59 protein-coding genes and 1 pseudogene (2 of these 60 running past the window's edge) are annotated in these 54502 nt (G+C 64.6%); 31 read left to right on the top strand and 29 right to left on the bottom strand.

The features are described from left to right. Positions 1–451, bottom strand: partial view of a transcriptional regulator GcvA gene (locus tag FOB72_RS23750; RefSeq protein WP_150375128.1) — the 5' portion only. The gene continues 488 nt to the left of window position 1, outside the view; only the first 451 of its 939 coding nucleotides appear in the window; its start codon is at positions 449–451; the stop codon falls past the left edge of the window. A 141-nt stretch (positions 452–592) separates the two neighbouring features. Then, positions 593–832 (bottom strand): hypothetical protein, encoded by a 240-nt coding sequence (locus FOB72_RS23745; RefSeq protein ID WP_150375127.1) that lies wholly within the window; start codon positions 830–832, stop codon positions 593–595. Between the two features lie 265 nt (positions 833–1097). Here FOB72_RS23745 and FOB72_RS23740 point away from each other — a divergent pair, with 265 nt between their 5' ends. Continuing rightward, positions 1098–1562, top strand: coding sequence for a RidA family protein (locus tag FOB72_RS23740; RefSeq protein ID WP_150375126.1), 465 nt, complete (start codon positions 1098–1100; stop codon positions 1560–1562). On the opposite strand, the gene FOB72_RS23735 is transcribed toward FOB72_RS23740, so the two are convergent. From FOB72_RS23735 to FOB72_RS23715, 5 genes are all read right to left on the bottom strand, one after another. Further along, the gene (locus FOB72_RS23735) at positions 1549–2535 is read right to left on the bottom strand and encodes an LLM class oxidoreductase (protein WP_150375125.1); all 987 of its coding nucleotides are present in this window, start codon (positions 2533–2535) and stop codon (positions 1549–1551) included. The genes FOB72_RS23740 and FOB72_RS23735 overlap by 14 nt on opposite strands. 109 nt (positions 2536–2644) lie before the next feature. Continuing rightward, entirely contained in the window at positions 2645–4051 is a 1407-nt protein-coding gene (locus FOB72_RS23730; protein WP_411859875.1) for an MFS transporter, read from the bottom strand. A 138-nt stretch (positions 4052–4189) separates the two neighbouring features. Then, a complete protein-coding gene (locus FOB72_RS23725; protein WP_223851772.1) occupies positions 4190–4840 on the bottom strand; it encodes a pyridoxamine 5'-phosphate oxidase family protein in 651 nt (216 codons plus the stop codon). 3 nt (positions 4841–4843) lie between these two features. After that, a complete protein-coding gene (locus FOB72_RS23720) occupies positions 4844–5308 on the bottom strand; it encodes a RidA family protein (protein ID WP_191002392.1) in 465 nt (154 codons plus the stop codon). Positions 5309–5405: 97 nt separating this feature from the next. Beyond that, entirely contained in the window at positions 5406–6221 is an 816-nt protein-coding gene (locus FOB72_RS23715; protein ID WP_150375123.1) for an AraC family transcriptional regulator, read from the bottom strand. Positions 6222–6358: 137 nt separating this feature from the next. Here FOB72_RS23715 and FOB72_RS23710 point away from each other — a divergent pair, with 137 nt between their 5' ends. Continuing rightward, a complete protein-coding gene (locus FOB72_RS23710; protein ID WP_150375122.1) occupies positions 6359–7219 on the top strand; it encodes an alpha/beta hydrolase in 861 nt (286 codons plus the stop codon). Between the two features lie 85 nt (positions 7220–7304). Here FOB72_RS23710 and FOB72_RS23705 read toward each other — a convergent pair whose 3' ends face one another. Continuing rightward, positions 7305–8564 (bottom strand): DUF2325 domain-containing protein, encoded by a 1260-nt coding sequence (locus tag FOB72_RS23705; protein WP_191002391.1) that lies wholly within the window; start codon positions 8562–8564, stop codon positions 7305–7307. A gap of 132 nt (positions 8565–8696) precedes the next feature. Between FOB72_RS23705 and FOB72_RS23700 the strand changes: the two genes are divergently transcribed. Continuing rightward, positions 8697–9290, top strand: coding sequence for a nitrogen fixation protein NifQ (locus FOB72_RS23700; protein WP_150375120.1), 594 nt, complete (start codon positions 8697–8699; stop codon positions 9288–9290). On the opposite strand, the gene FOB72_RS32285 is transcribed toward FOB72_RS23700, so the two are convergent. Together FOB72_RS32285 and FOB72_RS23695 are read right to left on the bottom strand one after the other, a co-directional pair. After that, complete coding sequence (locus tag FOB72_RS32285; RefSeq protein WP_191002390.1) at positions 9268–9432, bottom strand: hypothetical protein; 165 nt, start codon at positions 9430–9432, stop codon at positions 9268–9270. The two genes, FOB72_RS23700 and FOB72_RS32285, sit on opposite strands and share 23 nt — an antisense overlap. Beyond that, the gene (locus FOB72_RS23695) at positions 9426–10535 is read right to left on the bottom strand and encodes a substrate-binding domain-containing protein (RefSeq protein ID WP_150375119.1); all 1110 of its coding nucleotides are present in this window, start codon (positions 10533–10535) and stop codon (positions 9426–9428) included. The genes FOB72_RS32285 and FOB72_RS23695 overlap by 7 nt, the downstream gene beginning before the upstream one ends. A 116-nt stretch (positions 10536–10651) precedes the next feature. On the opposite strand from FOB72_RS23695, the gene FOB72_RS23690 reads away from it, so the two are divergent. Together FOB72_RS23690 and FOB72_RS23685 are read left to right on the top strand one after the other, a co-directional pair. Continuing rightward, positions 10652–11035: a winged helix-turn-helix domain-containing protein gene (locus tag FOB72_RS23690; RefSeq protein WP_150375118.1), complete on the top strand. Its 384-nt coding sequence runs from the start codon at positions 10652–10654 to the stop codon at positions 11033–11035. Positions 11036–11081: 46 nt separating this feature from the next. Next, positions 11082–11750, top strand: coding sequence for a dihydrofolate reductase family protein (locus FOB72_RS23685; RefSeq protein ID WP_150375117.1), 669 nt, complete (start codon positions 11082–11084; stop codon positions 11748–11750). 2 nt (positions 11751–11752) lie between these two features. On the opposite strand, the gene FOB72_RS23680 is transcribed toward FOB72_RS23685, so the two are convergent. The 3 genes from FOB72_RS23680 to FOB72_RS23670 form a co-directional block, all read right to left on the bottom strand. Further along, on the bottom strand, positions 11753–12631 hold the full coding sequence (locus FOB72_RS23680) for an alpha/beta fold hydrolase (protein WP_150375116.1): 879 nt from the start codon (positions 12629–12631) through the stop codon (positions 11753–11755). Positions 12632–12736: 105 nt separating this feature from the next. After that, entirely contained in the window at positions 12737–13363 is a 627-nt protein-coding gene (locus tag FOB72_RS23675; RefSeq protein WP_150375115.1) for a CGNR zinc finger domain-containing protein, read from the bottom strand. Positions 13364–13456: 93 nt separating this feature from the next. Then, positions 13457–13921 (bottom strand): aminoacyl-tRNA deacylase, encoded by a 465-nt coding sequence (locus tag FOB72_RS23670; protein ID WP_150375114.1) that lies wholly within the window; start codon positions 13919–13921, stop codon positions 13457–13459. Between the two features lie 240 nt (positions 13922–14161). On the opposite strand from FOB72_RS23670, the gene katG reads away from it, so the two are divergent. Next, on the top strand, positions 14162–16417 hold the full coding sequence (katG, locus tag FOB72_RS23665) for a catalase/peroxidase HPI (RefSeq protein ID WP_150375113.1): 2256 nt from the start codon (positions 14162–14164) through the stop codon (positions 16415–16417). 65 nt (positions 16418–16482) lie between these two features. Here katG and dmeF read toward each other — a convergent pair whose 3' ends face one another. From dmeF to FOB72_RS23640, 5 genes are all read right to left on the bottom strand, one after another. After that, on the bottom strand, positions 16483–17454 hold the full coding sequence (gene dmeF, locus FOB72_RS23660) for a CDF family Co(II)/Ni(II) efflux transporter DmeF (RefSeq protein WP_150375112.1): 972 nt from the start codon (positions 17452–17454) through the stop codon (positions 16483–16485). Positions 17455–17467: 13 nt separating this feature from the next. After that, a complete protein-coding gene (locus FOB72_RS23655) occupies positions 17468–17743 on the bottom strand; it encodes a metal/formaldehyde-sensitive transcriptional repressor (RefSeq protein ID WP_150375111.1) in 276 nt (91 codons plus the stop codon). A 63-nt stretch (positions 17744–17806) separates the two neighbouring features. Continuing rightward, complete coding sequence (locus FOB72_RS23650; protein ID WP_223851860.1) at positions 17807–18688, bottom strand: DoxX-like family protein; 882 nt, start codon at positions 18686–18688, stop codon at positions 17807–17809. Positions 18689–18740: 52 nt separating this feature from the next. Beyond that, the gene (locus FOB72_RS23645) at positions 18741–19268 is read right to left on the bottom strand and encodes a GbsR/MarR family transcriptional regulator (protein WP_150375110.1); all 528 of its coding nucleotides are present in this window, start codon (positions 19266–19268) and stop codon (positions 18741–18743) included. Positions 19269–19299: 31 nt separating this feature from the next. Further along, complete coding sequence (locus FOB72_RS23640; protein ID WP_223851771.1) at positions 19300–19950, bottom strand: hypothetical protein; 651 nt, start codon at positions 19948–19950, stop codon at positions 19300–19302. A gap of 220 nt (positions 19951–20170) precedes the next feature. Between FOB72_RS23640 and fumC the strand changes: the two genes are divergently transcribed. The 5 genes from fumC (at position 20171) to FOB72_RS23615 (ending at position 25304) form a co-directional block, all read left to right on the top strand. Next, on the top strand, positions 20171–21565 hold the full coding sequence (fumC, locus tag FOB72_RS23635) for a class II fumarate hydratase (RefSeq protein ID WP_223851770.1): 1395 nt from the start codon (positions 20171–20173) through the stop codon (positions 21563–21565). Then, positions 21546–22883 (top strand): threonine/serine exporter ThrE family protein, encoded by a 1338-nt coding sequence (locus FOB72_RS23630; protein ID WP_150375107.1) that lies wholly within the window; start codon positions 21546–21548, stop codon positions 22881–22883. The genes fumC and FOB72_RS23630 overlap by 20 nt, the downstream gene beginning before the upstream one ends. Further along, on the top strand, positions 22880–23284 hold the full coding sequence (locus tag FOB72_RS23625; protein ID WP_150375106.1) for a hypothetical protein: 405 nt from the start codon (positions 22880–22882) through the stop codon (positions 23282–23284). Before FOB72_RS23630 ends, FOB72_RS23625 begins: the two co-directional genes overlap by 4 nt. After that, positions 23281–24777 (top strand): malate dehydrogenase (quinone), encoded by a 1497-nt coding sequence (gene mqo / locus FOB72_RS23620; RefSeq protein ID WP_150375105.1) that lies wholly within the window; start codon positions 23281–23283, stop codon positions 24775–24777. The genes FOB72_RS23625 and mqo overlap by 4 nt, the downstream gene beginning before the upstream one ends. Positions 24778–24851: 74 nt before the next feature. Then, a complete protein-coding gene (locus tag FOB72_RS23615) occupies positions 24852–25304 on the top strand; it encodes a MarR family winged helix-turn-helix transcriptional regulator (RefSeq protein WP_150375104.1) in 453 nt (150 codons plus the stop codon). 18 nt (positions 25305–25322) lie between these two features. On the opposite strand, the gene FOB72_RS23610 is transcribed toward FOB72_RS23615, so the two are convergent. The 4 genes from FOB72_RS23610 to FOB72_RS23595 all read right to left on the bottom strand — a co-directional run bounded on the left by FOB72_RS23610 (position 25323) and on the right by FOB72_RS23595 (position 28495). Then, entirely contained in the window at positions 25323–25640 is a 318-nt protein-coding gene (locus FOB72_RS23610) for an NIPSNAP family protein (RefSeq protein WP_150375103.1), read from the bottom strand. Positions 25641–25675: 35 nt separating this feature from the next. After that, on the bottom strand, positions 25676–26650 hold the full coding sequence (locus FOB72_RS23605; RefSeq protein WP_150375102.1) for a Bug family tripartite tricarboxylate transporter substrate binding protein: 975 nt from the start codon (positions 26648–26650) through the stop codon (positions 25676–25678). A gap of 179 nt (positions 26651–26829) precedes the next feature. After that, positions 26830–27729 (bottom strand): helix-turn-helix domain-containing protein, encoded by a 900-nt coding sequence (locus FOB72_RS23600; protein WP_223851769.1) that lies wholly within the window; start codon positions 27727–27729, stop codon positions 26830–26832. 163 nt (positions 27730–27892) lie between these two features. After that, positions 27893–28495 carry a TetR/AcrR family transcriptional regulator gene (locus FOB72_RS23595; protein WP_150375101.1) on the bottom strand — a complete coding sequence of 201 codons (603 nt, stop codon included), beginning with the start codon at positions 28493–28495 and terminating at the stop codon, positions 27893–27895. A 148-nt stretch (positions 28496–28643) separates the two neighbouring features. Between FOB72_RS23595 and FOB72_RS23590 the strand changes: the two genes are divergently transcribed. The 5 genes from FOB72_RS23590 to FOB72_RS23570 all read left to right on the top strand — a co-directional run bounded on the left by FOB72_RS23590 (position 28644) and on the right by FOB72_RS23570 (position 34113). Continuing rightward, complete coding sequence (locus tag FOB72_RS23590; protein ID WP_150375100.1) at positions 28644–29402, top strand: SDR family NAD(P)-dependent oxidoreductase; 759 nt, start codon at positions 28644–28646, stop codon at positions 29400–29402. Positions 29403–29432: 30 nt separating this feature from the next. Beyond that, positions 29433–30392: an SDR family NAD(P)-dependent oxidoreductase gene (locus FOB72_RS23585; RefSeq protein ID WP_150375099.1), complete on the top strand. Its 960-nt coding sequence runs from the start codon at positions 29433–29435 to the stop codon at positions 30390–30392. Positions 30393–30476: 84 nt separating this feature from the next. Next, positions 30477–33230, top strand: coding sequence for a M16 family metallopeptidase (locus FOB72_RS23580; protein WP_150375098.1), 2754 nt, complete (start codon positions 30477–30479; stop codon positions 33228–33230). Positions 33231–33514: 284 nt separating this feature from the next. Then, positions 33515–33751: an isochorismatase gene (locus tag FOB72_RS23575; protein WP_150375097.1), complete on the top strand. Its 237-nt coding sequence runs from the start codon at positions 33515–33517 to the stop codon at positions 33749–33751. Positions 33752–33762: 11 nt separating this feature from the next. Further along, positions 33763–34113 (top strand): hypothetical protein, encoded by a 351-nt coding sequence (locus FOB72_RS23570; RefSeq protein WP_317889563.1) that lies wholly within the window; start codon positions 33763–33765, stop codon positions 34111–34113. Between the two features lie 403 nt (positions 34114–34516). Here the strand turns inward: FOB72_RS23570 and FOB72_RS23565 are convergent. Further along, positions 34517–34729, bottom strand: a pseudogene (locus FOB72_RS23565) (hypothetical protein); the annotation flags it as partial. Positions 34730–35169: 440 nt separating this feature from the next. Here FOB72_RS23565 and FOB72_RS23560 point away from each other — a divergent pair. The 9 genes from FOB72_RS23560 to FOB72_RS23520 all read left to right on the top strand — a co-directional run bounded on the left by FOB72_RS23560 (position 35170) and on the right by FOB72_RS23520 (position 43367). Next, positions 35170–36462, top strand: coding sequence for an MFS transporter (locus FOB72_RS23560; RefSeq protein WP_150375095.1), 1293 nt, complete (start codon positions 35170–35172; stop codon positions 36460–36462). Between the two features lies 1 nt (position 36463). Beyond that, complete coding sequence (locus FOB72_RS23555; protein ID WP_150375094.1) at positions 36464–37372, top strand: LysR family transcriptional regulator; 909 nt, start codon at positions 36464–36466, stop codon at positions 37370–37372. A 108-nt stretch (positions 37373–37480) separates the two neighbouring features. Then, positions 37481–38644, top strand: a complete 1164-nt coding sequence (locus FOB72_RS23550) for a porin (protein ID WP_191002389.1) — start codon at positions 37481–37483, stop codon at positions 38642–38644. A gap of 46 nt (positions 38645–38690) precedes the next feature. Further along, positions 38691–40142, top strand: a complete 1452-nt coding sequence (locus FOB72_RS23545; RefSeq protein WP_150375092.1) for a M20 family metallopeptidase — start codon at positions 38691–38693, stop codon at positions 40140–40142. Between the two features lie 163 nt (positions 40143–40305). Beyond that, complete coding sequence (locus tag FOB72_RS23540) at positions 40306–40968, top strand: DUF4397 domain-containing protein (protein ID WP_150375091.1); 663 nt, start codon at positions 40306–40308, stop codon at positions 40966–40968. Between the two features lie 189 nt (positions 40969–41157). Beyond that, positions 41158–41871 (top strand): SDR family oxidoreductase, encoded by a 714-nt coding sequence (locus FOB72_RS23535; protein WP_150375090.1) that lies wholly within the window; start codon positions 41158–41160, stop codon positions 41869–41871. 25 nt (positions 41872–41896) lie between these two features. After that, a complete protein-coding gene (locus FOB72_RS23530) occupies positions 41897–42358 on the top strand; it encodes a MarR family winged helix-turn-helix transcriptional regulator (RefSeq protein ID WP_115954695.1) in 462 nt (153 codons plus the stop codon). 87 nt (positions 42359–42445) lie between these two features. Beyond that, the gene (locus FOB72_RS23525) at positions 42446–42931 is read left to right on the top strand and encodes a RidA family protein (RefSeq protein WP_150375089.1); all 486 of its coding nucleotides are present in this window, start codon (positions 42446–42448) and stop codon (positions 42929–42931) included. Positions 42932–43070: 139 nt separating this feature from the next. Further along, positions 43071–43367, top strand: a complete 297-nt coding sequence (locus tag FOB72_RS23520; RefSeq protein WP_150375088.1) for a hypothetical protein — start codon at positions 43071–43073, stop codon at positions 43365–43367. Between the two features lie 46 nt (positions 43368–43413). Here FOB72_RS23520 and FOB72_RS23515 read toward each other — a convergent pair whose 3' ends face one another. Further along, positions 43414–44298 carry a LysR family transcriptional regulator gene (locus FOB72_RS23515; RefSeq protein ID WP_150375087.1) on the bottom strand — a complete coding sequence of 295 codons (885 nt, stop codon included), beginning with the start codon at positions 44296–44298 and terminating at the stop codon, positions 43414–43416. 100 nt (positions 44299–44398) lie between these two features. Here FOB72_RS23515 and FOB72_RS23510 point away from each other — a divergent pair, with 100 nt between their 5' ends. Beyond that, positions 44399–45436, top strand: a complete 1038-nt coding sequence (locus tag FOB72_RS23510; RefSeq protein ID WP_150375086.1) for an NAD-dependent epimerase/dehydratase family protein — start codon at positions 44399–44401, stop codon at positions 45434–45436. Positions 45437–45794: 358 nt separating this feature from the next. On the opposite strand, the gene FOB72_RS23505 is transcribed toward FOB72_RS23510, so the two are convergent. Both FOB72_RS23505 and FOB72_RS23500 read right to left on the bottom strand, forming a co-directional pair. Beyond that, positions 45795–46208 carry an SMI1/KNR4 family protein gene (locus tag FOB72_RS23505; protein ID WP_150375085.1) on the bottom strand — a complete coding sequence of 138 codons (414 nt, stop codon included), beginning with the start codon at positions 46206–46208 and terminating at the stop codon, positions 45795–45797. 94 nt (positions 46209–46302) lie between these two features. Beyond that, on the bottom strand, positions 46303–46809 hold the full coding sequence (locus tag FOB72_RS23500; RefSeq protein ID WP_150375084.1) for a hypothetical protein: 507 nt from the start codon (positions 46807–46809) through the stop codon (positions 46303–46305). A 429-nt stretch (positions 46810–47238) separates the two neighbouring features. Here FOB72_RS23500 and FOB72_RS23495 point away from each other — a divergent pair, with 429 nt between their 5' ends. Further along, complete coding sequence (locus FOB72_RS23495; RefSeq protein WP_150375083.1) at positions 47239–48543, top strand: hypothetical protein; 1305 nt, start codon at positions 47239–47241, stop codon at positions 48541–48543. 118 nt (positions 48544–48661) lie between these two features. Here the strand turns inward: FOB72_RS23495 and FOB72_RS23490 are convergent, their stop codons facing one another. Then, positions 48662–49642, bottom strand: a complete 981-nt coding sequence (locus FOB72_RS23490) for a Bug family tripartite tricarboxylate transporter substrate binding protein (RefSeq protein WP_150375082.1) — start codon at positions 49640–49642, stop codon at positions 48662–48664. 160 nt (positions 49643–49802) lie between these two features. Continuing rightward, complete coding sequence (locus FOB72_RS23485) at positions 49803–50240, bottom strand: hypothetical protein (protein WP_150375081.1); 438 nt, start codon at positions 50238–50240, stop codon at positions 49803–49805. Between the two features lie 147 nt (positions 50241–50387). Here FOB72_RS23485 and FOB72_RS23480 point away from each other — a divergent pair, with 147 nt between their 5' ends. Both FOB72_RS23480 and FOB72_RS23475 read left to right on the top strand, forming a co-directional pair. Continuing rightward, positions 50388–51569 carry an SGNH/GDSL hydrolase family protein gene (locus tag FOB72_RS23480; protein ID WP_150375080.1) on the top strand — a complete coding sequence of 394 codons (1182 nt, stop codon included), beginning with the start codon at positions 50388–50390 and terminating at the stop codon, positions 51567–51569. A gap of 105 nt (positions 51570–51674) precedes the next feature. Further along, entirely contained in the window at positions 51675–52301 is a 627-nt protein-coding gene (locus FOB72_RS23475; protein ID WP_150375079.1) for a cytochrome P460 family protein, read from the top strand. Between the two features lie 7 nt (positions 52302–52308). Here FOB72_RS23475 and FOB72_RS23470 read toward each other — a convergent pair whose 3' ends face one another. Then, positions 52309–53241 (bottom strand): LysR family transcriptional regulator, encoded by a 933-nt coding sequence (locus FOB72_RS23470; protein WP_150375078.1) that lies wholly within the window; start codon positions 53239–53241, stop codon positions 52309–52311. 94 nt (positions 53242–53335) lie between these two features. Here FOB72_RS23470 and pcp point away from each other — a divergent pair, with 94 nt between their 5' ends. Then, positions 53336–53983, top strand: coding sequence for a pyroglutamyl-peptidase I (gene pcp / locus FOB72_RS23465; protein WP_150375077.1), 648 nt, complete (start codon positions 53336–53338; stop codon positions 53981–53983). Continuing rightward, positions 53983–54502, top strand: partial view of a YbfB/YjiJ family MFS transporter gene (locus tag FOB72_RS23460; RefSeq protein ID WP_150375076.1) — the start only. The gene runs 716 nt beyond the window's last position; 520 of the gene's 1236 nt are visible here — the first part of the coding sequence; its start codon is at positions 53983–53985; the stop codon falls past the right edge of the window. The genes pcp and FOB72_RS23460 overlap by 1 nt, the downstream gene beginning before the upstream one ends.

Here is a 54502-nt window from a genome sequence, read left to right as displayed (position 1 = left end):
AGTCGCCGCGCCCATAGCGAATCGCCATGTCGAAATCGTCGCGCTCGAAATCGATGCGATGGTTCGACGTCGAGACTTTCAGATCGATGTCCGGGTGCGCGCGCATAAAGCTGTCCATGCGCGGGATCAGCCATTTGACCGCGAAGGTCGGTGGCATGTTGATCTTCAGGGAAGGCCGGTCCTTGCTCTGGAGGCGCTGGGTGGCCTCGGCCAGTTGCCTGAATGCCAGCTGGACGCTCGGCAGGTAGGCCGTGCCGGCCGGCGTGAGCACGAGCGCCTTGGCCTCGCGGATAAACAGCTGGACGCCGAGGTTTTCCTCGAGCGTCTTCACCTGATGGCTGACCGCGGACGGCGTGACGAACAGTTCTTCCGCGGCGCGCGTGAAGCTTAGATGCCGGGCGGCGACCTCGAAGGCCCGCAGGGGATTCAGGGGAGGGATCTGTCTCGACATGTTCTGTTCGTCTCGCGTGATGGAAGCGCCCTTCTGCGGCGCGCACGCAATGCGTCGCGCGGAGGCGCGGCGGGACGTTCAGAACATATCAGCAAAGCGCCGGGCGGAGAATAGGTGGGTTCCCGACCGGCCAGGCGCGGGTCAGATCGCCTTGAGCGCGCGCTGCATGACGAAGGCGGTGCGCAGCGTCAGGTCGTACGACCGATCGGACGCCAGCAGCCGGCCATCGACCCACACCGACCACGTCCCTTCCTTGCGCACGCAGGCCACGCGGTTGTCCTCCATCAGGTCCGCATACCAGCGCCAGAGCGCCGCGTCCTGGATATTGGCGGTGGCACCCGCGCGCACGCGGCGGGTTCCGATGTTTGCAAGCTCCTGCATGGTGATCCTCGACAAATATAGACGCCCGCGCCGTCACCGCGCGTTACTGCCAATGTAGGCCATTGGCGGCCGCCGCGAAATGATCTCTGCGGGGCATACCGCACACACTTTGGTATGGGTCGGCCTGCCTGCCCAACGCGACGGCGCGCCGGAGTTGTTCCGCGATGTATCAATTCCTGTGCGCGCTTTCCCATTTATCGGCACCGGGCGCTCCTTCTATAGTTCGTGACAAGGCGAAAGCCAACCATCATCGAGGAGCAACATCATGTCGGTCGAATCGAAACTCGCGGCGCGCGGACTGGCGCTGCCCGCCCCGCCGCAGCCACTTGGCAGCTATACCGCCGTCAGCCGTGCCGGCGATCTGTTGTTCATCTCCGGCCAGCTGCCGTTGCGCGATGGCAAGGTGGTCTGGCAGGGGCAGGTCGGCAGGGATCTGACCGTCGAGCAGGGAAAGCAGGCCGCGGAACTGGCGGCGCTGAATGTCCTGGCGCAGATCCACGCGCATCTCGGCGGCTTCGATCGGCTGGACCATATCGTTCGCCTCGAGGGGCACGTGACCAGCGCGCCGGGCTCGTTCGATCAGCCGGCCGTGCTCGACGGCGCATCCGACCTGTTCGCCGATGTGCTTGGCGAGAAGGCGGGGCATGCGCGCGCCGCGTACTCGCAGACGCAACAGCCCGGCAACGCCGCCGTGATCCTGGTCGTGATCGCGCAGGTCAAGGCTGACTGACATCGGCCAGCGCGGGGAATCGCGGCACCACGTGCGTCGCGATCTCCTCGAGTACCGCTTCGGCGGGACGGCTGCCGTACTTGAGGTTGAACAGCACGTGATTGGCGCCCGCGCGTTCGAGCGCTTCCAGATGGCGCATCAACCAGCTGCGCCCGAGCCGGTGTCCGCCGTGGATCGGCGTGGGCGACACGTCGGGGTCGGCGACGAGGTCGATGTGATAGGGCTGCGCAAAGGGCTTGAACGCGCCGGGGGCGACCGTTTCCACCGTATCGTGCCAGTTGCGGATGAGTTCGGTCTGCATATCGAGCCGGCGTGGATAGGTGATCCATCCATCGGCCTTGCGCGCGATCCAATCCACCGATTGCTGGCTGTTGCCGGTCACGATCAGCGGCACACGCCGTGCCACGGGCTTCGGCACGGGATCGGCGCCGTCGAGCAGACCATACGGGCTGCTGATGCGCGGAAAGTTCTGGTCCCACGCGGTCTCGAGGAACGCCACCTGTTCGCGGAACAGCGCGCCGCGGTTCGCATGATCGACCCCGAACGCCGGAAACTCGATGGCGCGGTCGCCCGAGGCGATACCGAGCACGAGGCGGCCATCGGATAGCCGGTCGATGCTCGCCGCGGACTTGGCCGTATGCAGCGGATGGCGCAGCGGCAGTACGATGGCCGCGGTGAAGAGCGCGATGGACGAGGTCTGTCCCGCCACATAGCCCATCCACGAGAACGGATCGTAGATCTGCCCAAGGTCGCCGAACGACGGATCGCGCAACGGCACGTCGCGCACGCCGAGCGATGCAAAACCCGCGGACTCGGCAAGACGCGCAAGACGAATCTGGTCCTTCATGGTGGGCGCATCGCCGGGATACGACTCGATCGCGAACAGCACGCCGAGCGTCAGTTGGCCCGGGGCGAACATGCGCGAGAACCCGGGGTTCGATTGAGGCGGTCTTTCAGAGGCGGCGGTCAGCATGACAGGCTCCTGGAGCGAGATGAGATGCCTGTCATTCTGGGCAACGGCTCGCCAATGATCATCGGGGTCCGTCGCAATTCAATTGTTCCGGGGCATTGAGAGTGCCCGACTATTCCGAGAGGGTTTCCAGTGCCTGTCCGCGCGTCTCGATGCCGTAGCGGACGACGATGGCAGCGGCGGACAGAAAGCACATCGCGCCAAGCAGAAAGACGCCAGTCTGCCCCGTGGCCGGCAGCACGAGCCCCACTAGGGACGGTCCCAGCAACGACCCCACGCGCCCGACGGTCGAGGCCATGCCGCAACCCGACGCGCGGGCACGGGTCGGATAGAGTTCGGGGGTATAGGTATAGAGCACCGCCCACATGCCGAACATGAAGAACTGCATCATGCCGCCGGACATGAACAGCAGGGCGGGCTCTGTGCCGGCACCGGCCACGCGTCCGTACAGAAACACCATGCAGGCGCCTCCGACGAGCGTGACAACGCAGGTCGGCTTGCGGCCCCAGCGCTCCACCGACCATGCCGCCCACAGGAACCCGGGAATGCCGCCGATAGAGATGTAGACCGTATATAGCACCGATTTGGTGACGTCTAGCCCTGCCTGCTGGAGCAGCGCGCCGATCCACGTGTTGAGGCCATAGAAGCCTAGCAAAGCGAAGAACCACAGGCCCCAGACAGTCAGCGTCCGGCGGCGGTACGCGGGCGACCACAGTACGCGCAATCCCGAGGATTCCGCATCGCCAGCGGCGAGCGATGGCGCGACATCAGGCAAACTGGATAGCCCGAGCCTGCGCATTACGTTCCGTTCGATACGATCGACGATGCGTGCGGCTTCGTCATGACGGCCCCGCGATTCGAGCCACCGTGGCGACTCGGGCACGTAGCGGCGCACCACGATCAGGAACACGGCCGGGATCGCGCCAAGCAGGAACATCGTGCGCCAGCTGTACGCACTGAGCACGTAGTACGACATCAGGCCGGCAGAGATAAAGGCGATGGGCCAGTTGCCGTCCATCAGGGCGAGGTACTTGCCGCGCTTCTGCGCCGGGATGAACTCCGACATGAGCGTCTGCGCGAGCGGCAGCTCCATGCCCATCCCGACGCCGAGCAGCAGCCTCCATGCGCCGAGTGTCAGCGCACTGTCCGCGGTAGAGCAAAGGTAGCTGCCAACCCCCCAGATGATCATGCTGACCTGGAACACGGGCTTGCGCCCGAAGCGGTCCGCGAGCAGGCCCGAGCTCATCGCGCCGATCGCCATGCCGACGAAGCTCGCGCTGCCGAGCATGCCAGCCTGTGCGGGTGTCAGGCCGAACTCCGTGCGAATGGACCCGAGCAGGTAGGTCATCATCGCGAGGTCGAGGTTGTCGAAGAAGAATGCCAGCGCAATGATCGCGAACAGAACGCGGTGATATCCGCATACCGGCAACCGCTCCAGCCGGTCTCCCGTACGCACGCGCATCAACTCGATGGGGGTCAGTTTCATGCTCTCTCCAGTGGTTACCGGCACAGCCGGCATCGCCTGCTAATGTCACGTGGAGACGCTGCTGACACTGATGCGCCGAGGCCAAGCTCTGTCGTGCAGATGCCAAGGAAAACCGAGTGAAAAAAAAGGTGCCGAAGCACCTTTTTTGCGCTGTTATGGCACCGTCGGCAGTCATGGCATATCGGTGTGCGTCCGGAACCGGTTAGGGTCGAACGCATCGGCACCCAGTCCCGATAGCGTCGCGCCCGTTGGGAACGGGTAGCGAAGATAAGGTGCCTTCGGCTGTCCCGGCGGCGAGTACTGGCCGTCAGCGAGTATCCGCTTCTTGGCAGTCATTTCTCGCACGATGCATCGATACGCCACGATCTGACTCGCCGCGCCATTCTCGATGGGCGTGTAGTCCTTCTCCGGCCTGAACTTGTCCAGTGCATGGTTCTGATGCGCGCGCACAGTGTCGGTGTCGTCGCGCAGCACGACATCGCATCGCGCAATCACGCTGTAGTACTCGAGGCTCGTGTTCTGACCCTTCGGTGCCTTGAGCAGGGCGACCGGACGATCAACTTCGATCGTCACGTGCGGGTTGGCGCGTATCGCTCCGGCCAGCTTGCCGAAGCGCGAGCTGTGAATGAGGAAGGCGTCGTCGCGGAACGTGAAGCTCTGGGCCGTCACGTACGGGTAGGGCGTGTCGTGTACGGCCACGCGGCAGATCAGTTCGTCCCTGAGGAACGCGTGGATGGCTTTCCAGTCTGTCCATGCCAGGTCGGTGCGGCGCATGTCGGTGCGAAAGAAGGGCGGGAGTCCGATATCCGAAGAACGCGTCATGGCTCACCTGTCCAGAGCAAAGATCGCCTCGATTTCCACGGGCGCGTTGAACGGCAGCGTGGCAACGCCGATGGCGAGCCGCGCGTGGTGGCCGCGTTCCTCGAAGATCTCGTTGATCAGGACCGACGCGGCATTGATGACCTGCGGCGCGTCATGAAAATCGGACGCGGCGGCGACATAGCCCGCCAGGCGTACCACGCCGCGCACGCGATCGAACGCGCCGTCGGTGGCAGCGCTCACCCACCCCAGCAGATTCGCGACGCACAGGCGCGCCGCTTCGCGCGCGGTGTCGAGATCGACATCCGTCGGCACCTTGCCAACGAATCGCGGCGCACCGCCCTCGATCGGCAACTGGCCCGAGACGGTCAGCAGGCCGTGATGAATGGTATAGGGAACGTACAGGGCTTTGGGGAGATCGGGGGGCGGCAATACGATACCGGCCGCCTGGATACGGGCAATCACTGACATGCGGACTCCATTGGCTGAAAGATGACGGCGGTGCGGCAAGCCTGCCGACCGACGACCTTCAGACTGTGCCGCATGCCAGCGACCCGGGATCACGCCATCACGCCACACCTTGTCGCGCAGACGCCAATACCGGCGAGCGCATGTCCCGGAAGTACTCCGTGGGCGTCATGCCGAGCGCACGCCGGAACATCGCGCTGAATGCGCTGGGGCTCTCGTAACCGAGTTGCAATGCGATGTCGGTGACGTTTCCGCCCTGGGCAAGCAGGCGGACCGCCGCCATCAGGCGTGCCTGCTGTTTCCATCGGCTGTACGTCAGGCCTGTTTCCTCGGGAAACAATCGAATGATGGTGCGCTCGCTGGCGCCGACCGAACGGCTCCACGCTTCCACCGACGTTTCGTCGGCAGGGTCCGCAAGGATGCGGGTGCAGATCTTGATCAGCCGCTGGTCTTTCGGCATGGGCAGGTGCAAGGGCACCACGGAGAGCGGACGCAGTTCCTGAAGCAGCAGCTGCACAACCAGTCCATCGCGTCCCTGTTCGTCATAGGAGACTGGCATGGCGACGACGGCGGAGACGAGTTCGCGCAGCAGCGGCGGCACGGCCACGACGCAGCACCCGGGCAGTTCCGTCGGGACGGCATCCGTCCGGATATAGACCGTTCGCATCTCCACGACGCCGCATGCCTGCATGGCGTGCTCGACCTCGCATGCCACCCAGACTGCGCGTTGCGGCGGCACGACCCACGAGCCGAAGTCCGTATTGACGAGGATCGCGCCTTCAAAGGCGTAGATCAACTGGCCTCTCGGGTGCGAATGTGGGGGAATGTAATGGCCGTCGGCGAGCCGCCTGGCCATCCCGCCGACGGGGCGATCGATGGTCTGGTAGTCCTCCCGATTTTCGCTTTTTCCGAACATGGCGTATCCGCGACAGTCGCTGGCATCTGCGGGCGCGCGTCGCCGCACCCCTGCACGTATCTTTGGCTCGACGCCTGCGTGCGTCGCAATGTTCAGGAGATCGCGGGATCGATCTCCACAGTCAGGAGCCAAATGTAATGTCAGTGTATCGAAACTTCAATCAGGAACAACTGGACACGCAGTACAACGTTCGTGGCGGCATCCCCGGGTTCGAACGCATCTTCGAGCGATGGGCAGCCGGTGGCGCGGCGTTCCGTCGGACTCATTCCGTGCGGGAGAACCTCGCCTACGGTACCGATGCCAAGCAGACGCTGGATTTCTTTCCAGCCGCAAGTCGCGGCCGACCCGTGCTCGTCTTTATTCATGGTGGCTACTGGCAGTCGCTCGACAAATCCGACTTCAGCCACGTTGCGGCGCCGTACCTGAAACACGACATCAACGTCGCGGTGGTCAACTACCGGCTAGCACCCGACGTCGGCATGGCGGATATCGTGCGCGACAATCGCGACGCCGTGGCATGGCTGCATCGCAATGCGGACGAGCTCGGCCTGGACGCGCATCGCATCTATGTGTCGGGCCACTCCGCCGGAGGTCACCTCACGGCGATCCTCGCCGGGACCGAGTGGGAACTTCACGGCTTGCCGGCCGATGTGGTCAAGGGGGCGTGCGCAATCAGCGGTTTGTATGATCTGGAACCGATTCGTCTTTGCTATCTGAACAAGGTGGTCGGGCTCAAGGAGGCCGATGTGGCGGCCTATAGTCCGATGTCACATTTGCCGAAGACCGCGATGCCGATGATCCTGACCGTCGGCGGCGACGAGTCGCACGAATATCATCGGCTGCAGGGCGAGTACAAGACGGTTCTGGAGCAGAACGGATTCGCGGTGCAGGTCGTGGTGCAGAACGGGGGCCATCACTTCGATGCCGTGGATCTCCTCGGCGAGGAAAACGGCCCACTCGCCCGAGCCGTGCTTGCGTTGATCGCGCGCGACGACTAGCTCGCGCGTGCCGCGATGCGCGTGCCGCTGGAAAGCATCGAAGTCCACGGCCAGCCGATACAGGTCGAGGTCGAGGATGATCGACTCAGGGCAATCGCGCCAGCAGTTCGACGAAGCTGGCCACGCTGGCGCTGCGCACCGGGTGGTAGTCGATGCCCTGCTTCTGGCAGATGCGCTTGAGCATGCCGACCGAATCGTGGTCGATGCAGTCCACGGGGAAGACGACGATATCCGCGGAGGCGACCATCGCGGGGAGCAGGCCCTTGCGGTCCTCGAGGCCGCCGTCGTGGTCCTGGAAGCGGCCGCCGGCGCGTTCGACCAGCGTGCGGATGGTGGTGACCGTTCCGGGGCGGCCGCCGATGTACAGCACGCTCCGGTTGTCGAGCGCTGGCAGCGTGGAGGCGCGATCGTCTTCGCGGCCTTCCTGCTGTTGCCGGGTCACCAATGCCTCGAGCGCTTGCGTCTCGGCGCGGCTCGCCGCGAGTTGCGCCCGCAGTTGCGCGACGTCATCGCGCAACGTGCGTGCGGCCTCTGCGGCCAATGCCTGCCGGGCCTCCGCGGTGGCGATGCGTTCGACCTGGGCGCTGATCAGCTGCTGACGCGCGGTCACGTCGGCCGGCACGGCCTCGCCCGGCGCCTGTTCGCGGCCCCGCAACGTGGCGATCAGCGCGCTGGCCTCCTGCATGGCCACCGCATGTTCGCTGCCGAGTTCCTGCATGCGCAGCTGTTGCCGCGCGAGGGTGTCCTTCAGCGTCTCGTTCTCCGCCTCGAGCGCGACGAGCCGGCGGATATCGGCGCGATTGGAGGCGCCGACCAGATGCGACAGCATGTGGACATCGCCGAACGCTTTCTGCCGTACCGCGACGGAACCCTCGGGATGGGTCATCGTGGCCCAGTAGGCGCCGGCGATATCGCCGGTGGCCTGTGCCGTGTCCCACATGGCCCGCACCGCGTCGGGGTCCGTCGCGGACGCGAACTGCCGGATGGCCAGCGCATGGCGCTGATCGAGCGCCTTGTGCAGGGTCTTGGCGCCCACGCCGCCACGCGTGGCCAGGCTCACCGCTTCATGATGGACCTCCATGTCGGAGGCCGTGGCATCCATCGCGATCAGGCGCCGGACCAGCTTGCGCAGCTCGCCGGTGGACAGGCACGTGCCGATGATCGAGCAGTGGAAGGTCGCGTCGAGCTCGGCCAGTGTCGTGCGATGGCGGACGTTCCTGACCGCGGATGTCGCGGGCGCGGGCGTGGGGACGGGATGAGGCGTGCAGCATCCCGGCGCATCGCCGTGGCGGATCGTCGTGCCGAGCAGGCTGGTACGGGCGAGCGCGAAAGGTGGATGTTGCATGGCGTCTGGACTCGTGAATCCGGGCCGGTGTGGCCCAGGCGGTGCCGAAGCGTTTCCGAAATATACCATTGTGCATAACGGATGCGCGTTCATGCGTTGACGACCGTTGTATATCTGCCTATATTTCGCTGCATGAATCGCTCGCTCCTCCTGCTCGATGCCTTTGCCGCTCACCCCGGTGACGCGGTGTCGCGCGCATTGTCGGGGGTGCTGGAAGCCGCGTCGGCAGGCGGCCTGCCGCGTTTCGCGCAATGGCTGGGACTGCCGCCGGACGAGTTCCTGTGCATGCTCGATACCTGCTTTCCGGGCGCGGCGCAGAGCGGCTGGGAGCCCGATGCGCCGCAGGTCGAGCCCGCGGCGTTGCCGTGCGAATTCGACGATCTCGTCCGGATGCTGTGGTTCGGCCGCTCCGCGCAGGCCGATCCGCGCCACGCCCTATGGGCCGCGCACGCGCTCGCGTGCGGGTGTTTCGGGCAGGGCCATCTCTGGCAGGACATGGGGCTGTCGGGGCGGCACGAGGTGTCCGCGCTGCTGAGCGGCACGTTCCTGCCCGTGTTCTCGGCGAACACCACCAACATGAAGTGGAAGAAGTTCTTCTACCACCGCGTGTGCGAGGAACTGGACCTTCATCCGTGCCCCGAGCCGTCGTGCAGCGGATGCGATCACTACGCCGAATGCCACGGCTCGGAAGAGACCGTGGCCATCAGGTTCCTGCCCAGCGCCTGATCAGGGCTGTGTAGCCATCCCGCGCGCGTACGGCGACGATCAGTTGCTTGCATCGGGAGCGCGGCAGCGCCGTGAGCCCGGCGGCATCGAGCAGGTCCCCGGCGCGCGTCGGCACCGAGGCCGGTGATCGACGGCTCACCATGGCAGCGCTTCATGCAGCGGCATCAGCTTCAGCGAGGTCTCCGGCTGGTAGCCGGGAATCGCCCCGATGCGGCCGACCACACGGTCCGACGAGAGCAGCTCGAGCAGGTCCGACACCCATGTCGCGTCGCGGTCGCTGTTGCGCAGCGCCAGGTAATACGCCTCGCGCGTCAGCGGCACGAAGCTCAGGCCCAGCGCGTCCGCCGTGGAACGCAGGCCGAAACCGGCATCGGCATGGCCCTGCTGGATCGCCTCGCCGACCTGGCGGTTGCTCATCGCATAGTTGTCGTAGCCGGCGATCTGCTCGGGATAGGCCCCCTCATTGGCGACCACCTGATCGAACAGCGCGCGCGTCGCGGAACTGCGTTCGCGGTTGATAAAGCGCACGCGGCGCGTAACGAGGTCCTTCACGCCGCGCACCGCCGTGCTCATGGCCGGCGCCACCATCAGCCCCTGGTCGCGCCACGCCAGCCGGATCAGCCGCACATCCGACGGCTTGAGCCATGGGCGGAACGCCGTATGCACGCGTGTGCCGGCCTGATGGATCGGCGAGACGTGGAACCCAGCAAGCTCGGCCTGCCGCTCATGCAGGCAGATTAGCCCATCGACGGCGCCGCAGAAGACGGTATCGAGCGACACCGTGGTCTCCGCATGGGTGAGCGACTGGCGCACGACGTCGATGGTCGCATCGGGCCGCCCCGAGAATCGCACCTGCGCGCGCGAGCCCAGGGCATTGCCGAGGTACTGGTGGAAGTCCGCGGTGGCGGTCTCGATCATCGGCTCCACCGTTTCCCGCATGCGGGACTCGGCGGCAATCAGATCTTCCCCGAATCGCGTCAGTTCGGCGCCCTTGCCGCGCTGCATGCTCACGATGCTGCGATCGAGCAGGGTTTCCCAATGGCGGATGGTGCCCCAGGCGTGCCGATAGGACAGGCCGACGGTAAGGGCGGCGCGCTGCAGCGAACCGGTCGCGCGAATGGCGCCGAGCAGCGCGAGCATCTGCCCGGCGGCATGCGAGCCCGCGGCAGGGTCGGCGCCGGTGTCGGCGGTACTGCTGGCGCTGCCGATCTCGACGAAGGGGGTCAGTTCGAAGCGGAATTTCATGGCAGGTCCCCAATGCAAAGAACTTGCCGAAATATACCACTGAATATAACGGATAGCAGCAACACAGATCCGGTGCGCGACGGGCAGTACAGTGAATAGATGCAGTAGACTGCGCCATGGCCAAGACGAATACCAAAACGCACGAGGGCACAGCCTCTCGGACCAGTTTCAAGTTCCGTGCGCGGATCACGGTGGCGGATGTCGTGGCGATAGGCCCCGGCAAGGTGTCCCTGCTCGAGGCGATACGCGAACACGGGTCGATTACCGCCGCCGCGCGCAGCATGGGCATGTCCTACCGGCGCGCCTGGCTGCTGGTGCAGGAACTCAACAAGGCCATGCAGTCTCCGGCCGTGGTGTCCGAGCACGGCGGCGAAGGCCGCGGGGGCACCACGCTGACGCCGGAAGGCGAAGCGGTTATTCGGCTCTATCGGCAGATCGAGGTCACGGCGGCCAGGGCGTGCAAACAGGACATCGACGGACTGCTCGCGTTGCTCCAATAGACGGCATGTAGAATGGTGCGCTCTTCGATCGAAGCGGAGTTGCACCATGAGAAGACTCATCGCATCCACTTTCGTCTCGCTGGACGGCGTCATGCAGGCGCCGGGCGGCCCGGAGGAAGATCCCACCGGCGGGTTTGCCCACGGCGGCTGGACCTTCCCGTTCTGGGACGAGGTCATGGGCCGCGACATGCGCGGCTTCGACGGCAAGGACCGCGAACTGCTCCTGGGCCGCAAGACCTACGAAATCTTCGACGGCTACTGGCCGTATCAATCGGCGGATGACCCGATCGCGCGGACGCTCAACGCCGCGCGCAAGTACGTGGCATCCCGCACGCTCTCCGAAGTCGGCTGGAATAACTCGACGCTGCTGCGCGGCGACGTCGCGACGGCCGTGGCCGCGCTCAAGGCGCAGGCGGGGCAGGACCTCCAGATCATCGGCAGCGGCAACCTGATCCAGACCCTGCAGGCGGCCAACCTCATCGACGAGTACAACGTGTGGACGTTTCCGGTCGTGCTCGGCCGAGGCAAACGGCTGTTCGAATCCACCGCGACGCCCGCCGGCCTGCGGCTCGTGCATTCGCTGGCATCCACGACCGGCGTGGTGATGAGCACCTACGAACCGTCGGGCGGCGTGAAGGTCGGAACGTTCGAGACCGTCGCGCCGAGCGAGAAGGAGCTCGCACGGCGCGCGCGGATGGCACGCGACGGCGCCTGAGCTTACTTGCCTAGCACGTCGATGATGCGCCGGCCGATGTACTCGCCGTGCGTCTCCAGCGCGAAGTGGCCTGTGTCGAGCAATTCGACCACGGCATTGGGATTGTCGCGCCGATAGGCTTCCGCGCCGGGCGGGATGAAGAACGGATCGTTCTTGCCCCAGATCACCAGCGTCGGAATTTGTGCGTCGCGGAAGAATGCCTGGAAGGCCGGGTATTGCTTGAGGTTGTTCGCGTAATCGAGGAACAGGTCGAGCTGGATATCCTTGTTGCCGGGGCGCTCCAGCAGCGCCGCGTCCAGCGCATAGGACTCGGGCGCGACGCTGTCCGGGTTTGCCACGCCGTGCACGTACTGCCACCTGGTCCCTTCGAAATGCAGCACCGCGTCGGCCACGATCTTGCGGTTGGCCGCGCTCGGGTCCGCCCAGTAGTTGCGGATCGGTGCCCATGCATCGCCCAGCCCTTCCAGATACGCATTGCCGTTCTGCGACACGAGGCCCGTCACGCGCTCCGGATGCGCCACCGCCAGCCGCAGGCCCGTCGGCGCGCCGTAGTCGAACACATACATTGCATAGCGCTGCAGGCCAACGGCGTCCACGAACGCTTCCAGCGTCTTTGCCAGATCGTCGAACGTATAGCGATAGCCGCGCGACGCCGGCACTTCGGTGAAGCCAAAGCCGGGCAGGTCTGGCGCAATCACATGGAAGCGCTGCGCAAGCTGCGGAATCAGGTGGCGGAACTGGTGCGACGAGCTCGGATAGCCGTGCAGCAGCAGCATCGTGGGCAGGCTGGCGTCGCCGGCCTCGCGATAGAACACGCGGACGCCGTCGGCGTCGGCAAATCGATACTGCACGGTCGAATCGGGTTGTACGTTCGTGCGCATGGCTTGCTCCGGAATGGGTTCGTGGGACGGCGTCGTTGCCGCTTGGGAACGAATTCTAGAGACTTTACGTAACCTGTCAAATCATTTTTAGAAGGTTACACGGGATCAGCCCTCGGCGTCGCCCGCCTCGCGGCGCCTGAAGGCGGCCACCTTGTGGCGATTGCCGCAGAGCGCCATGCTGCACCAGCGTCGGCGATGCGAGCGCGTGCGGTCATAGAACCAGAGGATGCAGTTGTCGCTTTCGCATTTTCTGACGAGGTCGAAATCGCCATGGACAAACAGGTCGGCAATGGCCTCGGCGAGCGGGACGAGATAGTGACCGGCGGTTTCCATCGGATAGACGCGCGTCATGATCACGCTGCCGTTCGCGTCGATCTGCGTGGCGAGGTGACTGCCCCCGGCGGAAAGGGCGCCGTTGAGCCAGGCAAGGTCGAGCTTCTTGCCTGCCTTGCGGCGCGCAATCGCCTGCCGCAGCGGTTCGCGCAATGCGCGCGCGGCGTCCAGCAGGCCCCGGGGCGGCGTCCTGGCGGGCGCGCCTTCCGGAAGCAGGCCCGTGCGGCCGAGCCAGTGCATGACATCGGCATCGGATTGCCAATAGTCGACGGGTGCGCCATCGACGAGTCCCACCGTGTTGATGAGGTCGAGGGCGACGTGGTCCGCGAGCACGCGCGGAAGCGTGTGCACGTCATCGGCGTGCGGCGCGGGATGGGCGTGGGGGGCGTGAGATGCCATGGTGCCTCCAGGAAGAGCGCACCATTGTATTCCCGTTCGCCGCCAACGTAACCTTCAACGTGTTTTATTGAAAGTTACGGAGTGCGGCGCGGTCTACATCGACCGATGCGAGAAATGCCCGTGCCGCGCATCGGCCAGCAGCGCGCCGAACTCCGCGGTGGTCATATGCACGACTTCTTCCCGGTCGCCGGACTCGAAGTAGACGTCGCCATGCAGCAGCAGGCTGTCGTCGACCCACGTCGGTGTGCGATGCAGCATGCCGATCGGGGGCAGCGCATTGAAAGCGCAGTCGCGGAACACCTCGCGCACGCCGTCGCCATGCACACGCCGGAGCGCGCGGCCGCTCTGCGCGCAGATTTCCGACAATCGCAATCGATGCGTGGAGGGCAGCACCGCGATGACGTAGCCGCGATCGTCCTCCAGCAGTACGGCCCGGGCCAGCCGATCGCCCGGAATATGCGTGTCTTGCACGGGATCCGGGCCGCGGGCGCGGCGCACGGTTTCAAAGCGGACCTGCTTGCGGGTAAGGCTCCGCGCCAGCGTGGTGGCCATGGTCATGACGCAACCTCCGAGCGTGATCGCTGCAGTTGTCTTGCGTAAGCCCACTATAGGTCAGGTGCCGCGCAGCATTCGGTGGGGACTAACCCCACCACGGGCACGCATTCAAACAGGCGTCATAGCAATGCGCTATCGAGGCGATTGCTATCCTCACATGTTGTTGACGCGGCATCTCACCTATATTTTGCGTTGACGCGGAATCATCAGAACTACGTGCGGTAGTCCCCCAAAGGAGAGAGCATGTCTGACGAAAAGTGTCCCTTCAACCATGCCGCCGGTGGCGGCACCACCAACAAGGACTGGTGGCCAAAACAATTGCGGCTGGACCTGCTGAGCCAGCATTCCGACAAGTCCAATCCCCTGGGCAAGGATTTCAATTACGCCGAGGCGTTCAAGAGCCTCGACCTCGCGGCGGTCAAGAAAGACCTGACCGCGCTGATGACCGATTCGCAGGACTGGTGGCCGGCGGATTTCGGCCACTACGGCGGGTTGTTTATTCGCATGGCCTGGCATAGCGCCGGTACCTATCGGATCGGTGACGGCCGGGGAGGCGGCGGACGCGGGCAGCAGCGCTTCGCGCCGCTCAACAGCTGGCCGGACAACGTCAGCCTGGACAAGGCACGGCGCCTGCTATGGCCGATCAAGCAGAAGTACGGGCAGAAGATCTCGTGGGCCGATCTGATGATCCTGACCGGCAACGTCGCGCTCGAGTCGATGGGCTTCAAGACGCTCGGGTTCGCCGGCGGCCGCGAGGATACGTGGGAACCCGATCAGGACGTCAACTGGGGCGACGAGAAGACGTGGCTCGGCGGTGACGTGCGGTATGGCAAGGGCGCGGCGGGCAAGTACGACGACGCGGCCGTGCTCGTGGCCGACAAGGACATGCACGGGCAGGAAGTCAGCCGTAACGATCCGGGACGCCATCTCGAGAATCCGCTCGCCGCGGTGCAGATGGGCCTGATCTACGTGAACCCGGAAGGACCCGACGGCAATCCGGACCCCCTGGCAGCCGCGTACGATATCCGCGAGACGTTCGGCCGCATGGCGATGGACGACGAGGAGACCGTGGCGCTGATTGCCGGCGGCCATACGTTCGGCAAGACGCACGGTGCCGGCCCGGCCAGTAACGTCGGCGCCGAACCCGCGGGCGCGCCGCTCGAGTTGCAGGGGCTTGGCTGGCAGAGTTCGTTCGGCACGGGCAAGGGCGCCGACACCATCACCAGCGGGCTCGAAGTCACGTGGACGACCACACCGACCAAGTGGGGCGGCGGCTTCTTCGAGAACCTGTTCGGCTACGAGTACGAACTCACCAAGAGCCCGGCGGGTGCCCACCAGTGGGTCGCGAAGGACGGCCCCGAAACCGTGCCGCATGCCTACGATCCGTCGAAGAAGCTCAAGCCGACGATGCTGACGACCGACCTGTCGCTGCGCTTCGATCCGGTCTACGAGCCGATCTCGCGCAAGTTCAAGGACGATCCGGCGGCCTTCGCCGATGCGTTTGCCCGGGCGTGGTTCAAACTGACGCATCGCGACATGGGGCCGCGCGCGCGGTACCTCGGTCCGGAAGTCCCCGCCGAGGAAATGCTGTGGCAGGACCCGATTCCCGCGGTCGATCATCCGCTCGTCAATGACGGCGACGTGGCGGCACTCAAGCAGAAGATCCTCGCGACGGGCCTGTCGGTCTCGCAGCTCGTGAAGACCGCGTGGGCCTCGGCGTCGACGTTCCGCGGCTCCGACAAGCGCGGCGGTGCCAATGGCGCGCGCATTCGTCTGGCACCCCAGAAGGACTGGATCGCCAACGAGCCCGACGAACTCGGCAAGGTGCTGCAGGCGCTCGAAGGTGTGCAACGCGACTTCAATGGCGCGCAGTCGGGCGGCAAGAAGGTCTCGCTGGCCGACCTCATCGTCCTCGCGGGCGCGGCGGGTATCGAGAAGGCCGCGGAAAGCGCGGGTACCAAGGTGACCGTGCCGTTCTCGCCGGGCCGCATGGATGCGTCGCAGGACAAGACCGACACGCATTCGATGGGCGCGCTGGAACCCCTGGCCGATGCGTTCCGCAACTACATCAATCCGCGGGTGCGTGTCGAGGCCGAGCACATGATGATCGACAAGGCGCAGCTGCTGACGCTCACCGCGCCGGAGATGACGGCGCTGATCGGCGGCCTGCGTGTGCTCGATGTGCATGTGGGACGCGACAAGCACGGTGTGTTCACCGATCGTCCGGGTACGCTGACCAACGACTTCTTCCGCAACCTGCTCGACATGAATGTGGAATGGAAACCCGTGTCGCGCGATGTGTACGAAGGGAAGGATCGGAAGACCGGCGCGGTCAAATGGACGGCCTCGCGCGTGGACCTCGTATTCGGTTCGCATGCGCAGTTGCGCGCGTTGAGCGAGGTCTATGCGAGCGAGGATGGGGCGGACAAGCTCGTCAAGGACTTTGTTGCCGCGTGGGCCAAGGTGATGGACCTGGACCGGTTCGATCTGAGGAAGTAACTGCGGACGTCACGCAGGGGTAGTGAAGATGGCCCGTCATCCGCGACGGGCCATTTTTTCTTGCGTCAGTCGGCGCAGCGATGGATCTCCACGGTCACGTGGACGATCTCTTCGTGGATGCGCAGGGCGTTCCGCACGTGCGCCGGCGACAGGTCGGCGTCATGGGTCACGAGGCTGATCGCGCAGGAAAACTTGTCCTTGCCCACGCGCCACACATGGAGGTCGGCGACCTGCGTGCCTTCGGGGCCGACGTTGAACGACGCCAGCACCTCGCGGATCTCGGCGACGACCGGATGATCCATTTCGCGGTCGAGCAGCACCACGCCGGTCTGCCGCAGCAGGCCGAAGGCCCACACGCCGACCAGCACGGCGCCGACGATGCCCATGACCGGATCGAGCCAGCCCCACCCGAACAGCCAGCCGCCCGCGAGGGCAAGGATGGCGAGCACCGACGTGGCCGCGTCGGCCAGCACGTGGACGTAGGCCGAGCGAAGGTTCAGGTCGTGCGCGTGGTCGTGATGGTGCCCGTGGCCATGGTTGTGGCCATGGTTGTGCCCATGAGCGTGCCCGTGATCGTGGCCATGGGCGCCGCCAAGGATCATCGCGCACGCCAGATTGACGACGAGGCCAATGGCGGTCACGGCCATCGCTTCCTGGTAGTGGATGGCCTGCGGACTGATCATGCGCTCGACGGAGCCGAACACCATGAGCGCGGCAATGCCCAGAAGGAAGATGGCGCTCGCAAAGCCGGCCAGCACTTCGATCTTCCACGTGCCGAACGTAAAGCGCGCGTCGCCGGCATAACGGCGGGCGGCCGCATACGCGAACGCGCTGAGGCCGATGGCCAGCGCATGCGAGCTCATATGCCAGCCGTCGGCGAGCAGCGCCATGGAATTGAACCACAGGCCCGCGGCGATCTCGACGAACATCGTGACCGCGGTAATGACCATGACGAGCCGTGTGCCGCGCTCGGCCGCGCGGTTGCCGGCGTCGAAAACGTGCGTGTGCGTCCAGGGGGAAAGGTCGTGCGTATGCATGGCGAAATCCTGCTTACCTGAAGTAGCTGCGAACGACTTCGATCAGTTGCTCGCGCGCGTTGGCCTCACCGTCTTCGGCGGGCTCGGCATCGGTCAGATGCGTGCGGATATGGTCCTCGAGCACCACCGTCAGCAGCCCATTCATCGCCCCGCGGCAGCTCGTGATCTGCTGCAGCACGTCCATGCAGCCCTTCTCCTCCTCGAGCGCACGCTCGATGGCATCGATCTGTCCGCGGATGCGGCGGACGCGATTGAGCAGCTTCTGCTTGTCGTGGATCGTGTGGCTCATGGGGTATCGAAAATAGGGTAGGGGGGTATACTATCAGAGCCAGTTTCTTCCCTATCAATGCCCTCACCGCGACGTGGGCTTCATCCCCGCGCGACGCGGCCAGACCAGGCACGCGATGCCGATGGCGGCATCCACGCCAATGGCACCGTAGAGGGCGACGTTGGCCGCATCGCCCTGCAACCCGACCGCCGCGAGCAGGGCGAGGCTGGCATCGCGCGGATACGCGAACAGCGTGAGCGCGGTGGCCAGCCAGACGATCGCGAGCACCGCGCGCAGCAGTGGCGTGCGCCACGTGGCCAGCGCGCGCTGGCGCAGCTTGGCGGCGTCGGCGGGCGCGATGAATCGTTCGATTGGCAACGGTGCGCGGCCGAGCAGTGCGGTCATCGCGCGGGGATCGCCGCTGCTGCCCGCACGCAGCATGCGCCAGTTGTCGGGGGTGAGCGTCGAGCCGGAAATCCGTCCCGCCACGCGGGCGGCGATGGACATCGCCGGGGACGGGATGGTGACCCAGACCCCGCGGGAGAGCCCCATGGCGCGGCGGTAGGCCGCAAGCATCGCCCGATACGATACGCGGCGCGTGCCGACGAGCTCGAACGATTGCCCGGCCGGCGTGGCGGGATCGATGGCCGCGACCACCGCATCGGCGACGTCGTCGATATGCACGGGCTGGAACTGCGCGTCGCCAAGGTCGGGGACGGGAATGACGGGCAGCGTGACCAGGCTGCGGAACATCGCGGCCGAGTCGCCATCGTCGGCATAGATGAGCGATGGATAGAGGATTTGCCACGGCACCGGCAATCCGCGCAGCACCTCATCGGCGGCATGCTTGCTGCGGAAGTACGGCGTGGTGCCGGTGGCCGCGCCGAGCGCCGAGACCTGTATCACGCGTGCGACGCCCGCCGCCGCGCACGCACGGAACAGCGCGGCGGGCGCGAGATGATGCAGCGCCTCGAAGCGGCTGGCCTGCGACTCGACGGCGGTGGCCGGGGTTACCGCATCAGCCGCGGCGCCGCACGGCCTTGCTGATCTTCGCCGTGACGCCGAGCGTCTTCATCAGTGTTTCCGGCTTCAGCCGCAGCATCTCGTCGGAAAGCGTGCTCATCGTCTCGATGAACTTCAGCGTCTCCTCGATGCGCTGCCGCGTGCCTTCGTCTTCCTTGTCGATTTCCGGATTGTCGAGGCATTCCTGCAATGCCACCGCCGTCGGATCGATCTCGCGCTGCCGGCGTCCCGCCACGATCAGCTTGAACAGTTCCCAGACATCGGTGGACGTCTCGAAGAAATCGCGCCGTTCGCCCTTGAGGTGCACCACGCGCACGAGGTGCCACGACTGGAGTTCCTTGAGGCTGTTACTGACGTTGGATCGCGCCACGCCGAGCGTCACCGTGATCTCTTCCGCGTCCATCGGGCGGCCCGCAAGGTAGAGCAGCGCGTGGACCTGGGCGACGGTGCGGTTCACGCCCCAGCGCGAGCCCATCTCTCCCCAGTGCAGCACGAAACGTTCGGCGATCGGTTTCAGTTCCATGCGACGTATTCTAGGCTTTCGGTTGTTTCTGTCAAGAGAGAAATAACTCCCCCGAGTCGGGACGTACGGCCACGCGCTGGTCCCCCCGCCGCAACTGGCCTTCCGCCAGCGTGGCCGATGTGGCCGCGTCGATATCGAAGTCGATCCGCAGCGCCCGCGCGACGCGCGGATCCTCGATCGGCAACTCCCAGGTGAGAAACGGCTGCGTGTCGTCGCGGTCCGCCGGGAAATCGGCCGGGTTGAATCCCTCGCCGCCGCGCGCGATGACCGCATGCGGCTGGCAGGTATCGAAGACGAGCATCGTGCCGCGCTGCAGCGGTATGCGCAGGCCTAGCCAGGGGAAATGCACGTCCTGCCCCTTGTCCTCGCCGACAAACAGATTGCAGAACGCCATGCCGCCGTAGTCGCCATCGTGGTGATACCGCGCCCCGCGGCAGACCATGAGCGCGATATCGCTTTCGGCGAGCAGGCCATCCAGGCCGAGCCCGGCGGTCCAGCCGGATGCCGCGCGCACGCATTGCGCAAAATCGGGCCAGCGCGTGCGGGCCCTTGCCAGCGGCAGCTGGTCGACGTCGCCGGGGTCGAGCGTCATATGCTGCGAGATCTCGCGTTCCCAGTCGGCGCGCAGACGGGCGGGTGCCTCGGGAATATCGACGACGCCCGAGAGCACGAGGTGACTCACTGAGCGGCTGCGTAACCGCTCGCCCTGCCAGTAGTGGCAGACAAGAGCGTCGGCGGGGATTTGGAGCGGATGATCGCGCATCGGGGGAGTGTAATAGGGTTTGTGATGTCCGCATCTGTACTAGACTCAAACATCGTCCGACCTTGGGAGCCCCATCATGAACTCCAGTCCTTCGACACCTGTCCTCCGCGACGTCCCAATCGGGCTCACCGCAACAGGCATGCGAAGGGAGTTCGACAGCATGGGCGAGGTCGAGGTGCCGGCGGACAGATACTGGGGCGCGCAGACACAACGCTCGTTGCAGCACTTCGCGATCGGCGACGACCGCATGCCGAAAGCCGTCTATCACGCGTACGGCTACGTCAAGAAGGCGTGCGCGCTGGTCAACCATGCCGCGGGACGCCTGCCCGAGTGGAAGAAGGCGGCGATCGTGCGCGCCGCGGACGAGACCATCGCCGGCAAGCTCGACGATCACTATCCGCTGTACGTCTGGCAGACGGGCTCCGGCACGCAGAGCAACATGAACGTCAACGAGGTGCTCTCCAACCGGGCCATCCAGCTGCTCGGCGGAACGCTCGGCACGCAGGAACCCGTTGGCCCCAACGACGACGTGAACATGGGGCAATCGTCGAACGATACGTTTCCCACCGCCATGCATATCGCATCTGTCGAGATGATCGACGCCGTGCTGTTGCCGCGGGTCAGCGAGCTGGCGGACCTGATCGAGCGCAAGGCCGAAGGGTGGAAGGACGTCGTCAAGATCGGCCGCACGCATCTGGAGGACGCGGTACCGCTGACGGTCGGGCAGGAATGGCATGGCTGGGCCGCGCAGATCCGCGATGCGATTGCCGATATCGAGGGCTGCCGTGGCGGGCTCTATCAGCTCGCGGTAGGGGGCACGGCGGTGGGCACGGGGCTCAATGCGCCAAAGGGCTTTTCCGAGGCCGTTGCCGCCCAGATCGCGCAACTGACCGGCAAGCCGTTCATCACCGCGCCGAACAAGTTCGCCGCGCAAGGCTCGCTCGACGCGATGGTCCGCGCGCACGGTACGCTGCGAAACCTGGCCGTCGTGCTGATGAAGATCGCCAACGATATGCGCTGGCTGGCGTCGGGGCCGCGTTGCGGGCTCGGCGAGCTCAAGCTGCCCGACAACGAGCCGGGGTCGTCGATCATGCCCGGCAAGGTGAATCCCACGCAGTGCGAGGCGATGGTCATGATCTGCCTGCAGGTGATGGGCAACGACTCGGCGGTGGCTTTCGCCGGTAGCCAGGGCAACTTCGAGCTCAATGCGATGCGGCCCGTGATCATCAACAACTTTCTGCACTCCGCGCGCATCCTTGCCGACGGTTGCGACAAGTTCCGCAAGTATTCGGTGGAAGGCACCGACATCAACCGCGAGAAGATCCAGCAGTACGTGGAAGGCAGCGTCATGCTGGTGACGGCGCTGTCGCCGGTCATCGGCTACCAGAACGCCGCGCATATCGCGGAAACGGCCATTGCCGAGGGCCTGACGCTCAGGCAGGCCGCGCTTGCCTCGGGCAAGGTGGACGAGGCCCTGTTCGATCGCACGATCAAGCCGCTCGACATGGTCGGCCATGGACTCGCCGGGGCTTGATCTCGATACGCACGCACTGGCCGCGACGGACCGATCCGCACCTGTAGAACACGTTGCACAGGTGGCGCATGTTGCGCTGCGGCTTGGCCGTTCGATGATGGCGAACGGTGCCGATGCCGCGCATACGAGCGCCGCGATGGCGGCGCTGGCCACGCGCATGGGCTACCGAGCGCATGTGCTCGTCTGTGTGGACGGGCTCGTGCTCACGCTCGAAAACGAAGCCGGATTCCGCACGAAGGTGGGCGCCACGTTCACGGGCGCCGCCGTCAACGTCGGCACGCTCGCCGTGCTCGCGGACATGCTGCGCCGCGGGCCTGCCGATAGCGATAGCCAGGACCCGGCGGCATTGGATACCGCGGTCTTCGATCGCCTGCCATGGGAGCGCCCGGGCTATCCGCACTGGATCGTCATCGTGGGGGTGGGCGTTGCCGCGGCATCGCTCGCGCGGCTGTTCGGCGGCGCATGGGAGGTGGTCGCGGTCTCGCTCGTCGTCGGCATGGCGACGCAGGCATTGCGCATGGCGCTCGGACGCTTACAGATGAACGCCGTGGCGGGCGCGGCGATCTGCGCGTTCGTGGGCGGTGCCGTCGGCGCCGTCGGCATGCGGCTGTTTCCGGGCACGTCGCCGACGCTTTGCCTCGTGGCCGCCGGGATGATTCTCGTGCCCGGCGTGCCGCTGCTCAACGGCATTCGGGACACGCTGTCGGGGCATGCCGGCGTGGGCATCGCGCGATTGCTGACCGGGACCGCGATCGTGCTCGCGATCGCGCTGGGCCTGCTGCTCGCCGCGGGCCTGTTCAACGACGACCTGCCGCTGAATGCGCCGTCGGTCATGCTGACCGTGGGTGAGGACTTTCTGTTTTCCGCGCTGGCCGGCGCAGGCTATGCGTTGCTCTTCAACGTACCGCCGCGCATGGCATGGGCGTGCATCGTCTGCGCGATGGTCGGGCATGGCCTGCGCACGGAACTGGAGACGCTCGGGGTGGGGCTCGCGGCGGCATCGCTGGCGGCCGCGTTCGTCGCCACGTTGCTGGCACGCGGCCTGGCGCATCGCATCGGTGTGCCCGCGGTGACCTTTGCGTTTCCGGGTGTGGTGGCAATGATTCCCGGCGCGTACGCGTTCCGCGCGGCAATCGGGGGGCTGCAGCTGATGAACGCTGGCGAACACGCGCCGCTGGCGGTGGTCGCCGGCACGCTCGGGCTGGCGGTGACCGCCATGGTCGTCACCACCGCGATTGCGGCCGGCCTTTGCCTCGCGCTGGCGTCCTTCCCCAGTTCGCCTCACCGTCTCTTCGAATCGAAAGGAGTATCGCGATGATCCGATGTGTGCGTATGTGGACCGGCGAGGACGGCAACTCGCTATTCGAGGAAGGTCACCTCGAACTCGTGGAGGGCGCTCGTGGCGATGCGGTGGGCCAGCCGGTCGCCGTGACGGCGCTGTCGTTCCAGGAAACGCGCTCGGGCGGCTCTTACGCGTGGCATCAGGATCCCGTGCCGCGTTATGTGATCACGCTGTCGGGCACGCTCGAGTTCGAGACGAAATCCGGCGCGACGTTCGTGATCCGTCCCGGCGATGTCCTGCTTGCCCAGGACAACAGTGGATCCGGCCATACGTGGCGGCTGCTGGACGATCAGCCGTGGCGCCGCGCCTACGTGGTGTATCAGGAAGGCACGCCGCTTCGGTTCGTGGCCGGCGAAGGGAAGGGGGCACCATCATGAGCGGAAGCGATACCGAAAGCACGGACGTCGTGCTGATTGGCGCGGGCATCATGAGCGCGACGTTCGGCACGCTGCTGAAGAGCCTCGAGCCGTCGCTGCAACTGGTCATGCTGGAGACGCTTGGCGATTGCGGGCAGGAGAGTTCGCAGGCATGGAACAACGCGGGTACCGGGCATGCCGCCAACTGCGAGCTCAACTACACCCCGCAGCGCGCGGATGGCAGCATCGATATCCACGAGGCGCTGGAGGTCAACACCGAGTTCGACCTCTCGCGGCAGTTGTGGGCGTATCTCGTGTCCAGCGGCGCGATCGCGGATCCGCAAGCCTTTCTGCACGCCTGCCCGCATATGAGTTTCGTATGGGGCGAGGAGAACGTGGACTTTCTGCGCGCGCGGTTCAAGGCGATGTCGGCGCACCACTGCTATCACGGCATGGCCTATAGCGAGAACCATGGGCAGATCGGCGAATGGGCGCCGCTGATCATGGAGGGCCGGGACGGGAAGCAGCCCGTCGCGGCGACGCGCATCAACTCGGGCGCGGACGTGGACTACGGCACGCTGACCCATCTGCTGGTGGCGCATCTGCAGGCGAGTGGCGGCTTTGCTGTCCATTACCGCCATCGTGTGACGGCGCTTGCCCGTGCGGACGGACAACGATGGCGTGTGACGGCCGTGGACGAAGCCAGCGGCGCGCAGCGTACGGTGACCGCGCGCTTCGTATTCATCGGTGCGGGCGGGGGCGCGCTCGATCTGCTCCAGCGCGCGAATATTCCGGAGGGACACGGATACGGCGGCTTCCCGGTCAGCGGGATCTGGCTGCGTTGCGACGCGGACGATATCGCCGCGCGTCATCATGCCAAGGTCTACGGCAAGGCCGCGCACGGCTCGCCGCCGATGTCGGTGCCGCATCTCGACACGCGCATCGTACAGGGCAAGCGGTCGCTGCTGTTCGGCCCCTATGCCGGTTTCTCGAGCAAGTTCCTCAAGCACGGGTCGTACTTCGACCTGTTCCGTTCGATCGAACCTGGCAATGTGCTGCCGATGCTGGCGGTGGCGCGCGACAACCTGCAGCTGGCCGAATACCTGATCGGACAGGTCCTGCAAACGGGCGCGCATCAGTTCGCCACGCTCAGGGATTTCTATCCGGGCGCGCGGCGCGAACAGTGGGTCGAAGCGGTGGCGGGCCAGCGGGTGCAGATCATCAAGCCGGAGCCGAACCACTCGGGCGCGCTGGAGTTCGGTACCGAACTGGTCGCGAGCGCAGACAAGTCCATCGTCGCGCTGCTCGGGGCATCCCCGGGTGCCTCGACCGCGGCAGCCATCGCGGTGAAGGTGCTGGAGGCATGCTTCGATCGGCAACTGAAGAGCGGCGGGTGGACGGACAAGCTGCGCAACATCATCCCGACCTACGGGATCGATCTGAAAACCGATGCCAATGCGTGCATGGCGATTCGGGCGTCGACGGCAAAGGTGCTGGGGCTGGAGGTCGCGTGAGCCTTCCCCGGTCCATTGATTGACAGATCAGATATATTGGGGGCTCCATGTCGTCCGAGACCGTTCAAGCCGCCGTGAAGCACTACACCCGCAAGAACTACGAGCTGACGGAAAGCATCGGCTTTCTTTTGAACAAGGCCCGCAATGGCCTGCTGATGGAGGTCGATGCGGCGCTACGCCCGCTCGAGATAACGGGCCAGCAGATGGGCATCCTGCTGGCGCTGGCGCGCGGCGAGGTGACGACGCCGCTGGAGATCAGCAAGGCGCTCGGCATCGACACCGGCCTCACCACGCGCATGCTCGACAAGCTCGAAAGCAAGGAGATGGTGCGGCGCCAGCGTAGCGAGGAGGACCGGCGCGTCGTGCATGTGCTGCTCACACGCAAGGGCACCGAGGTCGCGAAGCGCATTCCCGATGTCACGCCCGACGTGCTCAATCAACGGTTGCAGGACTTCACGACCGAGGAGTTCAACGAGTTCCTGCGGCTGCTGCGAAAGTTCTCCGGCGACGAGGATGTCGCCGGTTAAGAGGTCACCGGTTGGGACTCACGGCTGGAAGAACGATACCGGCGTCATCAGCTTGTTTTCCTGGCTGACGAGGTATGCGGCTTCCGCGCTCAGCTTCAGGTATTCGACCCAGGCCGGATCCTTCTGCAGCGACTGGCGCTTGGCTTCGCGGTCGGCTGCGCTGTCGTACACCCAGATATGCGTGTAGCTGTTGACGTTGCCGGCGTCCGTCTGCATGTAGGCCAGCGGTTTGCCCAGATGGCGGCTCTGGATCGCGTAGCCGTGCTCGGCGTACAGCGCCAGGTGTTTCTTGATCGTGCCGGGGCGGCAGGTATAGGTGCGTACGTCGTACAGCATGGGATTCCTCGAAGGATGGCGAATGGGGGGTGAAATCAATCGACGGTGGCGCCGGACTGCTTGACGAGCACGGCCCAGCGCGACACTTCCTGATTCACGTATTTCTGGAACGAGGGCTGGTCGTCGCCGACCGGGTCGGCACCAAGGCCTTTCAGGCGTTCCTTCACGGCGGGGTCGGCCACGCTCTGGACGATCGCCTGCGACAGTTTCTCGACGACGGCGGGCGGCGTGCCGGCCGGCACGAACAGGCCGAACCACGAGCGCGCGGTCATGCCGGCGTACGGTGTCTCCGAGAACGCGGGCACGTCGGGCAGTGCGGCGTGGCGCTTGTTGCCGGTGACGGCGAGCGCGCGCAGCTTGCCGCCCTGGACCTGCGACAGGACCTCGGGCAGGTTGGCGAACATGACCTGCACCTGGCCGCCCATCACGTCGTTGAGGGCCTGCGAGCCGCCCTTGTAGGCGACGTGGGTCATCCTCGCCCCCGTCAGCGTGGCGAATTGCTCGCCGGCCAGATGCGATGCCGTGCCGGTGCCGCCCGACGCATAGTTGACGCGGCCGGCATTGGCTTTCGCATAGGCGGCGAGTTCGCTCGCGGACTTGGCTGGTACCGACGGATTCACGACCAGCAGCAGCGGTACGGAGGCGAGATTCGACAGGCCCACGAAGTCTTTCGTCAGGCTGTAGTCGAGCTTCTGGTAGAGCGAGGCGTTGATCGCATGGCTCGACGTGGCCATGAGCAGCGTGTAGCCATCCGGCGCCGCGCGCGCGGCCGACACCGCACCGATATTGCCGTTGGCGCCTGCCTTGTTTTCCACGACGATCGACTGGCCGAGACGCGTGGACATCGATTGGGCGACGGTGCGCGCGATGACGTCGGTGGCGCCGCCGGCAGCGAACGGTACGATGACGCGCAAGGGCTTGTCGGGATAGTCCGCCATGGCGTTGAACGTGGTGATGGCCAATGCTGCGGCCACGGCAAAGCTCCGCAAGGGAGCGATGGCGCTGAACATGTCTGTCTCCTGTGCTTCTGGTTCTTATGGCAGGCCGGACGCGGGTCCCGCTTGCCCCATGCCCGGCACTTTACGCAGCCAGCGCACGGCAGCGTTAGGACGGATCAGACGATGTATTGGACTTTTTTGCGCGGCGTTTGCCGGCGTCAGGCGAGGGTCAGGCCAGGGTCAGGCGAGGATCAGGAGAGCGGGCGGCAGTGCTTCTTGCGGAAATCGCCCGGGGTCAGGCCCGTCTGCTTCTTGAAGAACCGCGCGAAGTAGGCGGGGTCCTCGATGTTGAGGCGGAACGCGATCTCCGCGATGCCCGTCTCCGTATTGCTGAGCCAGCGCTTCGCTTCCAGCACCACGCGCTCTTGTACCACCTGGCTCGCGGTACGGGCCAGCGTCCGCTTGACGGCGTCGTTGAGCTGGCGCTCGCTCACGCAAAGGGCATCCGCGTACTGGCCAATCGTGCCGAAGGTCAGGTAATGCGTATCCACGAGCATCGTGAACCGCCGCGTGAGCGCCTGATGCGGACCGACGCCACCGGCGGGCTCGTTGTCGGGGCATAGCCGGCGCAGGCGCGTGAGCAGGATCAGCAGGCAGGCCTGCACGACGTCCGTGGAGCCGGGCTGGCGATCTCGCGCTTCGCGGTCCATCTCGTCGAGCAGCGGCAGCATGCCATCATGCTGGTCGCGCGAGAGATAGAGCGCGCTGTTGCCGCGCGTGGGATGGAAGAACGGGAACTTCGCGACATCGTCGGCACGCGGGAACATCCGCGCGAAGAAGTCGGTGCTGAAGTTCAGCACGTAACCGTAGGGCTTGACCGAAGACGTCCATGCATGGACCTGCCCCGGCGAGAGAAAGAACACCGCGTGGTCGCGCACGTCGAAATGCGCGAAGTCGAGCGTATGCGTGCCGCTCGCGCGGGTCATCCAGAGCAGATGGTAGTAGTTGTGCCGATGCAGGAATCCGCGCGGGATATCGTCCCGGTCTTCCAGCCGCACGAGGTCGAAGTAGAACGACCCTTCGCCCGCGAAATCCGATGTCTCGAAGGTGGGAAATTCACCGGCAGCGGAGACGGGCAGGGCGTCGGGCAAGTGCGGAAATCCTTCGGAGTGTCCTTGGACGAAAGCGCCATCGTAGCGCAAAACTTCCGTGCAATCGTGAAACTCCGGCTTCGCGGCCCTCTCGATGCGGTACAGGGCGGCGAGCTCGCGTATTACCGCGTGTAGCGGAGACAGAGCAGCCAGCAGGCGGCGGTCATGATTTGCGCTTTCGTGCGCTGGCGGGCCAGGTGGCAAGCGCCTGTTCGGCGACGGCTTCCAGCGTCTCTCGGCTGAACCCGGCCTTGGCCTGAACGGCCATGCCGTGGGCCACGGCACAAACGTAGGCGGCCAGCGCGGCGGCGTTGGCGGACGCGGGCAGGTCGCCTTGCTCCCGCGCGCGTTCGAGTCGTGCCTGCAGCAGGGCCTGGCCGCTGGCACGCGCGTCCGTCACGGCGCAGCGAACGGATTCCGCGTCATCCGACACGGCCAGGGCGCCGTGGACGCCGAGGCATCCGGTGCGATCCGGATACCGCGTGTTGAGCTCGGCCGTGCCCCGCAGAATCGCCGTCGCCACTTCGCGCGAGGTCGGCAGATCGAGCGCGGCCGCGAAGAAATCGAGATAGTGCGCGTAGTAGCGTTCGAGCGCGCGGCGGAACAAGGTCTCCTTGTTGCCGAACGCGGCGTAGAGCGCGGGGCGTTCCACGCCCGTTGCCTGCGTCAGGTCCGCGTAGGACGCCCCTTCATATCCCTTCTGCCAGAACACGCGAAGCGCCGCGTCCAGCGCCTGTTCCACATCGAATTCGCGGTGACGTCCCATACCCCAGTTGCCTCGATCTTCCTGTGCCGGCCGGTATCGTAACACCCGTTATGTTTTTTTGGCCTTGCCGCCTTGACACGCCGTGTTTCCATAACGTAACGTTCGTTAACGTAATGATCGTTACGATAAAAGGAAAGGGAGGCCGTACATGCAGGGAGCATTGAAAGGGAAGGTCGCGCTCGTCACCGGTGGCTCGCGCGGACTTGGCGCGGCGACCGCGGCGGCGTTCGCGGAACTGGGCGCCGATGTGGCCATCACCTACGTGACGTCGGCCGACAAGGCCGAAGGCGTCGCGCAGACATTGCGCGCGAAGGGCGTGCGGGCACTGGCCATCCGGAGCGACCAGGCCGATACGGCGGCGGCCAGGCCGCTGATGGACAAGGTACTCGCGCATTTCGGCAGGCTCGACGTGCTCGTCAACAACGCGGCCATCGCCGTGCAGGGCAAGACGGTCGACGACCGCGATCTCGATACCGTCAACCTCGACCGGCAGTGGCAGATCAACGTCCTGGGCACCGTGGCGATGACGCGTGCGGCCGCGCCGGTGTTGTCCGATGGCGGGCGAATCATCTTTATCGGTTCGCTGCTGGGAACGCGGGTTCCGTTCGCCGGTGCCGCCGATTATGCGGGCAGCAAGTCGGCGTTGATCGGCTACGCGAAAGGCGTCGCGCGCGACCTCGGCGGCCGCAACATCACCGCCAATGTCATTCAGCCAGGCGTCATGCCGACCGATATGGCGGCCGAAGTGCTCGGCGATGGTGTGCCCGAGGCGCTGTTGAACCTGCATCCTGTTCGCCGCATCGCGACGCTCGAGGAAGTATCGGCGCTTGCGTGCTTCCTGGCTGGGCCGGGCGCGGGCTATATCACTGGCGAAGTCATCAGCGTGGCTGGCGGACTTGGCATCTGACCACACGGCAAACCATCACAAAGGAACATCATGAGCAAGCATTTCGGTGCAACCTCGACAGCGGACGACGTCCTCGCGGGCATCGATCTCTCCGGCAAGCGGTTTCTTGTCACGGGGGTGTCGTCGGGCATCGGCCTCGAAACCGCGCGCGCGCTCGCCGCGCGGGGGGCCAGCGTGGTGGGCACCGTCAGGCATGTCGCCGAACAGGCCGTGGCGCCGGTCCGTGACGCCGCGTCGCGCGGCGGCGGTCAATTGGCATTGATCGACCTCGATCTGGCCTCGCTGCGGAGCGTGCGGGCCGCTGCGGATCGCCTGCTCGCCGATGGCCAGCCGTTCCATGCCGTGATTGCCAACGCCGGCATCATGGCACCGCCGTTCGGCAAGACTGCCGATGGCGTCGAGCTTCAGTTCGGGGTCAATCATCTCGGGCACTTCGCGCTGATCACGCGCATCGCGCGGTTGCTTGCGGACAACGGGCGCCTGGTCGTGCTGTCGTCGCAGGCGCATCGCGTCGCCGATGTGGACCTCGACGATCCCAACTTCGATCGGCAGCCGTACGAGCCGTTCGTCGGCTACGGCCGGTCGAAGACGGCCAACGCGCTATTCGCGCTCGAATTCGACCGGCGCCATCGCGAGCGCGGCGTGCGGGCCGCGTCGGTGATGCCGGGAAACAGCCTCACCGATCTGCCGCGTCATTTCTCGCAGGAAGCGCTGCAGGGGCTGTTCGACACCGTCGGCAAGGCACGCGCCGAAGCGGGCCTGCCACCACCGGTCCTGAAGTCCGTCGCACAGGCCGCGGCGACCTCCGTGTGGGCCGCGGTGGTGGCCGAGGGCGCCGAGATCGGCGGCCGCTATCTCGAAGACTGCGCGGTCGCGACGATCAACGATACGGACAACCCGTTTGCGGACGGGGCGCGCGCGTATCTTGGGGATGCGGACAAGGCGGCGCGGCTGTGGGCGTTGAGCGAAGCGTGGTTGAAATCCAGTTAACACGTCGCCGAAAAAACTGAATTCACTTTGCCGGGGCGCGGTTGCAAACTTTACGGAGCCAGATCTCGTGGAGTGCCCGCCATCGTGTGCCGAACGATTCGCCTGCTGCTTGCATGCGTGCTCGCGCTGGGCGGGGGCGCTACCGTGCGCGCCGCGCCCGGCGGAGGCAATACGGACGCCTACACGCGCGTCACCGCTGTCGAGGGCGTCACCGAATACCGTTTTCCCAACGGCCTGCGCGTGCTGCTTGCGCCGGACGACGCGGTGCCGCGCGCGACCGTCAACATCACGTATCTGGTCGGCAGCCGCGACGAAGGGCGTGGGGAAGCCGGCATGGCCCACCTGCTCGAGCATATGCAGTTCAAGGGCACCGCCACGCTGACGGCCACCGCGCTGCGCGAGGAGTTCGCGCGTCGCGGCATGATGGCCAATGGCACCACCTCGCCCGATCGCACCAACTACTTCGCGACGTTTCCGTCGAGCGAGGACAACCTCGAATGGCTGCTGCGCATGGAAGCGGACCGGATGGTGAACAGCCGGATCGAGGCGGACGACCTGCGCAGCGAGATGCCCGTGGTGCTCAACGAGATGGAAATCGGGCAGACGCGATCGGACCGGGTGCTGCTTCAGGCGTTGAATGCCACCGCCTACGCGTGGCATCCGTACGGCAAGGCCAATATCGGCACGCGCGAGGACGTGGAGAACGTGTCGATTCCGATGCTGCGCGCGTTCTATCGGCGCTATTACCAGCCCGACAATGCCGTGCTGCTGATCGGCGGCAAGTTCGATCCGGACTGGGTGCTCGACACCGTCTCCACCTATTTCGGCGCTATTCCGCGTCCCGATCGCACGCTGATGACCGCGGTCACGGCCGAACCCGCGCAGGAAGGCGAGCGCTCCGTGACGCTGCGCCGCGCTGGCGATACCCAGCTGCTCGGCGAGATGTACCACGTGCCGCAGGCCGCCCACCCCGATGCGGTGCCGATGTGGATGCTGCTGCAAGTGATGGCCGGAGCCTCGGGCGGGCGCCTGTACAGAAGCCTGGTCGAGGCGAAGCTGGCCACCAGCGCGTCGGCATCGATCGATGCCATGCGCGATCCGGGCACCGTGCTGTTTCTCGCCGAGGTGCCCAAGGGGCAGTCGATGGAGCCCGCGCGCGACAGGCTGCTCGCGCAGGTGGAAGGGCTCGCATCGCATCCGGTCACCGCGACCGAACTCGAACGCGTGCGGGTGGAGATACACAACGCCATCGCGACGATGTTCAAGAACTCCGACACGCTGACCATGCAGCTGTCCGAGTCGGTGGCATGGGGCGACTGGCGATTGCTGTTCCTGTTGCGCGATCGCGTGGACAGTGTGCGCGTGGAGGATCTGCAGCGCGTGGCCGCCCAGTACCTGCGCGCCGCCAATCGCACGGAGGGCCGGCTGTATCCCGTGGCGCAGACCCAGCGCGTGGCGATGCCCGCACCCGTGGATCTGCCGCGCGTCCTCGCGGGCTACCACGGCCGGCCATTGCCTCCGCCACCGCCGCCGTTCGATTCGTCGCCGGCGAACATCGAGGCACATACCCAGCGTTTTGATTTTCCCAACGGCATGAAGCTCGCGGTGCTGAGCCGCCCGACGCGCGGCAACACGGTCACCGGTGTGATGATGCTGAACATGGGAACGGCCGGCAGCCTGACGGGCAACACCTATGCGGCGACGCTCACGGCGGCGACACTGATGCGCGGGGCTGGCGGTCGCGATCGCCAGCAGCTCGCGGATGCGCTGGCCGAACTCGGCGCCACCGTGCGGATTACCGCGCAGGCCGATCGCGCAACGGTGCAGTTCGAAACGCAGCGCGAACATCTTGCGGCGTTTTTGCCCGTGCTGCGCGACATCCTGCGCGCGCCGGCCCTCGATGCCACCGAGCTCGACGATGTGCGGCGCGCAAGCGTGGCCGAACTCGAGCGTGTGGGCAATGCCCCGGACGCGGTCGCGGCCAGTGCCATGGATCAGCATGGCAGCCCGTATCCGCCCGGCGATCCGCGTCGCGCGCCGAACCAGCAGGAACGCATCGCGGGCATCAACGCCGTGACGATGGACGACGTCCGCGCATTCCATCAGCGTTTCTATGGGACCAGCCACGCGCAGGTGGCGCTGGTGGGCGACGTCGATATCGACGCGGCCCGGCAGCAGCTGCAGGCGCTGTTCGGCGACTGGAATGCGCCAGAGGCTTATGCACGCGTCGATCGCCCGTACCGTGGCATCGCGCCCGCCACGCTGACCGTGCAGACGGCCGAGAACGCCAGCGCGATCTACCTCGCGCGCATCGCGATGGCGATGACCACGTCCTCGCCGGACTATGCCGATCTGGCCATCGCCAATCGGATCTATGGCGGCAATCCACTCCGCGGCAGATTGTCCGAGCGCATTCGGCAACGTGAGGGCATCAGCTATTCGGCGGGCAGCAGGTTGCAGGTGGGCGCGATCGATACCGCGGGCAGCTTCACGGTACGGGCCTCCTTCGCGCCCCGCAATCTCGAGCGCGTGAGGCGCGCCGCCGCGGAGGAACTCGCGCGGTTCGCGCGCGACGGCATTACGGAGCAGGAACTCGCCGACGCCAAGCGTGGCCTGCTCGAGCAGGCCATGGTCGGCCTTACGCGCGACAGCCTGCTCGCGCAGACCATGGCCGATCAACTCTATGCCGGCCACACGATGGCATTCGCCGAGACGCAGGTGCAGCGTGTGCGCAACGCCACGGTCCAGTCGGTCAACGCGGCCATTCGCAGGTACATCGATCCGAAGCGCGTGACCATCGTCTTCGCCGGGTCGCTCGAGGCGCCGGCAAGGCAATAGGCGCAATAGACGATGCGATGTGTTACAGTGCGGGTTATTCCTGTTTTTCAGGAATGATGGTCTGGCGACATATTACTAACGACGTACTATTAACGACGTTCGCCCGCCATCGAGCCGGCTACCACCTTGCCGGCGGCCAATCTGGCCGAAGTTTTCCTGCCTATCCGCGTGTTTTGTCCGTGTGCGGCAGGTCTCTCCCAACATCGCCCCGCATTGCAAGCGCTCTCGCTTTGCTTTATCGCCATGTGTCATGGCGATGCGCGCGCACATCTCGAGACAACACTATGACGACATTTTTCCCGACGTTGCCCGCTTCACCCTATACGGTTGCCGTGTACCCCATCCAGCAGGAGCCGGGCGTATGGTTTCCGACGTACCTCATCCGGCGTTATGCCGCGGGGATCGAGCGCGTGGTGGCCAACGTGACCATGCGTGGCTCCACGCATCGAACGAAGTGCGAGGCCATTCGCGCGGGCATGACGGCCGGCGCCGCGGAGATCCGGAAGCTGGGACGCGCGTAACGGACCGCGCAATGGACGGCGCAATGGAGGCACCGCAGGGCAAAGATTCCGCCGCATCGCGTGAAGGATGCTACAGTGGCTGCTCCCCCGACATCGAGACCGGTATGCCCCTTTGCGATAACTGCCTCTCGATTCAGCGTGACACGCTCGGCGCGCCCGGGCATCCGGCATTGCGTATCACCGATACGCAGCGCCGCAAGCTTCCCGGATCGTTTTCCGAGACGGTCAGCATGTTTCACTGCGCCCAATGCGGTGCCGTCTGGCGGTATCGCGAGGCCAAGGGCGGTGACGATCAGGGCTGGGCGCTGCTGCAGGAAGGGGCCGCCAGCGAGAGTGGGCCGTTCAGCGGCCACAAAGCATGACCAGATCACCTCCGTTGCGGGAGAGCGCCCAGTCGATCTCTCGGCGTCGGCCGGGTCCTCCTCGACGCGACCACAGCCAATCCATAGTCGAGAGGGTTTTCGCTGCACGACGATGCACCACCCCCAGTCTTCGGGGATAACAGAGTCGACGGCTTGCCCCTCACTCTCAAGGCGGTCGCGTAACCATTCGGCCCACCAGCTTCGGCGTCAAACAAGGTCGATCGAAACCCCATCTGATGCTGGCTCATAGCCCGGTTCTTCCCGCCTTGCGATGCATTGGATGTTGGAATGCGTCGAATCCTTTTCCGTTGATTACACGCATGTCCCTGGACTTGTCCAACTATCCCTCTCCTGGAACCGCTCGGGCACGAGGGTCGTCGGATCCGGGCTGACGTCACGCTGTAGTTCTTGCCACGACGGCAGGGAACGAGCCGTTCGCCTGCGCGGGCGCGCCGGCATCGACCAGACGCGTCAGCGGCTCCCAGACATCGAGGAAGCCCCGCACGACTCGCACACCCACGTTGGTATCCACGGTCACATAACGCGCATCGCCACGCTGGTTGGTTGCGGCCGTGTCCCTGTCATCACCGCCACCGCAGGCGCTCACCAGAAACATCGCGCAAGCGCCCGCGATGGCTCGTCTTTGGAAAGACATATCCGTCCCCAGTCTCACAAGAACGCGGCACAAGGATCCGCGTATGGAAAAAGGGACGAATGTAGCGACGGAGTGTCTCGCGTTCGTGAATGTGTGGAACGGTTGTGATGCCCCGTCCGTGGGAATGGCCCGGATTTGTTGCCTGCCATTGGTGACCCGGGCACGACGATGGTGCGTGCGACAGGTTAATTTGCCCGCAGCGGGCTCGCGATAACCAAAGGTTTTCGCGATGACAATTATCGATTTTGCACGGGTGTGGAATCCACGAATACTGTGACCAAGGACGCAGCGGTACGCGCCTTGCTAGATGAAGTGGCCGTCCGCTGGACGCGCGATGCGTTTCAGTGGTTCGTATCGGTGGATCGTATCAGTGGTTCATTTACCTGCTCTCGACAATTCTCATGAATGACGCAACCCTTGGCGCCCCGGCTACCCTTGCACGCGCACCGTCCCTCACGTCCAACCAGTCCCGCGTGATCGCCGCGTGTTCGGTCGGCAATGCGCTGGAAATGTACGACTTCACCGTCTACAGCTTCTTCGCGGTCATGATCGGCAAGTTGTTCTTTCCCGCCACCAGCCCCTATGCGTCGCTGCTGCTGGCCGTCGCGACTTTCGGCATCGGGTTCGTGATGCGCCCGCTCGGAGGTTTCGTGATCGGTAGCTATGCCGACCGCAGCGGCCGCAAGGCCGCCATGACCCTGACCATCGGCCTGATGGTCGTGGGAACGCTGTGCATCGCCTGTGCGCCGACCTATGCCATGGCGGGCGCCTGGGGGCCCGCCATCATCGTGGCGGGGCGGCTGCTGCAGGGCTTCTCGCTGGGCGGCGAAATCGGCGCGTCCACGTCGATGCTGATGGAAGCAGGCGGCGTGCAGCGTCGCGGCTACCGCATCAGTTGGCAGGCAGCGAGCCAGGGCGCCGCGGCGCTGCTAGGGGCCGCCACCGGCACGGCGCTCTATGCGCTGATGCCCGCCGAATCGCTGGAGGCGTGGGGCTGGCGCCTGCCGTTCCTGCTCGGCCTGCTGATCGCGCCCGTGGGGCTGTACATCCGGGCCAACCTCGATGAAACGCTGCCCGAGCACGCCCATGAGGCCAGCCCGCTGCGGACGCTGTTTCGCGAGCACGGCCTCAGCGTGCTCAAGGGGGTGCTTTCCATCACGGCGGGTACCGTCGCCATGTACCTGGTGGTGTTCTACATGCCGACGTACATGATCCGCGTGCTCGGCATGCCGTCGTCGCTGTCGCTGCTGTCCGGTTGCGTGGCCGGCGCGACGATGATCGTGTCCTCGCTGCTGGCCGGGCGCATCGCCGACCGTCTGGTGCGCCGCAAGCCCATCGCGCTGGCGGCGCTGCTCGCCACGACGACGCTGATCTATCCGGCATTCTGGCTGATCAATACCTATCCGAGCGTACCGCTGGTGCTTGCGGTGACGGCCACCTTGACCGCGCTCGGCAATATCGCTTCGGCGCCCATGCTGCTGCTGATCATGGAAATGCTGCCCGCCGGGGTCCGTGCCAGCGGTCTGTCCGTGATCTACAGCATCGGCGTCACGATCTTCGGCGGCTCGTCGCAGGCCGTGGTGACCTGGCTGATCGGCGTGACAGGCAACCCGATGGCCCCTGCGCTTTACATGATGGCGTGCGGCGTGGTGACCTTGTTCGCGCTGTCGAGCATCCGCGAAACGGGGCGCTGAGATGAAACTGAACCAGTTGCGTGCGTTGATCACCATCGCCGAATGCCAGAGTATCCACGAAGCGGCCCGTCAGCTCCACGTGACGCAGCCCGCCCTGAGCAAGACCGTGCAGGAGCTGGAGTCGAGCGTCGGCACCACGCTGCTGGAACGGTCGAGCACCGGAACGCGGCTTACGCCGGCGGGGCACCGGCTACTCGCGCACGCACGACTGATCATGGAAAGCGTGCAGCACGCGAAGACCGACCTCGACGACATGCAGGACGGCGTGGGTGGCACGGTCACGCTTGGCACCACGCCGCTGACCGCCATGCTGCAGCCGATGATCGACACGCTGGATGGATTTCGCACGGCCTATCCGGACGTTCGTCTGCGCGTCCTGGAAATGCGCCCCAATCAGCTGGTGGAGCAGTTGCGTCAGGGCGCTATCGACATGGCCGTCTCGTCGCACCTGCAATCGCCGGATCGGTTCTTCCAGTCGATCGAGGTCAGCCGGCTGTCGAGCGTCATCGTCGCCCGCCCGGAGCACCCGCTGCGCAACGCCCGCTCCTTGCGTGTACTGCGGCAGGCCGACTGGATATCGCTCGATCCGCTACCCGACCGGCAGTCGTCCTTCAGCCGGTTGTTCTCCGAGAACGGTCTGGAGCCGCCGCTGCGCGTGACGGAATGCGCGTCGATCCACCTCGCCATGGAGCTCTGCTGGCGCGCCAATCTGCTGCTGGTCCTGTCGAGCGAGTCGATGCGCAGTGAATTCCTGAGCCAGCGGGTGGCGTACCTCGACATCGCCGAGCCTCTGCCCGCCCAGCCGATCTGCCTGCTGCGGCACAACCACCATGTTCTGACGGGTCCCGCGGAACGGCTGCACAACGCCTTGCTCCAGGGCTTCGCCGCACAGTCGCGCCGCGCCGCCTGACGCGTCTTTCCCCCGATGTTCGCATCAGGCACGCCACCGGCGTGCCGGGGACCCGCTTTGCCTTTCGACATGCCCATTCACGCATTACGCATTCTTCAGAGCGCATCAATGTTCAGGAAATCTCTTGCAGGTGTCGCGGTACTTTTCAGCGCAATGGGGGCGGCCAACGCGGCGCCGACCCAGTACGAACAGCTGGTGTCCTATCTGGCCGTGGGCCTGGGCCCACGATCCATCGGCGTGGCGCCGCAGCAATCGCTGCTCTCCCTGTACGGCACACTGGATATCGGCTTCAACTACACGCGCTCCGGCAGCAACGGCGTGGCCCGGGTAGAGAGCGGAGGGTCCTACACGTCCAAGTTCGGCATCTACGGACAAGAGGCGCTTGGCGCGGGGTGGACGGCGTTCTTTCGCATCGAGAACGGCTTCCTGTCGGACTCCGGTTCGATGCAGGACAGCAGCACGCTGTTCAACCGTGCCTCGTACATCGGCCTGCATCACCGGCAATTCGGGCAGTTGATGCTGGGCCGCCAGTACACGTCACTGGGCGCGGCGGCGCTCTATGCCGATCCGTTCCTCGCGACCGCGCACGAATCGGTCTACTCATACCTCGGCGGCGTCGCCGACCTCGGCATGGGTGCAAGCGGCGATGCCCTCGCACGGTTGAACAAGACCATCCGCTACGCGTCACCGCGGTTCGGTCCGTTTGCAGGCGACGTCAGTTACTCGTTCAAGTCGGATCAAACCGTCGGACCCGCGGTGTTGGCGCGGACCGCGATGGGGTCCTACTACGGCGACCGCTTTGCGGCAACGATGGCATTCGGCCAGAGCTGGTGCGACCCAAGTGTCAAGGGAAGCTGCAACGGTAACGCCACCGAAGCGGCGTCCCAGCGTACCGATACCTATCTGGCCAGCGCGATGTATGACTTCGGCCCGCTGATCGGCCAGGCGGCCTACATCCGCATTGTCCCGAAGCACGACGGCAGCGATATCTCGAACCTCTATCTGCTGGGACTGCAAAAGATCTGGCGCAACAACCTGCTTCGCATGTCGCTCGGCTATCGGCGCACGTCGCGTGACGGCAACTACAGCTACGGCAGCACGGTGGGCATCGACCATTTCCTGTCGAAGCGGACCGCCTTTTACGGTCGAGCCGGCCTGATGCGCAATGGGCCCGAGGCGAGCCTGACCTACAACTACGACAGCGGCGCGTTCATCGGCGCGCCGGGCCGCACGGTGACCAGCGTGACGGTCGGCATCACCCACCACTTCTGAAAGCATTCCCGCCTTTTCCCCTGCAACAACACGAGGACTCCACCCAATGCACGCAGCAAACATCGGCGCAAAAATCGGCCCAAACATAAGCCGCTTCGTCGACGAACACGGACAGCGTTACGCGACACTGTCCGACGAAATCTGGCGGTATGCGGAACTCGGCTATCAGGAGCGCGATTCGGCGCGCCTGCATATCGATTACCTGAAAGAGGCAGGCTTCGCCGTGCGCGAGGGCGTGGCCGGCATCCCCACAGCGTTTGTCGCGGAAGCGGGCGAGGGCGGTCCCGTGATCGGCATTCTCGGCGAGTTCGACGCGCTGTCGGGCCTCAGTCAGGAAAACCTGGCCCTGAGTTGCCAGCCGTCGTCGGAAATCGCCAATGGCAATGGACATGGCTGTGGCCACCATCTGCTGGGCACGAGCGCACACCTCGCGGCCGTCGCCGTCAAGCAGATGCTGGACGATGCCGGGCTGCAGGGGCGGGTGCGATTCTATGGGTGCCCGGCCGAGGAAGGCGGCTGGGGCAAGACGTATATGGCGCGGGCAGGCCTGTTCGACGATCTGGGCGCCGCGCTGACGTGGCACCCCGGCGTGTTCAACGGCATCATGAACCTCGAATCGCTCGCCGTCGTGCAGGCGTACTTCCGGTTCACGGGTATATCGGCGCATGCCGGGGCCTCACCGCACCTCGGGCGGAGCGCGCTGGATGCGCTGGAGCTGATGAACGTCGGCACGAATTTCCTGCGTGAACACATGATTCCGGACGCGCGCGTCCATTACGCGATCACGGACGCTGGTGGCGTGGCGCCCAATGTCGTGCAACCCCGGGCGGAAGCGCTCTACATGATCCGCGCGCCGCGCAACGCCGATGCCTCGGAGGTCTACGCCCGCGTGTGCGACATCGCGCGCGGTGCCGCGCTGATGACGGGCTGCGAGTTGCAGATCCAGATGCATTCCGCGTGCTCCAACATCATGTTGAACGATGTGCTCAACCGCGCCATGCACGGACAACTCTCGCATTTCGGGGCGCCGTCCTATGAGCAGGCCGAGCTCGGCTTCGCTGCATCGATGCACGCCACCACGCGTCCCGAAGAAATCGAGATGGCCGGCCGCATGCTGCAGAACGCCTGGAAGGACCCGAAGCCATTGTACGACGGCGTGGAAGCGCTGGACAGCGCGCGGCCGATGCGCATGCATGCTTCCACGGACGTCGGCGACGTCAGCTGGGTGACACCGACCGCCCAGTGCATGACCGCGTGTTTCGCGTTTGGCACGTCGCCACACTCGTGGCAGTGGGTTGCACAGGGCAAAAGCTCCATCGCGCACAAGGGCATGCTGCTCGCGGCCAAGACGATGGCGGGTACGGCCATGGAACTCTTCCAGAACCCCGCCTTGCTGGCCGCCGCACGACAGGAGCTGGAACAGCGCCTGGGCGGCCAGCCTTACGTGTGTCCCATCCCGGCAGACGTCATGCCGCCATTGGGGCAGGCCGTGGCCTGAGATCACGCTGGACTGACTCCGCGCGCTGGACTGACTCGGCGGATTCCTTGCCCGTCGCTACTCCATCGTATAAATTGCTACCAATCAGTAGCGAGGCACCCTCGAGGCGGGCTGGCTTCGCTGGTGAGTGACCGGTAATGCCGATACGGATACGGAGGTGACTATGCGAATCCTGTTGAGTCTTGTCCTGGCGATGGTTTCCGCGGTGGTGCTGAGCGCGTGCGGCGGTGACGACGACGGCCCGTCGAACGGGCGGCTGCGGGTCCTTCATGCATCCCCCGATGCGCCGAATGTCGATGTCTTTGTAGATGGCAGCAAAGTGCTCGGCGATGTGCCGTATCCGGCCGTTTCCAATTACCTGAATGTCCCGGCCGGGTCTCACCGCATCACGGTGAATGCGGCCGGCACGAGCAAGACGGTCATCGATGTATCGCCGACGTTGAATGGCGGTGCAACCTACACGGCGATTGCGGCCAACTTCGTGGCCAGCATTCAACTGCTGCTGGCGACGGACCGGACGACCCCGCCACCGGCGGGTCAGGCGAGTGTGCGGGTCGTGCATGCCGCGCCCGACGCCGGCGCCGTGGATGTTCTCGTCAACGGTCAGAAGGTGCTCGCGAACGTACCGTTCGCCGCCATCAGTGACTACCTGAATCTGAGCGCGGGGAGCTATCTCGTTCAAGTGAATCTGGCTGGCACGTCCGCCACCGCGATTCAAGCCAATCTGACGGTCAATGCGGGCACCAATTACAGCGTCGTCGCCATCGGTTCGGTGAAGACGGCCGCCACGAATCCTCTTGCGTTGAAGGTGCTCTCGGACGGCTGAAGGCACGCTCACTTGAGTGGTCGAAAGGACCGCACTACGTACATGCCGCTGGGCATAGGCTTCTTCAACGGTGTAGAGATCTCTACATCCTCCTTGTTGCCACTGCTTCCTTCTTGACACTACGTGCATATGCTCCTATTCTGCGTCGAAAGAGAGCATATGCTCTTATACGAAACCCAGGAGGGTGTCATGAACGTGAAAAACGCAACTGTCTTCATCACCGGCGCCAGCCGCGGCCTCGGCCTGGCGTTTGCACGCGAGGCCGTTCGTCGCGGTGCGGCGAAGGTGTACGCGGGCATGCGCAATATCGACGGATTCAAGGAACCGGGCATCGTGCCCGTGAAGATCGACGTCACCGACAAAGCCTCGATCGCGGCTGCCGCGAAGATCGCTGCCGATACGACGCTGCTGATCAACAACGCCGGTATCGCCGCCCTGATCGAAGGGCCGCTCGCGGGCGATGCCGAAGACCAGTCGAAACAGATGTTCGAGACCAACTACTATGGCGTGGTGCGTGTCTCGCAGGCCTTTGAAGCGGTACTGACAGACAAGCCGCAGGCGGCGATCATCAACGTTCTTTCCGACATCGTCTGGCTGCCGCGCCCCATTCTGACGCCCTATGCCGCCTCGAAGGCTGCGGCGTGGAGCTTCACGAATCAGCTTCGCTTCCATCTGAAAGGGCGTAACATCCACGTCCTCGGCCTGCACGTCGGCTTCGTTGACACCGACTTGACGAAGGGCATCGATGTACCGAAATCCAGTCCGGACGATGTCGTACGGCAGACCTATGACGCGCTCGCCGCTGGCAAGAACGAAGTCATGGCCGACAAGGGAACGGCCGTGCTGAAGAGCACCCTCGCGGCCGAAGTGCCGGGCTATATCGAGCCGCCAGAGGGCGTGTAGCAACCGAACGAGGAGTGAAATCGAGATGTCGCCGTTGAACGAGCCGCTTGGCATCGATGCGTGCAATTGCTTTGCCGCGAGGAAGGCTAGCCGGCAGATCTCGCGCCTCTACGACAGCCACCTCGAACCGGCGGGATTGCGCATTACCCAATTCATGACGCTCGCGGTACTGAACGAGGTAGGCAGTGCGCCGATCAACGCGCTCGCCGAGCGGCTCGACATCGAACGCACGGCGATGGGAAAGATGGTCGGCTTCCTCGAACGCGATGGCTACGTGACGATCACTCCGTCGCCAACGGACGGCCGAAGCCGGCTGATCGCGCTCACGAAGGAAGGGCAGCGGCTGCATGACAAGGCCGCCCCGCTCTGGCGGAGCGCGCAACGGGAGTTCGAGCAATTGAACGGCGCGGCCCAGGCGACGGCATTGCGTGACGGGCTGAAGGCGGTGGTCGTAGGCAATGTCGGGGAACAGGGGGCGGAGGACTGATCCGTCGCGCGTTCGCCTTCATGTCGGACAAACCCGGAGCGATGGATTACGCTCTATGTTTTTCCGACAGCGTCCGTACAGGTGCCCATGACAAGCGGCCAAACAAGAGACCAGAAGCTGCAACATATCGCGGCGGAGTTTGGGTTCGATCCGAATGAGCAGATCAAGATCGGTGGAAAGTACACCCCGGTCCTGGTCGATGGGAACCTCGCCTATATCGCCGGGCAGCTCCCGCGCGTCGGGGATGTAGTACGTTTCATCGGTGTCGTGGGCGAATCCATCTCGCTCGAAGAGGCGCGGCGCGCGGCAGGCATCTCGACGCTCCGGGCGCTTGCGCTCATCAAAAAAGCCTGCGGCACGCTAGATGCGATTCAGGCAGTGCCGCGCATCAACGTGTTCATTCGTAGCGCGCCAGACTTCACGATGCAAAGCGAAGTCGCGGACGGGGCATCCGACGTCTTGTATTCGGTGCTCGGCGACGTCGGCATCCACACGCGTTCGTCCATCGGCGTCCTGCAGTTGCCGAAGGGCGCTTCGGTAGAGGTGGACTTTATCTTCAAGGTGGCGTCGTAGGTGACTTGCACCGGTCGCCCGGCGACGTCGAGCGTCAGGCAACTGGTATTTCCCGGATAACGCGCTACAACTGTGCCTGTGAGAACCGATCGTCTGGCGCCCCCGCGCCAACTCGAGCGATCACGTTTGGGTGACCATCATGCACACAGTCATACGCGCATATTCAGGGGCAGGCGCCAAGGAACTCTTCGACGTCCTGGAACGACGCACTGGCGAGATCGGATCGCTGATGCGCGAGGTGAATGGCTTCGTCAGCTACACGCTAGCGCGAAGCGAAGACGGCGAATTCGGCTTCTCGGTCACCGTCTGCGAAGACAAATCGGGCGTCGATGAAAGCAGCCGACGCGCCCGGGACTGGATCGGCCAGAACGCCGCAGGCCTGGGCGCGAGCGCGCCTACCATCTCGGAAGGCATTGTGATCCTGCATGTGCAGTAGCGAGCCGCCCCCGGGCACGCGCGCTGGTTCATCATGATCTCGCAGCTCATGCCACGTGGTGCTCCAGGCCCACGCACAGGGCGTCGAATGGAACCTTGCAGCGCGCGCTGTGGCGCAGGTCTTCATGCATCGCGACCCACATCTCGAGTGGAAACGTGAAATCGTCGCCCATGACCCGCACGAGGTCTGGATAGCGCCGGGCCAGTGCCACCTGGCAGACGCCGATGCCCGCTCCCGCGCGGATCAGCGCGAATTGCGCAAGGTCGCTGTCCGTGCGCATCGCAAAGGCATCGCGACGCCAGCCGGGCAGCGACCTGCTCCCGGCTCGCAGGAACGGCGTCTCCTCGTCGAAGCCGATCAACGCGTGCTTCGCCAGGTCGGCGGTTTTTCCCGGTGTTCCGTGTTTGCGCAAGTACGCTCGGTGAGCATACAGGCCCAGTTCGACGACGCCAATGCGCCGGGCCAGCAAGGCGTCCTGATTCGGTCTGACCATGCGAACGGCAATGTCGGCTTCGCGCAGCAACAGATCCTCGACGCGGTTCGTCAACGCAAGTTCGATCTTGAGGCCCGGGTGTGCGGCCTGCAGTTCCGCCACGATGGGCGGCAGCACCTCCGCGCCGATCATCTCGCTCGCGCTGATGCGCACGGTCCCCTTGACGTCCCCCTGACTTTCGGCGGCGCGCATCAGTGCGGCGGCGGCACTGTGCATGGCCTCGGCGTAGGGCTTGAGTTCCAGAGCGGCCGGCGTGGGCAGCAATCCCGTCTGCGAGCGCGTGAAAAGATTGAGCCCGAGGGACGTTTCCAGTGCTTCGACATGGCGGCCCACCGTGGGTTGCGCGAGCCCCAGAGCGCGCGCGGCCCCCGATAGCGAACCCTCCTGCAGCACGCTCAGGTATGAGCGATAGAGTTCCCAGCTAGGTTCGGTAGCCATACAAAAATCTATAACGGATATACGAGATTAGCCAATTTTATTCGAACGCCGGTGCATTGAAAATGCTCGCATGTTCATGGGAGTTCAGGGGAGATTCGACATGCAGACCAGCAAGACAGCCTTGGTTCTTGGCGCGACAGGCGGGATCGGCGGCGAAGTCGCTCGACAGCTTCGGGACGCGGGATGGAACGTGCGCGCGCTGACTCGCGGCCCGCGTCCCACGCCGGTTGAGGATGGCATCACGTGGATCGCTGGGGATGCCATGCGCCGGAACGATGTCATGGCGGCCGCTGAGGGGTGCTCGGTCATCGTGCATGCGGTGAATCCACCCGGCTATCGCCGCTGGGACGAACTGGTGCTGCCCATGCTCGATAACACGATCGCCGCGGCGACAGCGCAACGCGCCACCATCGTGCTGCCGGGCACCGTGTATAACTTCGGACCGGACGCCTTCCCGGAACTGCGGGAAGACTCGCCCGAGCATCCGCGAACACGCAAGGGAGGCATCCGGGTCGAGCTGGAAAGGCGTCTGCGATCCGCCACGGCCAGCGGCGCACGCGCGATCGTAGTCCGCGCGGGGGACTTCTTTGGCCCGAAGGCCGGCAATAACTGGTTCTCGCAAGGGCTGGTCAAGCCCGGCCGTCCTGTCGACGTCGTCAATCTTCCGGGGCGTATGGGCATCGGACATCAGTGGGCCTATCTGCCGGACGTCGCCCGCACGATGGTGGCATTGCTCGCGCGGCGAGAAACACTGGCGCCGTTTGCGGTGTTCCACATGGCAGGCCATTGGGACGCAGATGGCGGGCAGATGGCCGAAGCCATCCGCCGCGTCGTGGTGCGTCGCGGCGGCCGTGCGCCCAAACTGCGGGCCTTCCCATGGCGATGGCTCATGCTGGCCTCGCCCTTCGTCGCCACACTCCGCGAGATGCGCGAGATGCGCTATCTGTGGCAAATGCCGGTTCGCCTCAGGAATGACAAGCTGAAATCCGTCCTCGGCGATGAACCGCACACGCCGCTGGATGAGGCCATTGAAGCGACGCTGCGCGGCATCGGGTGCATCCACGCAGCGAGCGAGATACCACCGACGGAGGACGAAAGCAGGCGCTACCCGAGCAGGTTAGGGAAGCGGACGTTCTGAGGCTGGCGCGGATCGGCCTGCGCAGTCGCCTCACTTTCGGTTGGCATCATCCCGCCGATCGCAAAGCCTACCCTGGCGGACGTCTAAGGGTTCCAGCCTGCGCGTCCCACGCCAAGTTCAGTCGGGTCACTATCGTGTGTACAGGCGCTCCTCCGTCGCCGCGTCCATTCTAATTTGAAGTGACTTCCCGCCACGCTTAACCGAATCATCAGCGTCTCCCGCAGCACGAGATTGTCGTTCGCCAGCAGGGGAAACTGCGGGATACGCGCGCGGGCGCCTTCGCTAACGGCCAGTGTGTCGAGGTGTGCGAGCAGCTCGGCTGCCCTAAAGCGGTCGTTCAATGCGGGCGTCCGCTTCCTCAGTTCCCTGTCTCCAAGCCGATCATTGCAACGAATTCTTCGAACTCGGACGCTACTAACATCACGCTTTCCTCGAGGTTGATGTTCGTCATGTCGATGGCGACAATAGGCCAAGGCGCATCGGCTCTCGTGTCAAATGCGATGAGTTCGCCGGCACCGTTTCCTCCGAAGACAAAGAATTTAGCGAAGAACTCCTGGTGGCTACCGTCGCGTGCGGAGGCCGCTGCCATCTCCGCAGTGTCCAGGCAAAAGTTGTGTGGCTGAACAGGAAGCGGGCCCTCTCCGCCGTTACTGAACGCGAGCAACTCGTAATACCGCTCTGGCACGCCGATTGGACTCGCAGAGCGAAGGGCCGCAATGGCTTCGGTCGTGGCGCCCTCTGCTTTGAACCACGTTCGGGTTTCGGAAATCATAGTCTGATGCGTGATTGAACTCGCCGTCCGCTTGCGGCCGGGTGCGGACTCCACCGGGGCACATCACTAGCAACCTTATCGCTGCTCCATGCGATTAGCCAAACCATGGAAAGGCATCGAATTTCGAAGGACTATCGCCAGGCTCCGCGGCGCTAATCACCAATTCCGCCGCTGGTTCGACGTGGTCTTCATGGGACCGTGCAAACTGCCGAAACGTTGCCCAGTACTCTCCAGGGGAAAGTGGTAGTCGGATGTGAAACTGACGCAGCGGACGTTCATCGCTGAACTGTGCGGCCATTGTCAATTGGCCGTAGTCGGTCAGCCATGCTCCACCGTGGTGAACGCGCAAGAATCCCGACACCTCCCGCTGCGCGTTGAGCTTAGAAGGTGCGTCTGCGATGCGGAGCGGCAGGTCAGCCAAATTCGGGCCTAGGCAAACAGCAAACAACGTTCCGTTGTTCATTTGCTCGGTAAACCGGCTAAGCATTTGTTGAAGGGTCCAATCCTCACCGACGTACCCGGAGTACTCGTCAGGGCAAACGACGGCAACAAAGCCGTCCTCGTCTACTTTGGAATGCAACTCAAAACTGGGCTCACGCATCGTTTAGTGGGTGGCAGTAGTGGCGGGACTCATTATGCGCCCAGGGACAGCGAATGACCGCTTCTTGCCGCCACGAAGTGGTCCGGGTTGACCGGCTGCTCTTGGCCGGCCTCTGCCCGCGCCCGCATGGAAAATGGCTTGCCGGCGCCGGACGCGATTTTCTCCCAATCCTGCCGCTGATCCCCGAGGAGTTGTAGAGCGCGTCAATGGCGGCGAGTGCTAGCAATCGTGCCTCCCGACGCAACTGGCCATCCACAAAACGCTTCCCTCCCCCTGGCAGGTCAACAAACTTGCGAGCTCGCACAATGGTGCCAGACATCTTCTCCTTGAAAAAATTGACAAGAAACCGTTAACGGTTAAAAAAACGCACAGCTGTGTCGTTACCCCATCTGTTAAAATTCGCAGATTAGAGAATGGGACGGAGAAAAAATGGACAACTTTTCCATCGATCATAAGAGCGATGAAATTTTGGATGAAAGAACAAGGTCATATTTCGAGGAAGTAAAATCAAGCTTCACAATCGGGAATTATCGTTCGGCCGTCGTTATGCTTTGGTCAGTTGTTGTCTGTGATTTGGTTTTCAAACTACAACGCTTGGCCGAACTCCACAACGACTTGACTGCGCAGCAGATCCTTAGAGAGATCGATCAAGAACAAGAGAAGAACCCGAATTCGCCGTCGTGGGAGTGGAGCCTCGTTCTTAAGGTCAAAGCTCAGACAGGGCTTCTCGATGCCGTTGATCAGCAAGGGTTGGAAAATTTGCAGCGTCAAAGGCACCTGGCCGCTCACCCAATCATTAAAGAGGGAGCGGAACTGCATCGGCCCAACAAGGATGAAGTGCGCGCCTTGATGCGGATGGCGCTTCAATCCGTTCTCACGAAACCCGCATTAGTGAGCAAGCGAATCCTTGATCGACTGCTGGAAGACGTTGCGGGCATGCAATCTCTCTTTGCCTACGATGACGAGCTCAGCAAATTTCTGGAAAGCAAATACTTTTCACAATTTTCGGCGGGCGTTGCGGAGTCCGTCTTTAAGATTCTTTGGAAGTTTGTTTTCCGCACTGAGGACGGGCCTTGTGACGTCAATCGTGCGATTAACTTTCGTGTGTTGAGACTAATCGCCAAAAAGGAGCCTGCATTGGTCTCAGGCTGGGTAGCGTCGGCGACTGAGTACTACAGCAATGTTTCGACGAGGATTGGAATAGTCGCGCTCCTGATCCAATTCCTTTCGGAGAACGACGGCATTTATCATCATCTAGCTGAACATGCGCAGCTAACTGTTCGACACGGTCTTGCTCAGAACCCTTCATCCAACATGCTTGCTGCTTTCGTATACGAGAATGATCAAGCATACATTGCCGCAGTAGAAGAACACGTTCGGACCCAGGTCGGCCACACGATTGACTCGGCGGTCTGGACGGCGTTCCGTGCGCAAAAGAACACTGAGGCATGGAGTTCGACGGCGCGGCATATCGCTAACCTCTACTATTCGTGCAGCGGAGGCTTCGATACTGCTGACCGGCGGTTCGCCCACGCGATCGCGCCCGACCTGCCGAATTATGGGCTCGCAGATCTCCGTGACCTGATGGAACTTGGCGGCGCGAACAATCAGTGCTATTACCGCGGTCGCGCAAGGGCCGATCATGCAGAAGTGAAGAATCGGGTCCTTGCTCTAGATGCTGGCTTTGACCTGACTCGCCGACCTTATGACCAATTCATGAGTGAAGTGGCTTAACACCAACAACATCTCAACCGGAGATATCGGGTTGTAGTCATGGTTCGAGGACCGCTTATGGCCGGTAGCGGCCCTTGACCCGCGACGCCCGTGCGGGCGTCGGCGGTTGCCACGACGATCAATCGGCCGTGATGTTCTTGGCCTTGATGATCTTGCCCCAGTACTCGGTATCCTTCGCCACCAGCGCGGACAGGCCAGCCGGGTCCAGATAGCGCGCTTCGATGCCGACGCCTTCTGCGCGCTTCTTCGTTTCCGATTGCTCGAGTACCTGCTTCACGTTCGTGGAGAGCTTCGTCACGACTTCCGGCGGCGTGCCGGCCGGTGCGAACAGGGCCACCCAGGCTTCCAGTTCGAAGCCGGGCAGCCCGGCCTCGGCGGTGGTCGGAACGTTGGGCAGCATCGGATGCCGCGTCTTGCTGGTCACGGCCAGTGCCCGGAGCTTGCCGGTCTGGATATGCCCGATCACCGACGGCGGCGTCGTGATGAACACCTGCACCTGGCCGGCCAGTACATCCTGAATGGCGGGACCCGAACCCTTGTAGGGAACGTGCACCATTCTGGTATCGGTGACCTGATCGAACAGTTCCGTGCCGACATGGGAGAGCGAACCGTTGCCCTGCGACGCGTAATTGACCTTGCCGGGGTTCTGCTTCAGATACGCGATGAACTCCTTCAGGTTGTTCGCCGGCAGCGACGGATTGACCGTAATGACGTTGGTCGCCACGGAGATCAGCGCGACGGGAATCAGATCCTTCTGGCTCCACGGCAGCTTCGAGAACATCGACGGATTGCCGACGTGATAGGCGGAGTAGGAGGCCAGCAGCGTATAGCCGTCCTTCGGCGCGCGCGCGACGAGCTGATACGCGATATTGCCGCTGCCGCCGGCGCGGTTGTCGATGACGACGGCCTGCCCGATCTCCTTGGCCAGCGAGTCGGCAATCAGCCGCGCCGAGGTATCGACGACGCCGCCCGGCGGATTGGGGACGACGATCGAAATGGGCTTGGTGGGGAAGGCAGCCGGCTGCGCCCCCGCAATCGTTGCGCTGAATGCGAGACAGGCACCGAGGGCGCCTGCAAGAATGGGGTGGCGATACGGCATGACGGGTCTCCTCCGTTGTTTTGATTGTTTGCTCGGGTTAACGTGAAATCGCGTGTCTTGGCTTGAACGCGAATCTCTGCGGCAAACAGCGTACGGGGAAATGTCATGCTGCCATATTGGCGGTTTCCTTGATGGTCGGGAACTGCCGCTCGCGATGCGCTCAATCTCCCTCGGGCGCCTGCGACTTCAATGTCGCCAGCGCATCGGCCATCCGCTTGGCGGATTCCTCGTCGACGACGAGGATTTGCGCCAATGGCCGGTTTGCCGACGTCCGCGGTTCGACGACAAACAGGCTGCTCTTCTGATAGATGCGCGTTTCGGCAATGGACCGGTAGTAGATACGGGTGCCTTTCCGAATCGTCGTCGTCGTGTCGGCCTCCGTGCTCGTGCCCGGCGTGGGCACCGTCTTCACGCCACGGCCGTATTCCATATAGCGGTCGGTGACCTGAACCAGTTCGGGGCGACGCTTGCCGGGCTGCTCATACAGGATGCGCTGGACGACCGCCTGCGGATTGCTGACGGTAGACGCCTGGTAGTCGACGCGAGTCGCGCATGCGGCCAGGAGCAGGACGGGGGCGAGCAGAAGGAGCTTTTTCATGAGAAGACTAACCGGGCAAGGCGCCGAGATTAGCAAACCGGCCTCGGCCCCGGCCGCCCCTCGAAGTGGGGTGTTGTCACACGGCGACAGCATTCCCGCGGGATTATCATGGCGGTTTCTTTTCTTGCCGCGCTGCTCCCGATCACCATGAACGATCAATTCACCTGGGTCACGGTACCCATCACCGCATCGATCCTTCGAGGGGCCTGCGAGCTCGAGGCGACGGCGCGGGGGCTGATGCCGCACCGGTTGCCTGCGTGGGCGCGTGCGCAGTGTGCCGATCCGCAGCTTGGGATGGCCGAGGCGCAGCCTTCCGGTGTCCGGCTCGTTTTTCGGACTGCCGCAACCGATATCGCGCTCGATGTGTTTCCCATACGGCGCTCGTATGCCGGTATGCCGCCGCGCCCTGTTGGCGTCTATGACCTGCTGGTCGATGGGCGGCTTGTGCGGCAATGCAGTGCGGATGGCGGCGATACCGTGATCCTCGATATGAAGGCCGGGACGTCCACCACGCAACCGGGCGAGATTGCCAGGCTCGTGTTCGGCGGACTGCCCGCGCACGACAAGCGCGTCGAGATCTGGCTGCCGTACAGCGAGATCACGGAGCTCGTCGCACTGCATGCCTCCGCACCGGTCGAACCCGTCGGCAACGATGGCCGGCGCGTCTGGCTCCATCATGGCAGTTCCATCAGCCATGGATCGAATGGCGACAGTGCCACAACGACCTGGCCCGCGGTCGCGGCATTGAAAAGCGAGGTGGAGCTGATCAACTTCGGACTCGGCGGCAGCGCACTGCTCGACCCGTTCGCGGCGCGCACGATGCGCGATACGCGCGCCGACCTCATCAGCCTGAAGCTCGGCATCAACGTCGTCAACTACGATCTGATGCGGCTGCGGGCCTTCACGCCCGCGGTGCACGGTTTCCTCGACACGATTCGCGAGGGGCATCCGACGACGCCGCTGTTGATCGTCTCGCCGATCTATTGCCCGATCCATGAGCACGCGCCGGGTCCCACCGTGTTCGATATGACGGCACTGGCGGCCGGCCGGCTGTCCTTTCTGGCGGGCGGCGACGCGGCAGACGTCGCGAATGGAAAGCTGACGCTCGCTGTCATCCGCGATACGTTGCGCGACATCGTGCGGCAGCGCGCGGCGACCGATCCGAACCTGTATTACCTGGACGGGCTCGCACTATACGGCGAGCAGGACGCCAGCGAGTTGCCGCTGCCGGACGAACTCCACCCCGACGGGGCCGCGCACCTGCGGATGGGCGAGCGCTTTGCGGAGGCCGTGTTTGGGCGGGGCGGCGCGTTCGCCATCGCGGACTGAAAGCGCGGACCACGCCCTCGGCCATATCTCGTTCTACCAAGGCAGTATTGCGGAGCCCATTGTGCTGAACCATGCTTGTTGACACCACAAGCAGGGGAACGGCAAATGAGTGCATATCGAGGATCGGTGCGTCGCGGGTGGCGCGGTGCGTTAGTGGCCGCCGTGGCCACCGTGTCGATTGGCGTTGCCATCCATGCGCCGCACGCGTCGGCGGCCGACAAGCCCGGTGCGGCGGTCGATGCTTCGGGCAAGCTGCGGGTGCCCGATGGCTATCGCACCACATACAACTTCCTCGGCACGTGGGCAGTCGCCAAGGATCAGGGGGCGGGCTCGGAAGAACTCCACGTCGTCTATGCCTCGCCCGGCACCATCGATGCCTATCGCAAGAACGGGAGCTTTCCCGACGGCACCGTGCTCGTGAAGGAAGTGTACGTCGCGGCAACCGAGCCGATGACCACGGGCACCGTCAGCCATTCGGAGAAACTTCGCGGATGGTTCGTGATGGTGCGCGATGCCAAGGGGCGTTATCCGCAGGGTGACACGTGGGGCGATGGCTGGGGATGGGCGTGGTTCGACGATGGCAAGCCGACCGTGGCCTCCCGCAATCTGCCGATGAAAAGCGGTGTGCCGATGCCCACCTTCAACTACAAGCAGAACTGCCTGGCCTGCCATACGCCGGCCAAGGCGACCGAGTGGATTTTCACGCAGGGCTATCCGCCGCTCAAGAAATGACCGGCCTCTAAAGCGCCTGCACGGCTGCGGCGATCTCTTCCCGCAGCCACGTCACGCCCGCATCCACGCGCGCCCGCCGCGTGTGGATCAGATCGATATCGAACGCGGTCTCGGTCAGTGCCTTCGGCAGTTCGTAGATCCTGACATCAGGCGTGGCGAGTTGTTGTGCCGCGCGTCTGGCCATGGTCGCCACGAGATCGCTGCTGGCGACGGCGAGCGGCAGGGCGACGATATGCGAGAACGTCGCGGCCACGCGGCGATGCTCGCCCAATTGCTCGAGCCTGCCGTCGATGACGCCGCGCCGCGAGCCGTCGTCGCTGGGGACGAACAGCGCATGCGGCAGCTTCAGATAAGTCGCGAGATCGATCGTGCGGCGCTGGCGGGTTCCGCGCAGCAGTGGATGCTCGCGATGTGCGATGCAGACGAAATCTTCCCGATACAGCGTCGTCCGGACCATGCGCTTTGGCGTGGACAGGTGGCCGCTGATGGCGACATCCGCCACGCCGTGATCGAGCTGATCGTGGATGGTGGCGCGGTCCAGCGCCATGACGCGCAGGTCGATATCGGGTGCCGATCGCCGAAGGCGGCCGATCACATGCGGCAGCAGCACGACGTCTGCGTAGTCGCTGGCGGCGATGGTGAAGCGGCGGCCCGCCGGCACTGCGGGGTCGAAGGCCACGGTCTGACCCATGGTCTGACGGACATGATCGAGCGCGAGCGATATCCCGGGCATCAGCGCGTGCGCCAATTCGGTCGGCTGCATGCCGGCGGTACCCCGCACGAACAGATCGTCGCCGAACAGCGCGCGCAGGCGCGTGAGCGCGTTGCTGACCGACGGTTGCGCGCGGTTCAGGCGCTGGCCCGCGAGCGTGACATTGCGGGTTTGGTAGAGCGCTTCGAACGTAACGAGCAAATTCAGATCGACGCGGGATAGATTCATGCTGTGAATGTCATGGATATCGAATATCCATTTCAGGAATGCGGATCAGATGCTTACGATATCTGTTTCGATGATTTCGTGCACGGGGGATTCCATGGACACAGTACTGGTAACGGGCATAGAGCCATTCGATGGCGAGACGCTGAACCCTTCATGGGAGGCGGTGCGTGCGGTGGACGGGCGCGTCGTCGGTGAGGCGCGCATCGTGGCGCGCCAGTTGCCTTGCGTGATTGGCGAGGTGCGGCAGGCGCTGATCGGCCATATCGAGACGGTCGATCCCGTGCTCGTGCTGTGCCTCGGACAGGCAGGCGGCCGTCCCGATGTGTCGATCGAACGCGTGGCGATCAATATCGTCGATGCGCGCATTCCGGACAATGCCGGGCGGCAGCCCGTCGATGTGCCGGTGGTCGGGGGCGGTCCGGTCGGTTATTTCTCGACGCTGCCGATCAAGGCATTGGTGCGCGCATTGCGCGAGGCGGGCATTCCAGCGTCGGTGTCGCAGACGGCGGGCACTTATAACTGCAACACCATCTTCTATTCGCTCGCGCATTACATCGCGACGGAGCGGCCGGCATTGCGCGGCGGGTTCGTGCACGTGCCGTATCTGCCGGAGATGGCCGCCCATCATCCCGGGGCACCGAGCCTCGATGTGCGGACGCTGATTGCGGCCATCGAGGTCATGGTCGCGACATCGCTGGCGACGGTGCAGGACGTCAGGGAGTCGGCGGGGGCCACGCACTGATGGCCATCGCGAGGGCTGTCGAGGGCGCTGACGGCGCGAGGCCGGTGACCGGCCCATGGACCGTGGCCGTTGCAGGACTCGTCTGCCTTGCGGTGTCGCTCGGCATCGGCCGGTTTGCATTCACGCCACTGCTGCCGATGATGCTGCACGACGGCACCGTCACGCTCTCGCAGGGTGGGGCGCTGGCCACTGCGAACTACGCGGGCTATCTCGCGGGATCGCTGCTCGGTCTGGTCTGGCGTACGGAGTCCGCGCGTACGGCGCGATACGCATTGGTGCTCACGGTGCTGCTCACCTTTGCCATGGCGTTGCCCGGCAGTCTGGCGCTATGGATGCTCTGGCGCGCGCTGGCCGGCATGGCGAGCGCGCTGGTCATGATTCACGCGACGGCATGGTGCATGCAGGGGCTGACTGGGCTTGGCCGTCCCACGTGGATCGGGCTGATGTTCTGCGGCACGGGGGTGGGCATCGTTCTCACTGGGACCCCCGCATTCGCGATGGCGGCGATGCACTGGAGCG

It is taken from the genome of Cupriavidus pauculus (genome assembly GCF_008693385.1).
Taxonomy (GTDB): Bacteria; Pseudomonadota; Gammaproteobacteria; order Burkholderiales; family Burkholderiaceae; genus Cupriavidus; species Cupriavidus pauculus_D.
The sequence above is the reverse complement of the archived record's forward strand: the minus strand, read 5'-3'. Positions and strand labels throughout refer to the sequence as shown.

Coding starts and splice junctions, on each gene's coding strand:
- FOB72_RS23745 (WP_150375127.1), bottom strand. CDS start 832: ATGCAGGAGCTTGCAAACATCGGAACCCGCCGCGTGCGCGCGGGTGCC.
- FOB72_RS23740 (WP_150375126.1), top strand. CDS start 1,098: ATGTCGGTCGAATCGAAACTCGCGGCGCGCGGACTGGCGCTGCCCGCC.
- FOB72_RS23735 (WP_150375125.1), bottom strand. CDS start 2,535: ATGCTGACCGCCGCCTCTGAAAGACCGCCTCAATCGAACCCCGGGTTC.
- FOB72_RS23730 (WP_411859875.1), bottom strand. CDS start 4,051: ATGCCGGCTGTGCCGGTAACCACTGGAGAGAGCATGAAACTGACCCCC.
- FOB72_RS23725 (WP_223851772.1), bottom strand. CDS start 4,840: ATGACGCGTTCTTCGGATATCGGACTCCCGCCCTTCTTTCGCACCGAC.
- FOB72_RS23720 (WP_191002392.1), bottom strand. CDS start 5,308: ATGTCAGTGATTGCCCGTATCCAGGCGGCCGGTATCGTATTGCCGCCC.
- FOB72_RS23715 (WP_150375123.1), bottom strand. CDS start 6,221: ATGTTCGGAAAAAGCGAAAATCGGGAGGACTACCAGACCATCGATCGC.
- FOB72_RS23710 (WP_150375122.1), top strand. CDS start 6,359: ATGTCAGTGTATCGAAACTTCAATCAGGAACAACTGGACACGCAGTAC.
- FOB72_RS23705 (WP_191002391.1), bottom strand. CDS start 8,564: ATGCAACATCCACCTTTCGCGCTCGCCCGTACCAGCCTGCTCGGCACG.
- FOB72_RS23700 (WP_150375120.1), top strand. CDS start 8,697: ATGAATCGCTCGCTCCTCCTGCTCGATGCCTTTGCCGCTCACCCCGGT.
- FOB72_RS32285 (WP_191002390.1), bottom strand. CDS start 9,432: ATGGTGAGCCGTCGATCACCGGCCTCGGTGCCGACGCGCGCCGGGGAC.
- FOB72_RS23695 (WP_150375119.1), bottom strand. CDS start 10,535: ATGAAATTCCGCTTCGAACTGACCCCCTTCGTCGAGATCGGCAGCGCC.
- FOB72_RS23690 (WP_150375118.1), top strand. CDS start 10,652: ATGGCCAAGACGAATACCAAAACGCACGAGGGCACAGCCTCTCGGACC.
- FOB72_RS23685 (WP_150375117.1), top strand. CDS start 11,082: ATGAGAAGACTCATCGCATCCACTTTCGTCTCGCTGGACGGCGTCATG.
- FOB72_RS23680 (WP_150375116.1), bottom strand. CDS start 12,631: ATGCGCACGAACGTACAACCCGATTCGACCGTGCAGTATCGATTTGCC.
- FOB72_RS23675 (WP_150375115.1), bottom strand. CDS start 13,363: ATGGCATCTCACGCCCCCCACGCCCATCCCGCGCCGCACGCCGATGAC.
- FOB72_RS23670 (WP_150375114.1), bottom strand. CDS start 13,921: ATGACCATGGCCACCACGCTGGCGCGGAGCCTTACCCGCAAGCAGGTC.
- katG (WP_150375113.1), top strand. CDS start 14,162: ATGTCTGACGAAAAGTGTCCCTTCAACCATGCCGCCGGTGGCGGCACC.
- dmeF (WP_150375112.1), bottom strand. CDS start 17,454: ATGCATACGCACGACCTTTCCCCCTGGACGCACACGCACGTTTTCGAC.
- FOB72_RS23655 (WP_150375111.1), bottom strand. CDS start 17,743: ATGAGCCACACGATCCACGACAAGCAGAAGCTGCTCAATCGCGTCCGC.
- FOB72_RS23645 (WP_150375110.1), bottom strand. CDS start 19,268: ATGGAACTGAAACCGATCGCCGAACGTTTCGTGCTGCACTGGGGAGAG.
- fumC (WP_223851770.1), top strand. CDS start 20,171: ATGCGAAGGGAGTTCGACAGCATGGGCGAGGTCGAGGTGCCGGCGGAC.
- FOB72_RS23630 (WP_150375107.1), top strand. CDS start 21,546: ATGGACTCGCCGGGGCTTGATCTCGATACGCACGCACTGGCCGCGACG.
- FOB72_RS23625 (WP_150375106.1), top strand. CDS start 22,880: ATGATCCGATGTGTGCGTATGTGGACCGGCGAGGACGGCAACTCGCTA.
- mqo (WP_150375105.1), top strand. CDS start 23,281: ATGAGCGGAAGCGATACCGAAAGCACGGACGTCGTGCTGATTGGCGCG.
- FOB72_RS23610 (WP_150375103.1), bottom strand. CDS start 25,640: ATGCTGTACGACGTACGCACCTATACCTGCCGCCCCGGCACGATCAAG.
- FOB72_RS23605 (WP_150375102.1), bottom strand. CDS start 26,650: ATGTTCAGCGCCATCGCTCCCTTGCGGAGCTTTGCCGTGGCCGCAGCA.
- FOB72_RS23595 (WP_150375101.1), bottom strand. CDS start 28,495: ATGGGACGTCACCGCGAATTCGATGTGGAACAGGCGCTGGACGCGGCG.
- FOB72_RS23590 (WP_150375100.1), top strand. CDS start 28,644: ATGCAGGGAGCATTGAAAGGGAAGGTCGCGCTCGTCACCGGTGGCTCG.
- FOB72_RS23585 (WP_150375099.1), top strand. CDS start 29,433: ATGAGCAAGCATTTCGGTGCAACCTCGACAGCGGACGACGTCCTCGCG.
- FOB72_RS23575 (WP_150375097.1), top strand. CDS start 33,515: ATGACGACATTTTTCCCGACGTTGCCCGCTTCACCCTATACGGTTGCC.
- FOB72_RS23570 (WP_317889563.1), top strand. CDS start 33,763: ATGGACGGCGCAATGGAGGCACCGCAGGGCAAAGATTCCGCCGCATCG.
- FOB72_RS23560 (WP_150375095.1), top strand. CDS start 35,170: ATGAATGACGCAACCCTTGGCGCCCCGGCTACCCTTGCACGCGCACCG.
- FOB72_RS23555 (WP_150375094.1), top strand. CDS start 36,464: ATGAAACTGAACCAGTTGCGTGCGTTGATCACCATCGCCGAATGCCAG.
- FOB72_RS23550 (WP_191002389.1), top strand. CDS start 37,481: ATGTTCAGGAAATCTCTTGCAGGTGTCGCGGTACTTTTCAGCGCAATG.
- FOB72_RS23545 (WP_150375092.1), top strand. CDS start 38,691: ATGCACGCAGCAAACATCGGCGCAAAAATCGGCCCAAACATAAGCCGC.
- FOB72_RS23540 (WP_150375091.1), top strand. CDS start 40,306: ATGCGAATCCTGTTGAGTCTTGTCCTGGCGATGGTTTCCGCGGTGGTG.
- FOB72_RS23535 (WP_150375090.1), top strand. CDS start 41,158: ATGAACGTGAAAAACGCAACTGTCTTCATCACCGGCGCCAGCCGCGGC.
- FOB72_RS23530 (WP_115954695.1), top strand. CDS start 41,897: ATGTCGCCGTTGAACGAGCCGCTTGGCATCGATGCGTGCAATTGCTTT.
- FOB72_RS23525 (WP_150375089.1), top strand. CDS start 42,446: ATGACAAGCGGCCAAACAAGAGACCAGAAGCTGCAACATATCGCGGCG.
- FOB72_RS23520 (WP_150375088.1), top strand. CDS start 43,071: ATGCACACAGTCATACGCGCATATTCAGGGGCAGGCGCCAAGGAACTC.
- FOB72_RS23515 (WP_150375087.1), bottom strand. CDS start 44,298: ATGGCTACCGAACCTAGCTGGGAACTCTATCGCTCATACCTGAGCGTG.
- FOB72_RS23510 (WP_150375086.1), top strand. CDS start 44,399: ATGCAGACCAGCAAGACAGCCTTGGTTCTTGGCGCGACAGGCGGGATC.
- FOB72_RS23505 (WP_150375085.1), bottom strand. CDS start 46,208: ATGATTTCCGAAACCCGAACGTGGTTCAAAGCAGAGGGCGCCACGACC.
- FOB72_RS23500 (WP_150375084.1), bottom strand. CDS start 46,809: ATGCGTGAGCCCAGTTTTGAGTTGCATTCCAAAGTAGACGAGGACGGC.
- FOB72_RS23495 (WP_150375083.1), top strand. CDS start 47,239: ATGGACAACTTTTCCATCGATCATAAGAGCGATGAAATTTTGGATGAA.
- FOB72_RS23490 (WP_150375082.1), bottom strand. CDS start 49,642: ATGCCGTATCGCCACCCCATTCTTGCAGGCGCCCTCGGTGCCTGTCTC.
- FOB72_RS23485 (WP_150375081.1), bottom strand. CDS start 50,240: ATGAAAAAGCTCCTTCTGCTCGCCCCCGTCCTGCTCCTGGCCGCATGC.
- FOB72_RS23480 (WP_150375080.1), top strand. CDS start 50,388: ATGAACGATCAATTCACCTGGGTCACGGTACCCATCACCGCATCGATC.
- FOB72_RS23475 (WP_150375079.1), top strand. CDS start 51,675: ATGAGTGCATATCGAGGATCGGTGCGTCGCGGGTGGCGCGGTGCGTTA.
- FOB72_RS23470 (WP_150375078.1), bottom strand. CDS start 53,241: ATGAATCTATCCCGCGTCGATCTGAATTTGCTCGTTACGTTCGAAGCG.
- pcp (WP_150375077.1), top strand. CDS start 53,336: ATGGACACAGTACTGGTAACGGGCATAGAGCCATTCGATGGCGAGACG.